Genomic DNA, 57,671 nt, shown 5'->3' with positions numbered 1-57,671 from the left:
AAACGGTGATTTCACTTGCGCCGAACTTGTTTTTTGGCACCACCATCGCTGTGACGATTCTGGTTATATCTAAACATAAAACTGACAATACGACCCAGTTTATTGATGCCAGTGGGCTATTCAAAAAAGAAACCAATACCAACACTCTGACCGAGGAACACATCGGGCAGATCATGCAGGTGTTTGACAGCAAAGTGAATAAAGAACATTTTGCCCAATCTGTACCTTTTGATGCCATCAAATCCAACGATTACAATCTGTCAGTCAGCAGTTATGTTGAAGCCAAAGACACGCGTGAACAGGTCGATATTACTCAGTTAAATGCCGAGCTAAAAACCACGGTAGCTAAAATTGATCAACTTCGTAAAGAGATTGATTTGATTGTAGCGGAGATTGAAGGGGAGGAAATGGCATGAGCAATACGGATTTTATGCAAAAGCTACTTGATGGCGCACAGGTGGAGTGGAAAGCGGTTTCAGAAATATTTCATTTGAAAAATGGCTATACACCATCGACATCAAAAAAAGAATTTTGGGAAAACGGTTCTGTTCCATGGTTTAGGATGGATGACATCCGCGAGAATGGTCAAATCCTTGGTGACTCATTACAAAAAATCTCAGAAAGTGCCGTAAAAGGGGGGAAATTATTTCCCGCCAATTCTATCATAATTTCAACATCGGCAACGATTGGTGAACATGCTTTAATTACTGTTCCATATTTGGCGAATCAAAGGTTTACCAATTTAAGTCTGAAAGATAGCTATGTAAAAACCTTTGATATGAAGTTTATTTTTTACTACTGTTTTTTATTGGCAGATTGGTGCAAGAAAAACACAACAATGTCAAGCTTTGCTTCTGTAGATATGGATGGTTTCAGGAAATTTCAAATCCCCATTCCATGCCCAGAAAATCCGCAAAAATCACTTGAAATTCAAGCCGAAATTGTACGGATTTTGGACGCATTTACCGCTATGACTGCGGAGCTGACTGCGGAGCTTAAACTAAGAAATAAACAATATCAATATTTTAGAAGTAAATTATTGATATTTGATATGGGCAAAGCACAATCGTCTTCGGACGAGATCGGACGGCGGATAGAGGTTGAGTGGAAGACGTTGGGGGATATTGGTGAGTTTACTTATGGATATGCAGCGAAAGCTCAAGATTTTGGAAATGTCCGTTTCGTTAGGATTACAGATATAAATACGAGTGGTAAATTGATATTAGATGAACCAAAGTATGTTGATATTTCTGATGAAAATGAAAAATATCTGCTAAAGAAAAATGATTTGCTCATGGCTCGAACAGGTGCAACTTTTGGAAAGACAATGATTTTTGAGGAGGGCTATCCTGCGATTTATGCTGGATTTTTAATTAAATTGAGCTTGGATGAAAAAATCGTTAATCCAAAATATTATTGGCATTTTGCACAAAGCGACTTATTTTGGGATCAAGCTAATAAATTAGTTTCAGGTGGAGGGCAACCGCAATTTAATGCCAATGCTCTGAAACAAGTCAAATTACCTATTCCACATCCAAAAAATGTTAATAAATCGTTAGCCGAGCAACTACTTATAGTATCTATTCTTGACAAATTTGATGCTTTGGCCAGCTCCCTAAGCGAAGGTTTACCCCGTGAAATTGAGTTACGCCAAAAGCAATATGAATATTACAGGGATTTGCTGTTGAATTTTCCTAAGCCAGAGGTAGAGGCTTAATATTGATAAGTCATTAACGTGTATTCAGATTATTGGTTGGCAAAATAGATAAAATTTATAAAGGATACCGAGAGTAGTAAAGCACTCGGTTTAAGGTAGCAACATGACTCATTACAAAACCATTGCTGAATTAAACAACTTCATTGTTTTAGATAAATATAACAAAGAATGGCAAGCTGCGGATAGCTACCAAAGCGAAGGTGATTTGGAGCGAGAGTTTATTCAGGACTTGGTCAATCAAGGCTATGAATACCTACCTGCTTTAAATAATCCTCAAGCCATGCTTGCGAATGTGCGTGAGCAGTTGCAAGTACTGAATAACACGCATTTCTCAGACGGCGAATGGTTACGTTTTGTTGAAACCTATTTGGATAGACCGAGCGATAGTATTATTGATAAAACTCGCAAAATTCACGATGACTATATCCATGATTTTGTCTTTGACGATGAGCGTATTCAAAACATCTATCTTTTAGATAAAAAGAATATTGCCCGTAATAAAGTGCAGGTGATTAAACAGTTTGAACAAAAAGGCAGTCATGCAAACCGCTACGATGTCACCATTTTAGTGAATGGCTTGCCTTTAGTACAGATCGAGCTAAAAAAACGTGGCATCGCCATTCGTGAAGCCTTTAATCAGGTACACCGCTACAGCAAAGAAAGTTTTAATAGCGAAAACTCGCTCTATAAATATTTACAGCTGTTTGTCATTTCCAATGGAACAGATTGTCGCTACTTTGCCAATACGACGACACGCAATAAAAATAGCTTCGACTTCACCATGAATTGGGCAAAGGCCGATAACAGTCTAATCAAAGACCTGAAAGACTTCACGGCTACTTTTTTCCAAAAAAATACCTTGCTGAATGTGCTGCTGCATTACTCCGTATTTGATGTCAGCGATACCTTGTTAGTGATGCGTCCTTATCAGATTGCTGCGACTGAGCGCATTTTGTGGAAAGTTCAAAGTTCATATCAAGCCAAAAACTGGAACAATACTGAAAGTGGTGGTTTTATTTGGCATACCACGGGTTCAGGCAAGACCTTGACCAGTTTTAAAGCAGCACGTTTAGCAACTGAGCTGGATTTTATTGAGAAGGTTTTTTTTGTGGTAGACCGCAAAGACCTTGACTACCAGACCATGAAAGAATACCAACGTTTTTCGCCCGATAGTGTCAATGGTTCGGATAGTACCACAGGCTTAAAACGTAACTTGGATAAAGACGATAATAAAATCATTGTCACCACCATCCAAAAACTGAATAACCTGATGAAAAGCGAATCTGACTTGCCGATCTATAACAAGCAAGTGGTGTTTATTTTTGATGAATGTCATCGCAGCCAGTTTGGTGAGGCACAGAAAAATCTGAAGAAGAAGTTTAAAAAGTACTATCAGTTTGGCTTTACGGGTACGCCTATTTTTCCACAAAATGCCCTTAGTGCTGAAACCACTGCCAGTGTATTTGGGCGTGAGTTGCATTCTTATGTCATCACCGATGCGATTCGTGATGAGAAAGTGTTGAAGTTTAAAGTGGACTACAATAATGTACGCCCACAGTTTAAAACCATCGAAACCGAACAGGACGAGAAAAAACTCAGTGCCGCGGAAAACAAACAAGCCTTATTGCATCCCGACCGTATTCGTGAGATTAGCCAGTATATCCTGAATAATTTCCGTCAGAAAACTCACCGCTTGCAAGCGAGTAGTAAGGGCTTTAATGCCATGTTTGCCGTCAGTAGTGTAGAAGCAGCCAAGCTGTATTATGAGTCACTCAACAACCTGCAAAAAAATAGTGACAAGCCTTTAAAGATTGCCACTATTTTTTCCTTTGCAGCCAATGAGGAGCAAGATGCCGTAGGCGATATTCAGGATGAAAGTTTTGATGTCTCAGCTATGAACAGCAGCGCAAAAGAGTTTTTAAATGCGGCAATTGCGGACTACAACACATTGTTTAAAACCAACTTTAGTGTTGATAGTAAGGGTTTTCAAAATTATTACCGTGATCTTGCCAAGCAAGTTAAAGCCAAAGAAATCGATTTGCTGATCGTGGTAGGGATGTTCCTGACCGGATTCGATGCACCTACGCTGAACACCTTATTTGTAGATAAAAATCTGCGCTATCACGGTTTAATGCAGGCCTATTCGCGTACCAATCGTATTTATGATGCCACCAAAACATTCGGCAATATTGTTACTTTCCGTGATTTAGAGCAAGCGACCATTGATGCGATTACTTTATTTGGTGATAAAAACACTAAGAATGTGGTGCTAGAAAAAAGTTATAAGGAATACATGGAAGGCTTTACCGATGTGGTGACTGGTGATGCACGGCGCGGTTTTGTGGACATTGTGAAAGAATTAGAACAACGCTTTCCTAACCCCGATGAAATTTTTAAAGAATCAGATAAAAAAGCCTTTACGAAATTATTTGGCGAATACTTGCGTGTAGAAAATGTGTTGCAAAACTACGATGAATACGCCAGCCTAAAAGCCTTGCAAAGTGTGGATACGAATGACCTTGCAGCAGTCGAAGCATTCAAGACCCAACATTACTTAAGCAATGAGGATCTGTCAGCCTTGCAAACCATTCAGATGCCAGCTGAACGAAAAATCCAAGATTACCGTTCTACCTATAATGATATTCGTGATTGGTTACGTCGGGAAAAATCGGCTGAACAAAAAGAAAAATCGACCATTGATTGGGATGATGTGGTCTTTGAAGTGGACTTGCTTAAATCACAAGAAATCAATCTGGATTACATTCTAGAGCTGATTTTTGAGAACAATAAAAAGGTGAAAGATAAGGCAACGTTAGTTGAAGATGTGCGCCGAGTGATCCGTGCTAACCTAGGCAACCGTGCCAAAGAAAGTCTACTGGTCGATTTTATTAATCAAACAGACTTAGATCAGATTGGTGATAAGGCTAGCGTGATTGATACTTTCTTCACCTTTGCTCAAGCAGAACAACAGCGTGAAGTACAAGAACTGATTGGCGCCGAGAACCTGAATGAGGATGCAGCGAGACGTTATATTGCGACCTCGCTGAAACGGGAATTTGCCAGTGATAATGGCACTGAGCTCAATGCTATTCTGCCTAAAATGAGTCCATTAAACCCACAATACTTAACCAAAAAGCAGAGCATTTTTCAAAAAATTGCAGCGTTCGTTGAAAAGTTTAAAGGGGTAGGGGGAAAAATTTAGTATGAAATACCAACCGCCTTATACCATCACCTCAAAAATCATTCATCTGATTGCTCAGATCAGTGAGAATATAGGGCGTTTGACTGTTTTAGAGGAAATTCAGGACAGCTTAAAACTCAGAAAAGCCAATCGTATCCGTACTATTCAAGGTTCACTTGCGATAGAAGGGAATACGTTAAGTACAGAACAAATCACGGCGATTCTAAATGGTAAGACTGTGATTGCACCTCCGAAAGAAGTTCAGGAAGTGCGTAATGCCATTAAAGCCTATGAAGCATTTCAACAATGGCAGCCAAGCCAAGAAGTAGACTTATTACAAGCACACCAAATTTTAATGACAGGCTTGATTGATGAAATCGGTCAATATCGTCATGGTGGTGTGGGCGTAATGTCAGGTGATCGAGTGGTGCATATGGCTCCACCTGCCAATCAAGTTCCACGTTTAATGGCTGATTTACTAGAATGGTTAAATGATAGAGAAATACATCCACTAATCCAAAGTTCAGTATTTCATTATGAGTTTGAATTTATCCATCCATTTGCAGATGGTAATGGCCGAATGGGTAGACTATGGCAAACATTGATCCTGAGTGGGTGGAATTCAATCTTTGCCAATATCCCAGTTGAAAGTCTGATCTATCAAAATCAAAAAGCTTATTACGAAGCATTGCAAGCAAGTACAGATCGTACTGATTCAGCACCATTTATTGAATTCATTTTGCAGATGATTTTAGATGCAATCCTTGACTCTACACAAAGCGATCAAGACACCGCTCAAGCTAGCGATCATGTTACCGCTCAAGCTGGCATACATGCTCCTCAAGAAATGAGCGAACAAGTTCACCGTTTGATTTCAGCAATGAAACAGGAAGACTATACGCTAGCGGAATTGATGCAATTGGTGGGTTTAAACCATCGAGCAACATTCCAAAAGAATTACTTAAATCCAGCAATAGACTCAGACTTGATTGAACGTACTATTCCAGATAAACCGAAAAGTCCGAAGCAAAGGTATCGACTTAAATCATGATTTAGTTTAAAAATTATTTTGTTACATCTTTGCTTCTATAATTAGACGTGAACGAGACTCAAAAAATGTAAAGTAACTTTTAAAATAAATAATTTATTATTAATCAATTATTTACTTGTTATTTTTCTTGATTGTATTATTGGAGTTTGATAAAAATAGAATCATTACCAAGTGTGAGATCGGTGTGATGAGTACTTTTGAAATGCAAGGTCTGACATGGAAGGCAAGATCGAAGTATCAACAAGATGCCATATTGATTGAAAATAAAGTTATTCAACATGATGGACTCATCAGTAAACTATATAGCCATTCTGAAAAAGAATTATGGTGTGTTGCTGTGGCGGATGGGATCAGCAATAGTCCCGCAGCTGATCAAGCAGCTTATACGGTCTTAAGTGGTTTAACGAAAAATAGAAAGTTAGAACCATATCAAGCATTTACTATTCAGCAGTATCTTGTTGATCAATTAGCACATCAAAAAAATAGTTTTGGCGCCAGTTCAACACTGGCATTAATTCATAATGACGCTAGACAAGGTTTTGTGACCATTCAACATCTTGGCGATAGCCGAGTATATTTATTTAGTCAGCATGATCAAAAGTGGCACTGCCTGACGAGAGATCACAATTATCTTGAACAGCTAAGAGAAAATGGCGAGGTAAAAGAAGGAGAAAATTATGCCAGTATTTATGGTGCATTATTACAATACTTTTGTGCTGATCCCTTGCATGAAGTGATGGATTTTACAACAACAGAAGAATATTTAACTCAACATGATGCCTTGTTGGTCTGTACGGATGGTGTACATGATGTGATGGAGTGTAGGGAATGGCCTCCTTTAAAAGTAGATATGGAGCTTCGAGCATGGTTACTCGACATGAAAGCGTCATTAGATTCAAAACAGGCGTATGACAATGTCAGCATGGTCTTAGTACGAGCAAAAATTTAATTCATTGAGAATGGGGGAATTATGCAATCAGATGATCTTTTTGAACGTGCCAAATTATTCACCGAGGAAGTGGGTGTCGTTTCGGTATCGAGTTTACAACGTAAATTTTTAATTGGACATACTCAGGCAGAACAACTGCTTAATCAGTTAATTGAAGAAAGTATTTGTGAATCTACAAAAACTTTTGTTCTAGATTATGGGTATGGCTATAAATTGCATCAAGGTATGAAATAACAACTTTAACAATTAAAGATTTTAATTTCAGGATAATTTTTTATGGCTCAGCATCAAGTTGATCAACTTAAAACAGGGATTTGGTCAGTAAAAAAATTGCTATTAAGTTTAGATCAATTGATTATTCCTGATTATCAGCGTCCTTACAAATGGACGGAAAAAAATTTAAATATCCTCGTCAATGATATACAAGAACATAAAGATAAATCTGCATATCGATTGGGTACTATCGTATTACATCGTGATGAAACTCATACGGGTCTTAAAAATATAGATATTGTGGATGGGCAACAACGAACTTTAACTTTAATGCTGCTTGTTTGGGCGGTTATTCAGGAACAAGAATTAGATTTAGAGCGAGAGGATCTGAAAACAGCTTTGAATGAAATATCGAAGCCAATTGATGTTTTTATGAATGTGCAAAAATTTAATAGTGATATTAGCCATTACAATATTTATCAGAACTTTAATGCAGCTAAACGGATCGTCTCTCTACAACTCTCTGAAATAAACATTGATTTCTTGCTCAATCACTGTGAGTTTGCCGTTTTTATTTTAGATGATGTTTCAGAAGCATTTCAATTTTTTGATTCACAGAACGCACGTGGTCGTGATTTAGAACCACATGATCTTTTAAAAGCCTATCATCTACGAGAATTTTCTGCGCAGGAACAACACTTAAAAGCTGAAACTGTTGCACATTGGGAAAACTTACCTTCGAACGATTTAGCAACGCTATTCTCTAACTATCTTTTCCGTATTCGTCTTTGGTCAAGGGGAAAGTCAGCAAGATATTTCAATAAAGATCATGTGTATCTTTTTAAAGGTATTCATATTGGACAAGCAGACCATCATCCATATTCAGAACCATTACGCATAGCGCATTATTTTATTGATGATTATAACGCACAATATCAACGGCAAATAGATCGACATAAAATGAGTTTTCCGTTTCAGCTAGATCAAATGATCATTAACGGTCGTCGTTTTTTTGAAATGGTTGAGCACTATGAAAAACAGATCAGTAAAGTGGTTGATCACCAAGATCAGTCTGAGAAGATCTCTATATTTGGTGCAACACTACAGGATCGAGCGAATAGAATTATTAAAACATTGAATTCATATGATGCAAGAAATAGGGATGGGGATCGCTATGTGCGAACTTTGTTTGATTCTGCATTGATTTTTTACATCGATAAATTTGCTACAGATCGATTATCAGAGGTGATTGAAAAGATTTTTATCTGGGCATATCACTGTCGCATTAGTCAATATTCTGTGCAATTGGCAACGATAGATAATTATGTCCTAAAAAAGAATATATTTAGTTTACTAAAGTATGCTCAATCACCAAGTGAGCTACTTGGATGGCCATTACCGATGATAGATAAACAGCAAAGTACCAATGTTCAAGGCTTAGTTGAATTATTTAAAGAACTAAACTATCTCAAACAGGAACATCAGAATGAAAAATGAATCTATCGAAGCTCTTAAGGTTCAAGCCCTGTTCGAGAATAAACAAACTTATATTATCCCGATGTATCAGCGTAATTATGCTTGGGGTGAGAAAGAAATTGATCAGTTAATTTTGGATATTCAAGATTATCAAAAGCAACATGATCAGTTAAACCATGGGCGGACTCAAAGAAATAAAAAATATTATATTGGAACACTGGTTGTTTATGAGCGTAGAGATGGAACCTATGAAATTATTGACGGTCAGCAACGATTTACCACTTTAACTTTGTTGGTGATTTGCCTGAAACGATTATCCAAAGAAGGAAAAAGTGTTCTTGATATGTCTTGGTTTAATCAATTCAATCTTGATTTTGAAAGCCGTCCAAAGTCTTCTTTAACCTTTCAGGCTTTACTCAGAGGTGATCATCTGCAACATTTAAAATCATCCGCATATAACGCCGATTTAGTTCAGGGTTTTGAGTTGCTACAACGAGCAATTCAAAAAATCATCAAACAAGGTGGCTTGAGTGGTTTCTGCAAATATTTATTTGAAAATGTAGTCATCACACAAGTTGCAGTCCCCAAAGATACTGATCTCAATCATTATTTTGAGGTAATGAATAACCGTGGTGAACAATTAGAAAAGCATGAAATTTTAAAAGCGAAATTGATGAGTGTATTGAATAAAATCAGTGATGACGCCGATAAAACATCAAGCATGGCATTATTCACTACCATTTGGAACGCGACTGCTAATATGGAGCGTTACGTCCAATTTGGTTTCTCAACAAAGCAACGTGTTGAGATTTTTGGAAATGATTGGGGAGATTTTATTCCTCACAATCATTCCAGCTTACTTGATATTGTAAAAAGAAATGTAGAATCACAAGAACAAACTAGTTTGGAAAGTAATTCTCAATCCATTTCTGAAATGTTAAAAAAAGTGCCTGAGATTATTGAAAATAAAAATACAAAAGAAGAAAAGCCTGAACGATTCAACAGTATCATTAATTTTCCAAATTTCTTATTACAAGTTTTACAAATTTGGGTAAGACAAACAGGTCGTGTTGAAAAAGTAGCGTTAGATGATAAGCAACTTATTGATCAATTTGAAAAATATATCCTGTTAAAGGGGCAAGAAAACCAAGAGTATGAAAGGGTAATTGAGAGCGTAAAAGGTTTTATGTTTACCTTGCTTAAGTGCAAATTCATATTTGATCAATACATTATTAAGCGGGATTATTCTACGAATCATGATGATTGGAGTATAAAGAGACTTAAACTATATGAAAAAAATAGTTCGTATGTGAATACTTTTGATGGAAATAGCGCTGATCTTGCTAAAAGAATTGTACTATTGATGACAGCATTTCATGTTTCCACCCCTACCTTGTCTTATAAGTATTGGTTAAATGGTGCGCTGTACTGGCTTTATCAAAATACAGATAAATCTGAGTCTAACTATTTTAATGAATTACAACATTTAGCGAGAAAATTTATTTTTCAGAGGTATCTAAATGCAGAACAAATTGATTATTTTGATTTGATTTATGGTGTTCAAGCAAAAACTAATTTAACAATCGATCAATCAAAACTAAGCTTTGGCAATATTGAAAATAATTTTGTCTTTAACTATTTGGATTTCTTGATTTATTGTAATGCAGAAAATAGCAATGATAAGGTAATCAAAAACTTTAAATTTACGCAACGGAGTTCGGTTGAGCATTTCTATGCACAACAGATTGAGGGTGAGAGTGATAAACTGGATAATGCAAATTTACACAAATTTGGTAACTTATGCCTGATTAGTTCGAGTAAGAATTCAAGCATAGGTAATCGCTTGCCAAGTGCTAAACGTGATTATTTTTTACATGAGATAAACAAGGGTAAAATTGATACACTTAAATTGTTTTTGATGCTTAAATTACTTGAAGAAGAAAAAGTCTGGAGAACAACACAGATCGAAAAGCACGAGAAAGCGATGCTTGCTTTGTTTGAGTCAGATTACCAAGGCTTTTGTAAAATGAGTGTTGGTGAGCCTATTCAATGTTAAAATGAATGTATATAGAAACACTTGATAGGAAGAGGATTATGACTAAACGTTTAAGTGATTTTAAAATTGAAAATAGAAAGCCACGTTCAGCGATGGCTGGTCAACTATTATCAATTCCGTTTGATGACAACGAGGCAACAAAGCGTGTCGTAATGCATAGTGCTAAACGTGTCATTCAACAGCATAAGAAAGAAATTCAAGAGTTAGCTTATAAATGAGTACCATTAATTCTACATTTGTAATCGCTGTTCATGATGAAATTTTGAGACAAACAGGAGTTGGTCGAGAGGGGTGTCATCTTGATAAATTAGAAAGTGTGTTAAGTAGAATTGATCAACAAATGTATTACAATCAGGTTGATGATCTTTATGAAATAGCTGCTTGGTACGGTATTGCGATATCAAAAGGACATGCATTTGTAGATGGGAATAAACGGACAGGCCTTGCCGTGATGCTTACTTTTCTTGAAATTCAAGGCGTTAGTATTCAAGATAATACGGGGCTTGATGATTTAATGGTGGATATTGTTGAAAGTCAGGATGATCATGAAATTCTTGCACAGAAAGTTTCAGATTTCTTGTATGAGCTCTCAGAAATATAGTGAATTAAAGCTTTTTAGGTTAAATAATAGTCAAGTAGAATTAAAATAATAGAACAGCAAAATTGGACAAAATGTGGACGTTATTTGCGCCTATTTTACGCCTAAAATTTTAAAAATTTTTAATAAGTTTTTGATTTAAATTATAAATAAAATTTTACTTGTCCAATCCATCATCGGTGCAACCGAAATGCGAGGCTGTAAAGATTGCAGAGCAGTCATGGCATAAACCTGAAATAATGAAAAACCGAAGCGCGGATTATACGAGGTTTGATGAAAAATCGACAGTCGCTTGCAGCGATCATTGCCTTTATTAAAGTCTTAAAATCAACTGTGCAGTCAGCTTAGAATTTGTATGTAATTTAACTTTTTAGTATGTTGGAGATATGACCACAACAGGGAAAATAACATGTTGGTTCTAGAAGAAATGTATAGGAGTAAAAAAATGAACATTCTACGCCTTTTAATTTACGTATCCAGCGCAGTTTAAGCTGGTTTAAAAAAGCCCTGATACTTCATGATGATCTTGACCTACAGTTTATTACGGTATGGGTGGCATTTAATGCATTGTATACACAGGAGCAAGCTGCCGATCAGGAACAGTACACCTTAAGACATTTCCTCAGCTCGATGTGCCATAAAGATGTTGATCAAAAAATATTTCACATTCTCTGGGAAAAAAAGCATTCAAGCATTCGATTACTCCTGAGTAATCCATATCTTTATCAAAGTTTTTGGGACTGGCGTAATCAGAAAATCAGTGAGGCAACATGGCGCTCAGCTTTTGCCACAGAACAGCAACAGCTCCAGCACATCTTGCAAAACCATGATTCAGTCAGCCTGTTGGTATCCCTGTTTAGTCGCTTGACGACTTTATATCAACAGTTAAGTCGAGGCGGAGCGACCTACAATAGTGCTATTAACCGGAAACAATTAGCCAATGCTTGGAGTGTTTTATCTGTATTGGTGCCGAGCTTTATCCAAATTTTATTGGAAAATGTCGAAAATATAGAGTTCAATCAGCCATTTTATCCCGTGGTGCAAGTATCCTGAGGTGAATGATTTGAAATAGACAGCAAGATCAAAAACTGTTTCATTTGCAATTTTATTTTGAAAGAGGCACGCTGCGAGCGTGATAACGCATATCCAGAAATGCAAAAAAAGCAGCGCAGAGTACCAGACTCACTCCTGCAATACAGGTCATCTTCCAGCCGCCATGATGCCATGCATAGACTCCGAGTGCAGAACCACAGGCTCCACCAATAAAGTAAGAAGTCATATAAATAGAATTAATCTGCGATTTGGCATCTGGATGTAGACGGAAAATAATATTTTGATTACTGGTGTGCACAATGGTGAGCCCCAGACTGATTACGCCGTAGCCAATCATATAACTCAGCAAAGACTGCCCACCGAAATAAAGAAAAAACCAGCTCACAATCAGCGTTAACAGGCCGATCCAGGTCAGTGACAGGGTATGGCCCTGATCGGCAATTTTGCCAATTTTCGTTGTAGACAATGCACCAAACACTCCCGCCAGCGTTACAACACCCACCAATACATCGGAAAGATGAAACGGGGATGAGGTCAGTAAAATGGCAATGGTCGAAAACAGGGTACTCATGGCCGCAAATACAAAACCACCAATCAATGAACGAAATCCTAAACGCTGTTCTTGTTTCAGTAAAATCGCCATGGATTTAAAAATTTGCGTATAGCTCATTTTTAGTATGGTGATGTGGGGCAGTTTGGTTTTGAGGAGAAAGGCTAACATCAGCATCAATATGGCACAGAGCATATAGATCAGTTTCCAGTTGAACAGGTTAGACATTAAACCCGCAAGACTGGTGGATAGCAGTAGTCCGACTAGAAGTCCACTCATCAGGAAGCCCACCACTTCACCGGTTTTTTCAGGTTTGACGGCCATGGTGGCTAGGGGAATCAGGACCTGTGCTGCGACTGAAAATAGCCCTGTAATTATGGTTCCCAGCCAAAGCATGGGTAAGTTAACGGCAAAAGCACATAGAAATAAACCGATGGCAGTCATGACCATCAGTAAAGGAATAAATTTGGTTTTATTGACAATGTCACCCATTGGAACAATAAACAACAGGCCCAGTGCATAGGATACCTGGGCAAATGTCACGGTTAAGGCGACTTGTGATTCAGGAACATGAAAATATTGCTGGATGGAATGGATTAAAGGCTGGCAATAATAGTTAGCTCCCGCACACAGACCACAGGCTATGGCCATGAGCCAGAGTAAAGATTTATCCTGGCTGATGTCGAGAGAAGTTTTCATAACCATCCTTGTTTTGTTTCAGGTAGGCAAAGTTTGCCGGTATTGTAATGTACATGCAGAGTATAGCAGCCCTATCAGTCTGGACTTACCAATATAGGGGAAAAGCAATCTCTATTCGGTGTTCTGTGACTATTTTAAAAGCCGTATTTTTTAGCTTGCGGCAGGCTTGAATCAGACCAGACAAAAACTAATGTGAGAATTTCTTTTTCGACAGAGTAATCATCATGACGCCAATGATATTGAGCATACAGCCTAGCCATTGAATGGCATTTAAATGTTCACCTAAAAAAATAGTGGCCAAGATAATGGTCAGAATCGGGCCAATGGAAGCAATCATGGCAGACTGTGCAGCACCCAAGCGGACAATACTCTGTGCCATCAGTACCGTCGGTAAAACTGTGACCAGCAGGCCTAAGGCAATACCGTACCAAATTACACTGACAGGTAGCTGGGTGAATAAATGCAAAGGCTGCGGCATGGCAATCATGTAATGGGTTAGGGTGCCGATACAGGCAATACTCAGTGCCAAACCGGTAAAATTCCATGAACCAAAACGTTGAATCAGTCGTGGAGTAAGCAATAAGTACCCGGCAAAACATACCGCACTGGCAAAGATCAGACTGACCCCAAGCCAGAAATGACCTTCATGCGCGACGTTACTCTGCTCCTGTAGCATCACAATGACCGTACCGCCGTAACTTAAGGCGATGGCCAGCATGCTTTTCAGGCTGAGTTTCTGCTTATAAATGGCACTGGAAGCCAGAACCGTCAGGGTGGGATAGAGAAATAAAATAATCCGTTCCAGTGAGGCACTGATATACATCAGACCAACAAAATCCAGCCAGCTTGAAAAGTAGTAACCCATGAGCCCTGCAACAGTCAACAACCCCCAGTCTTTCGCTGCCAGTTCTTTATTATGATGACGGTTAAACCAGCACAGCAGCAAAAAAAACGGTAAGGCACTGGCCATACGCAAAGCCATAAGTACCGTGCCATCGACCAAAGGCGACAAGGCATAGGTTTGCTTGATAAAAATGGCTTTGGTACTAAACAGAAAAGCAGCACCAATCGCAAATAATGAACCTAATTGTGTTTTGCTTAGAGTCGGTTTCATTTTACCTGCTTGATTAGGGCTTCTGATCCGAAAAAGATCGAGACAAAGTTGAATTATAAAGTTTTTAAGCCCCGAGGTTAAATGCAAAAAGATGCGAATTATAATTCCGATTAGGAATGATTGATGCTTAGAGCCATTTTCTAGAGGTTACTGACAACTGGCTTGGCTTCTCTGGAAAGTGAGTTTTGTTTTTTGTCTAAATTTTATTCAAACACGTTTGTTTAGAAGCGCTATATCGCTATGCCTATTCTTTTAAAAGCAATAAAAACAAGAAGGTGAGTATCAGAAATAAATTTTTGCACTAAATTTGTGCATAAAATGTTGAATTGAGACAAATACAGTGTAAAACATCATCAAGCGAAATGGCTGTAAAATTTTTTTTAATTAATTTTTTGAATTACCTTAGACTTAGGGCGAATAAGCATTAAATAACAAAAAAACATAAAAATAAGCAAAATCAGCATTTTTTCTGATATGCAGCTCCAGACTTGATTTAGGCAAAACCAGATAGGCAATCGCTTATTTTTTAAGGGAACAAGTCCATTCAAGATGTCATTCTGGCCAATAAAGGGGGAGAAAATTATTTAAATTTACTCAGTCGATAACTAAATCAAGCAACTTTCTAGGTATTTATTTAAATTCTGATTAAAGGAAGAATGTCAGAAAGATCAATTTTGTGGGACAAGCCGGCTGGAAATGGTGAACGGAAAGGTCAAGATAAAGATTTATAGCTTTTTCAGGCTGGCATTTAAAGTCATGAAGACGAGCTAAAATTAAAGTAAAACCGACGAATCCTATATGAAACTATTATTTTTATGAATCATCAGTTCAAAATATGGGTATTTATTAAATAAATATTGGGTAGTAATTTAAAAAAGTTCAATTAGAATCCAAAAATTCAACAAAAACGCATCCTGGGGGAAACATTGCTCACCGCGATGTTTACTGAAGAAAAATTAGCTTGAGGAACGCTCATGCAGATTGGAATCCCAACCGAAACTGTGGTCGGTGAAAATCGTGTGGCTGCAACGCCAGAAACAGTAAAGAAGTTGATCAGTGCTGGTCATACTGTAGTCATTGAACGTAGAGCAGGGGTAAACGCTGCTTATATTGACAGTGCCTATGAACAGGTCGGCGCCAAAATTACCGATGATGCCTATACTGGCAGTCAGATTATTTTGAAAGTTCGTGCCCCTCAAGGTGATGAAATTCAAAAACTTGCAGCAAACACCGCAGTGATTGCAATGTTTGACCCGTATCGCAACACTGAACTTGATCAGTTTGCAGCAAAGCAGGTTTCTGCATTTGCATTAGAGCTTTTGCCTCGTACGCTTTCCCGTGCACAGAACATGGACGTGCTGTCTTCTCAAGCCAACTTGGCCGGTTATAAATCGGTACTTTTGGCGGCAGCAGAATATCAACGCATGTTCCCAATGCTCATGACGGCTGCGGGTACGGTAAAACCTGCTCGTGTGGTCATCATGGGAGTGGGTGTTGCCGGTCTGCAGGCCATTGCAACGGCAAAACGTTTAGGTGCTGTGGTAGAAGCCACCGATTTACGTCCAACTGCACGTGATCAGGTCGAATCACTTGGCGGTAAATGGCTAGACGTGCCAATGTCTGAAGAAGAAAAGCAAAAAGCTGCTGATGCTGCTAAAAATGGTTATGGCTGGATGCCAGGTGAGCAATACATCAAAGACCAGGCGGCCATTGTCGATAAAGCCGTTTCCAATGCTGACATCGTGATTACCACTGCACTGTTACCGGGCCGTGATGCACCGCGTTTAATTCGTGCTGAAACGGTGGCCAAAATGAAACCGGGTTCAATCATTCTGGATATGGCGGTTGAATCAGGCGGTAACGTGGAAGGTTCCAAGTGCGGCGAAAATGTCGTGACGGATAATGGCGTGACCATTTTGGGTATTCCGAATATCCCATCTACCGTTGCGACTGAAGCCTCAGCACTGTATGCACGTAATGTCTTTAATTTCCTCGATACCCTGTTTGATGCAGAGAAAAAATTTGCCATCAATCCGGAAGAAGAAATTCAAAAAGCCCTGCTAGTAACTCATGGCGGTCAAGTACTGCTCAAGCGTGGTTAAGGAGAGTCATCATGGTTGAAACGATTACAATTTTCGTCCTTGCCATTTTCGTAGGTTACTACGTGGTTTGGGGCGTTACACCTGCATTACATACGCCATTGATGGCAGTAACCAACGCCTTGTCATCGATTATTGTGGTGGGTGCAATGTTGCAGACGGTGGGCATTCCAGGTTTGGTTGAAGCCAATGTGCAATTCCAAAGCATCAACGTGGTCAGTATTTTGGGTGCAGTCGCAGTATTTCTGGCAAGTATCAACATTTTTGGTGGCTTCGCCGTAACTGCACGTATGCTTGAAATGTTCAAGCCAAAGCAAAAGAAAAAAGAGGGCTAAAACATGGAATTCATTCGAGACTATGCGGATTGGTTCTACCTGGTGGGTGCCGTTCTTTTTATCTTAACTTTACGTGGTTTGTCTGGTCCTAAAACAGCAATTGCCGGTAACCGTTACGGTATGATTGCAATGGCCATTGCCGTGATCACCACCTTCTTTGTTGCTGATCATCCTGTGGTCTGGATGATTGGCGGCGCAATGGTGTTAGGTGCAATCGTAGGTATTGCTCGTGCACGTACCGTTCCGATGACGCAAATGCCGGAAACCGTTGCATTGATGCACTCATTAGTCGGTTTGGCTGCAGTGCTGATTGCTATTGCTGCGATTCTGCATAACAACCAGTTAACGGCACTATTTGCACAAAATGAAGCGGCGTTAACAGCTGCGGGTGTTGAACATGCCCACATGAGCAAAGTTCATCTTTTTGAATTATTTGTAGGTTGTTTCGTTGGTGCGATTACCTTTACCGCTTCAGTATTTGCTTACGGTAAACTGGCTGCGAAAAAATGGGCGAAAACCATTTCGGGTGGCTGGGTTAAACCGCTACAGGCGATTATTTTCCTGGCGATGTTAAGCTGTGGTTTCATCTTCTTCTCAACAGGTAACATGCAGGCTTTCTGGGCAATGACTGCTCTGGCACTTGCATTTGGCTGGGTATGGATTGCACCGGTCGGTGGCGGCGATATGCCGGTGGTGGTGTCACTGTTGAACTCATTCTCTGGCTGGGCTGCGGCAGGTATTGGTTTCACTTTAGAAAACAATATGTTGATTGTTGCGGGTTCACTGGTGGGTTCTTCAGGTGCGATTCTGTCTTACATTATGTGTAAAGCCATGAACCGTTCAATCATCAATGTCTTGTTTGGTGGTGCGATGGGCGGTGCAGCAGTTGCATCAGCAGATAAAGGTGAGCAAGTTCAACGTAACCACCGTTCTGGTTCAGCAGATGACGCAGGCTTCCTGATGTCAAATGCAGATAGCGTAGTGATTGTTCCAGGTTATGGTATGGCTCAAGGCCGTGCGCAAAATGCCGTGAAAGAACTGTGTGAAATCCTGAAAGAACAAGGCGTGAAAGTACGTTTTGCGATTCACCCGGTGGCAGGTCGTATGCCAGGTCACATGAACGTATTGCTTGCGGAAGCTGATGTAGCGTATGAAGACATTCTGGAAATGGATGAAATCAACTCGGACTTCCCGGCAACTGATGTTGTGTTAGTCATTGGTGCAAACGACGTCGTTAACCCTGCAGCGAAAGATGATCCAAGTTCACCAATTTACGGCATGCCGATTCTGGAAGCACATAAAGCACGTACTATTATGGTGATCAAGCGTTCTATGGCAACCGGTTATGCGGGTCTGGATAACGACTTGTTCTATAATGAAAAAACCATGATGATTTTCGGCGATGCCAAGAAAGTCGTAGAAGACATGACTAAAGCCATTAACGGCGGCGGTCACTAAATCCACGCTTCAAAAGTCCCTCTTTCATAAAGAGGGATTTAGGGAGATTAAAACCACCTTCGGGTGGTTTTTTAATTCTAGAATATATGACTTTTCAACAATTAAATTGAAGAATAGTGCAGAGCACACTTTTATCAGGCTATGGTTTCTTGTTTTATTTGGTGCTGCCTGATCAAGCGATATTGCAAAAATGCTTTATAAAATGGCAATTAACTGTTTATTTCTAAATAGGTATTGCCGATGAGGGATATTTTTAGAAATTAAGTTGTGTTAAAACTGGCATTTGCCTGTCTTTTTAAATAAAAAGATAAATTTCGATAATCTGGCATTTCTTTTGCATTTTTGTGATTCAGTTTTAGGGGGACTGTTCATGAAAATAATAAAGTATCTAGCATTGCTGTTATGTGTATGTTCACTACCTGCATTTGCAAGTGAAGCTGCGACAAACACAGCGAATATTCAGGAAATACGTTTATCGCTCGACAGTGTCTGGGTGGTGATGGGCGGTATATTGGTGTTCTTTATGCAGGCCGGGTTTGCACTGGTGGAAAGTGGCTCTGTACGTAGTAAAAATACCGTCAATGTACTCATGAAAAATTATATGGATGCTTGTCTGGGGGGATTGGTCTTCTGGTTAGTCGGTTTTGGTTTAATGTTTGGGGTCAACGCTTCAGGTTGGATGGGCACCAGTCATTTTGCGCCCAATGACTTGGATGACTGGCATTGGAATCTGTTGTTCTTTCAAATGATGTTTGCCGCTACTGCAACCACAATTGCCAGTGGTGCCATGGCAGAGCGTATTCACTTTGTTGCTTATATTGTAGGGGCTGCTGTGGTCAGTGGCCTTATTTATCCTGTCTTTGGAAGTTGGGCGTGGGGCAGTATTTTTGAGGGTTCAGGCTGGTTAAAAGCAATGGGTTTTATTGACTTTGCCGGTTCAACCGTGGTGCATTCAATCGGTGGTTGGGTCGCTCTGGCCGGTATTATTGTATTAGGTCCGCGCTTGGGACGTTTCGGGCGTAATGGACAAACTCACCATCTGGCAGGGCATAACCTGCCTTTGGTGGCTTTGGGTGGTTTTATTCTCTGGCTGGCATGGTTTGGTTTTAATGCTGCATCAACCGTGAATGCCAGTGTCAGTATCGGTCGTATTGCTTTAAATACCCATCTGGCGGCCTGTGCTGCTGCAGTGGCTTATATGCTGTATGCCTTAATTCGTGGTAAGGCAATTCTAATGCAGACCACAATTAATGCTTCATTGGGCGGTTTAGTGGGGATTACGGCGGGTTGTGCCACCATGTCGCCTTTATTTGCCGTGATTACTGGACTCATTGCCGGGCTCATTGTCAGCGTCATGCCAAGCGTCATGGAAAAATTAAAACTGGATGATGTGGTGGATGCAGTTACTGTTCATGGTTTTTGTGGGGCGTGGGGAACCGTGGCTGCAGGCCTGTTTTTTGAGGCCGATATGTTTAACTCACAAATTGTGTCTATTCAGATTTTAGGTGTGCTGGCAGCATTTGCCTGGGGATTCGGAATCGCGCTGATTACTTTTAAGCTGCTGGAGAAAATATTGGGTGGTTTACGTGTCAGCACGCAACATGAACAACGTGGTTTGGATTATACCGAACATGCCGAGCTGTCTTATCCTGAATTTCAGCGTGATGTGACTTTTGAAACAGATGATATTACCAAACGCCACTAAACCAAGAAGGGGGGTAGCTATGCCAAATGAATTACTCACTGTGATGCAAAAGAAACAGGCGATTGAACGCGGTTTAAGTCATTATTTGCAAGGAACTGTACTGGAACGGGTATTGAGTTACTGGGAACAGGAGTATGGCGACAAACCTTCATTTGTACTCAATCGTTTTATGAATGACATTTGCAATACTGATGAATTGCGTGTTCATCGCAAAGAAATGTTGAAACAGGTGTTATGTGAGATGTCGGCGGTTGAAAAACAGGTACTACTGGATACCCAGCCGAAAGTGCAAACGGAGGTGCCAATTTCAGCCGATTTTGCCGATGCTTTTTTTGATTTGATTAATGGTGTGCTACAGACAGTAGCCAGAGCTGATCTGAATGATTTTAATGCGGAAGTTAAAAATCACGTCCAAGCCCTGGGCATTGCGATTGAGAAATCTGCAAATCTGAATGATGCTGCTTTTGCAGAATGTTTACCGCTCACCAGTTATGCTCAGGTGATTACTGCATCATATGAATGCTATTGCGAATTTTATGGCCCAAGTAAAGCCGATCAGGTCTATGCACGGGTGAAAATGGACATCAAGAGCAAATATCCGTCCGTGGATTTACATCATTTATTATAATTGGCAGCAATCTTGATTGAATGCATGTTCAGTCTTAAGTTCAGGCTGGGCATCCTAAAAACAGCAGCACTAAAAAAGCGACCTGAAGGTCGCTTTTTTAGTTTATTTAGGCTACTGATTCTGGAGTTGCGCGCCATAAGCTTTCCAGATCGTAAAATTTACGTGCTGTTGGAAGCATGACGTGAACTACAACAAACCCAAGATCGATCAGGATCCATTCGGCATCACGTTCACCTTCAACGCCGAGAGGGCGGAAACCCGCTTTACGTGCTTCTTCAGCAACATTGTCTGCAAGGGCTTTAATATGACGGGTTGATGTGCCGCTGGCAATGACCATGGCATCTGCCACATTGCTGATTGAGCTGACATCAAGTTCTAGAATATCTTTTGCTTTTACATCTAATAGGGCTTCATGTACAACTTTCAAGCAAGCTTGTACATCTTTAGCATGAGCATTCATTGCGTGTTCGAGAGAATTAGAAGCGCTGGGCGATGGTTCTAAATTCATAAAAGGTTTAATTTCCGGACAATATCTCACTGTGTAATATAGCGGTTTTGGGGCTGAATTTCAAATCTGTTCATAATTTAACTTTGTGGATGTTTTGCAAAATATTTATCTTTCCAGGCAAAAGAATGGCTGGAATGCGCTTGTGGCTTGTATTCTGCTGCAGTGAAACCTGTATAGGTACTTTGGTTTAACCACTGAAAAATTTCTGCATAGGGAATTTGTGCAGTATCAGGCTGATGACGTCCCGGACAGTCTGCAAACTGGATGTGTCCAATATCCTGAATATTTTCCTTTAAGCCCTGTAGTACATCTTCACCCATCATCGCCATGTGATAGCAGTCATATTGCATTTTCAGCGCAGGGTGTTGTACTGCTTCCAGCATTTCCTGGGCCTGGGCAATATTCTGCACCAGAAAGCGTGGCATGTCGGTGCCATTAATCATTTCAAACACTGGCTGGATGTTGTGTACAGCAAACATGGAACACGCCAGTTTCAGATTTTTGGCCAGTGTATTTAAGCAGGGCAATAAGTCTGAATCGAGCGGCTGCTTGCCAGCCAAGATATTCACACTGGGTACATTGAGCGCAGTGGCGTATTGAATTGCCTGTTCCAGGGCACGATAAAACTCAATTTCTTGACCCGGTACGCCAGTCAGACCATTTCCGCCTTGCATCAGGTCACCTGCAGGGACATTAATCAGACACAGGCTCAGATCATGCAGGGTCAGTTGGGTCTGAATCTGTTCGATGCTGAGTTCATAGGGAAACTGGATTTCTACATGCTGAAAACCATGAGCCTGCGCCAGAGCAAAGCGCTCAATCAGAGGCACTTCAGTAAAAATCATGGATAAATTGACCGCCAGCTTAATCATGCCTTTACTCCTTGCTCGTTAAAGGAAATGGCCTGCTCAATGTTCAACCAGTTGAATGACAGTTGCCAGATCTGCTTCAGCATAGCCTTTATCTTGATGGGTTTTCAATTGCGAAAGCGCCTGTTTTGCCACAGGAATATCTAAATTGAACTGCTTGGCCAGCTGCACGGCATTATTTAAGTCTTTGGACAGGGTTTGCACTTTCCATTGCACCGGCTCAAAAGTATGCGTCGCCATACGCGGAGCTAAAATCTGGAAAGGTTTCGAGTCAGCAAAACCACCGGCAAGAGCAGGAGCAAGCAAGGTGGTATCTACACCGGCTTGTCCAGCTAAGGCCACTGCTTCGGCAATCAAGGTGCTGTTGGCGGCCACAATAAGTTGGTTGCAAATTTTGGTCGCTTGTCCGGTACCTGTTTCGCCCATACGCGTCACGCGTTGTGAAAGCACATTATAAATCAGCGATAAATTTTGAATGGTGTTGATATCGCCACCGGCGAAAATCACTAAGGTGCCCTGTTCGGCACCTGCCGTGCCACCCGAAACAGGCGAGTCAATCCATTGCACTTGTTGGTTTTGTGCCTGCTGTGCCAGCGCTTTGGTTTTATCCACAGATAAACTGGAAAAATCCACAATCACTTGACCAGCAGTGAGTTGATTCTGGATTTGATCAAATACTGCCTGTACGGCAGCATCATCGGCCAGACAGGTCAGAATCACCGGATATTGCCCAATCTCTTGCAAGTCTAGGCCAGTAGCACCCATATCAATCAGCACGTCACAGGCGGATGCCGTTCTGTTCCATACAGCCACTTCAAAACCGGCCTGAATCAGCCGCGTCGCCATGCGGCTGCCCATCAGACCCATGCCTAAGAATGCGATTTTTGTATTACGATCAAAACTCATGTGTTTTTCTCTAAACGATCCTGTTATTGCGCTATTTTACTTATATTGCCGTGGTAAAAACTGAACCTCCGGGTTTTTGTCTTTTTTACGTGCCAATTTACTGTTTTTACCCAACAGTAATTTCAGTTGCCAGATTTTCTCCAGGCGTAATGATTTTTTCGGTTCGTGTTCCATGGCATCAAGAACCCGTTTAGCGGCCGCCAATGCATCTGGAGAGCGTTGCAACATTTCTTCTGCAATCTCTTGTGCTTTGCTCATTGGGGATTCATCCAGATGTGTCACCAAACCAATCTGTTTGGCATAATTGGCATCAAAAATACGCCCGGTCAAGGTCAGTTCTTTGGCCAGATCAAGACCGATAATGCCTTTAAGGGAACGGGTGAGTCCCATGTCTGGCACCAATCCCCAGCGACTTTCCATAATCGACATTTTGGTGTCCGGATGGGCAATCCGAATATCCGCAGCCAAAGCCAGTTGCATACCGGCACCCAGACAATAGCCTTCAATCGCAGCAATCACTGGTACAGGCAGTTCCTGCCAGATTAAAAAGGCTTTTTGAAACAGGCTTTGTCCCGGTTTTAGCAGTTCCCAAGCTGCGTAAGCGGTATTTTTCGGCGCGTTTAAATCGGCCAGATCAATGCCGGCACTAAATACATGTGCTTCACCGGTTAAAATGACACAGCGGATGGAGCGGTCTTTTTTAATTTGTTTGGCAGCATTGACCAGTTCGCGTAATAAAGCAAAGCTCATGGCATTACGCTTTTCTGGACGGTTTAAGCAAACGGTTGCGATGCCATTATTTTTTTCTATGCGAAGTAACGCCATTGTAGAGACCTGTATTTTTCTATTGTTTTGAGCATAACATGGGTATTTCTCTGATACATGCCGCGATACATGACAGCACAGTCACATCTAAAGATAGACGTGACTTTCAACATTCAGATAACTCCTGATCAGATCCCTGGTCTGTTTAAAATTTGTTGGGAGGCCTGTTCAACCTGCTGAATGACCGACTGTAATTCATCAAAGCGTTTCAAAGTTTCCTGAATAAAGGCTTCATCCGCCTTGCGGCGTTCTTTACGTAAAGCAGAAACAAACTGTTCGAATCCACCGGTGGCTTCCTGAAGGCGAGGAACACCCACATAACGGGTTGCCCCATATAAACGGTGCAGCACATGTTCCAGTTGCGGGAAATCTTCCATTTCAATCAACTGTTGCATTTCATCCAGTTCTGTCGGGAAACTGTCGATGAGCATTTTCAGTAAATCGATGGCCAGATCTTCTTTATTGGCTGCCAGTTGCAGGCTTTGTTGCCAATCCAGAATGTTGGGATCCAGCGCTTCAATCAGAATAGACTTCTCTATACTTTTAGCCTTTTTAAAGCTTTCCGAAGTCCAGTGGGTCAGAATCTGAATAATCTGTTCCATTTGAATCGGTTTAGTGACGTAATCATCCATGCCGACCTGCAACAGTTTCTGCTTTTCATCAGCCAGCGCATGTGCAGTCAGGGCAATAATCGGCAGGCGTTTGTGATTTTCCAAGGTCGACTCTAGCGAGCGAATGGCACGGGTGGTATCAATCCCGGACATTACCGGCATTTGAATATCCATAAACACCACATCAAATGCAGGTAATTCCTGTTCGATGCGCTGCTGAATAATTTCAATGGCTTCCTGGCCGCTTAAGGCCTTGGTGGTGGTGACATTTAATTCTGCAAGTAGTGCTTCCAGAACAATCAGGTTCGGTAAATGGTCATCCACTGCCAATATATGCAGACCCTGTCCATTAAATTCTTCATGTACATCCTGTTCGAAAACAGGCTGATTGCTGAGCAGCTGAATCAAGGCACTACGGCTGAGTGGTTGATACAGTGGACGGGCCCGGTATTCATTCAGCATGCTTGGATCGAGCACCATCTGGTAGCCATACACGGCAATATTGCCATGGTAGCGTTGACGGATTTCTTTCAGCAGGGCTTCGCCATCGCCGCTATGGTCGACAATCAGCCAGGTATTTTCATCGTTATTCGAGAATTTATTCAGCTGGCTGAACAGGTCCAGAATCGAGCCGGTTTCGACATGATGCACACCATAATTTTCCAGATAATGGCGCAAAATGTTGGCGGTTGCAGGATGGGATAAATAGGAAACCACCTGCATTTGTTCAAAGTGCGGATGTACAATTTCAATCTCTTCATCCACCACAAACATGGCGGTAAACCAGAAGGTTGAGCCTTTTTCAGTCGGCGCGCGTTCCTGGTTGTCTTCAAAGCCAATTTGCCCCTGCATCAAATGCACCAGCTGTTTGGAAATGGCCAGGCCAAGTCCGGTGCCGCCAAATTGACGGGTCACCGAAGCATCACCTTGCGAGAATGATTCAAACAGTTTTTTCCGGTCCGTACCACTGAGGCCAATGCCGCTGTCCTGCACGCTAAAGTGTAATAAACATTGCCCGATATCATCATGTTCCATGCGGGCACGGACAATAATTTCGCCATCGGGAGTGAACTTGATGGCATTGGAGATCAGGTTGGTCAGAATCTGCTTGAAGCGTAAGGCATCGCCAATGACTTGCGTTGGCACATTGTCGGCATAATAGAATGCCATATCGATGTGCTTTTGCGCAGCCAATGGCGAGAGCATATCCATCACGTCAAAAATGGCTTCTTCCAGGTCAAACGGGGCCGTTTCCAGTTCCAGCTTGCCGGCATCAATCTTGGAGAAATCCAGCACGTCATTAATCAGCGCCAGCAGATGCGCAGATGATTTACGGATGGTTTGCAAATACAGGTTCTGCTCATTGCTCAGGTTGCCTTGGCGCAGCAATAAATGAATAAAACCGTCAATACTGTTCAAGGGAGTACGCAGTTCATGGCTGATATTGGCCAGAAACACCGACTTTGACTGGTTGGCTGAAATCGCCTGGTCGCGTGCCTGACGATAGGTAATGTTCTGAACTTCCAGGGTATCTAAAGTACGGCGCAAATCATCTTCGGTCTGTTCGGTATGTTCTTTGAGTTCCAGAAAGCTAAAGTGCAGGCGTTTCACCACGTTGGCAATATCGCGCTGCAATAAGCGCAATTCCCCGGTACTGTTAATCACCATGTGCTGATCAAGCGTGTCGGCATTCAGGCGCTGTAACTGCATCCGGATTTCGTACATTGGCGCAATCCAGCGCCGTGAGTAGAAATTCAGGCACAGTAACAGCAGCAATAACGTCAGCAGGCCGGTGGCAATCAGCACAATCATGACCCGGTAGTGGGCAATTTCCAGGGGCTGGTTATCCAGCTCAATTACCAGTGTGGCCGGGTTATCGGTATGTTCATTAATTTTTAAGGCATAGATATGATTGTGATTATGCAGGATAGGCCCGACAAAATCGGCTTTAGCGTCAATCTTGGGCCAAGCTTCCTGATCCTGAAAACCAATACTTAAACGGTTTCTGCCTTGGGGATCGATAATTGCGGCACGAATGAGATGTTTTTCATCCAGCATCACTTGCAGGGTATTACGAGCCTGATCATATTGCCATGGATAGCGGTTGAGCAGATCGAATGCAGCTTCGGCGGTAAGCTGATAGCGGGTCACAATCGCAATAGCCATCTGACGTTGCTGCGCACGTGAGGCATTGGATGTTTCGGATAAAACCAGCAATGCCCCCACACATGCCAAAACCATAATGGGGACAAAAATCATGGCGATGAGTTGTCCATAAGCATGATTTAAGTGTAGACGCTTAAATAACTTTTTATTGATATTTGACATGGTTAAAGCAGTTGATTCCCTATGCTTTGCATATTAGCACGCTTTATTTAAAACTGGCTGTGCTTTAATCACTTTCAATAAAAAGCCTGCTAAATGGGTGCAGGAGGAAGCATTTTTCCATACAATAGGCGCACCTCGATATAGGTGCAAATAATGAGTAATACCACCCCTGATTTCCAAGCTGACGAATTTTTACTGGATCACTATGTAGGAAAAACGCCTCTGGTGCGTTTACAACGTCTGGCAAGTCACACTCAAGCAACAGTATTGGCGAAACTTGAAGGGAACAATCCTGCAGGTTCGGTAAAAGACCGCCCAGCGTACAACATGATTATGCAGGCTGAAAAACGTGGTCAAATCAAGCCAGGCGATACATTGATTGAAGCGACCAGTGGAAATACGGGAATTGCCTTGGCCATGGTGGCTGCCATGCGTGGCTATAAAATGAAACTCATTATGCCTGCAGGTTCAAGTCAGGAACGCAAAGATGCCATGCGTGCTTATGGCGCCGAGCTGATCGAGTCCGAGAATATGGAACAGGCGCGTGATATGGCGCTGCAAATGCAAAAAGAAGGGAAAGGACTGGTCTTGAACCAGTTTGGCAACCCGGACAATGTGGATGCCCATTACCGGACGACTGGTCCGGAAATCTGGCAACAAACTGGCGGTAAAATTACCCATTTCGTCAGTTCTATGGGAACCACAGGCACGATTATGGGGATTTCAAAATACTTAAAAGAACAGAATCCGGATATTCAAATTGTCGGTTTGCAACCTTCGGAAGGTTCCAATATTGCCGGTATCCGTCGCTGGCCACAAGAATATCTGCCTACCATTTTTGATCCGAAACGTGTTGACCGCATTATCGATATTCCGCAAATTGAAGCAGAAAAAACTGCACGTCAATTGGCGCGCAAAGAAGGCATCAGTGCCGGAACCTCATCAGGCGGTGCCGTGTGGGCTTCCATTAAACTGGCGGAAGAAAATCCGGGCGCTGTAATTGTCTGCATCGTTTGTGACCGTGGTGACCGCTACCTGTCTACCGGTTTATTTTCTGTCGTCGATCCTGAATAATTAAAAACTGTGAGATGAAATGCGCCTACCTGTCTTGATTTTTGATATCGAAACGCTGACTGATTTAAAGTCAGGTGCGCATTTATATCATCTGGATTTGCCCGAAGCAGATCTTGAGCAGGCGTTAATGAAACTGCGCCGTCAGGAATCCGGCATGGATTTCCAGCGTTTGCCGCTGCATGAAATTGTCTGTATTTCTGGTCTCTGGATTGACGAAAATGGTGCCATGAAACTGTTTTCATTTAGCCGTGAGCAATACGGCGAAGCAGAGATTTTAAAAAAATTCCTGTCCATTTTTGACAAGCGCCATCCGACCCTGGTGAGCTGGAACGGTTCACAATTTGATTTGCCGGTGATTCTATTCCGTGCCATGTATCATGGTCTATCGGCACCGAGTTTGTTTGATCAGGGCGAAATTGACCAGCAAAAGCGTTATAATAATTACCAGAACCGTTACCATCAGCGCCATGTCGATTTGATGGATGTCATGGCTATGTTCAATGGCCGTCATTTCCAGAAGCTGGATGATGTGGCCCACTTACTCGGTTTCCCGGGCAAGCGCGGTGATGGTGCTTACCATGTTCCAGAATATGTCCGTGAACAGCAGTGGTTAAAATTGACCAGCTACTGTGAAGGGGATGTGCTGAATACCTGGCTGATCTACTTGCGCTGGTTATTGCTCAAGGGGCAGTTACTTAGTGACGATCACCGTTATTGGGTTCAGACCACTATCCAGTATTTACAGCATCAACCGCAACATGCAGATTTTCTTCAGGTATGGCGTGAAACTTCACAACATACCGAGTTTACCGCCACAGATTTTATCTCTCCCACACCCTAGGTATACATGAAACATAGAACCAAGCCACGTCCAGCTCAGCATCCGATTTACACGTTTCAGGTTGAGTCTCTTTCACATGAAGGACGGGGAATCGCGCACTATGGATCGCATCCCGATCATCCGAGTGACAAGCACGGTAAAAAAGTTTTTATTGCCTATGCCTTGCCGGGGGAGACGGTTAGAGTGCAAATTACCCATGTGGTGAAACGTTTAGAAGAAGCCGATTGTGTGGAGGTTCTGAGTGATCCTTCGCATTTGCGTGTTCAGCCGCAATGCCCGCATTTTGGTGTCTGTGGTGGTTGTAATATGCAGCACATCAAAGAAGATGAACAAATTCGGCTCAAGCAGGAAGTCTTGAAGTCGCATCTGGAACATTTTGCCGGCATCCAGCCTGAACAATGGCTCACGCCGTTACGTTCACAACGTGAAGACTACCGTCGTAAAGCGCGTATCGGCGTGCGTTATATTCCAGCTAAAGATCAGTTGGTGGTGGGTTTTCGTGAACGTCAGAGCAATAAACTGACGCCGATTGAGCATTGTATGGTGTTAGATCGTGAGTTCGGTTCTATTCAGGTTTTGAGAGAGTTACTCGAAAGTCTAAAGGGCAAAGCAGCGATTGGTCATGTAGAATTGGCCATGGGTGATGAGGATATTGCACTGCTGGTTCGCCATACTGAAAAATTGTCATCCGATGATGTCAACCGATTAAAACAGTTTGCGTTAAACAGACAGTGGCAACTGTATTTGCAGCCTGCGGGCAGCGACAGTTTGCATCGTGTCGATGATCCGACAGCTGACATGCGTTTGCATTATGCTTTAGATGAATTTGATGTGAAATTTGGCTTTAATCCGCTTGATTTTACTCAGGTTAACTCCACCATTAATCCTCAGATGGTGAAGCTGGCATGTGATTTGCTTCAATTACAGCAAGGTGAACGTGTACTCGACCTGTTTTGTGGTTTAGGAAACTTTTCCTTACCCTTGGCTCGTTGTGTCGGTGAAACCGGAAAAGTGGTTGCTGTGGAGGGAAGTGAAGAAATGGTTCGACGCGGTGCAGAAAATGCCAAGAAAAACGGTATGCATCACGTAAAATTTTATTCACAAGATTTAACAAAAGATTTTTCGCATCATTCTTGGGCAAATCAGGGATTTGATGCATTATTGATTGATCCTCCACGCTCAGGGGCGGAGGAAATAATGTATTATGTGCCCAAATTTGGTGCGAAAAGAATCGTTTATGTATCATGTAATCCTGCCACATTGGCGCGAGACGCGGGTGTGCTGGTGAAACATGGTTATCGATTAAGAAAGGCTGGGGTAATGGATATGTTTACCCATACGGGACATGTTGAATCTATTGCCTTATTCGAAAAATACAACGAAATAAACGATTTATAATATGAAGTGTAAAAAAGTAGGAGTAGGGTATGGTCACAGTACGTGAGCAGCTTCCTGGACGTCTCAATGAGTTGTCGGAGGAAGCGACTGTAGAACATGCCGAACAAGCTCGACAAGATTTGGCTGAATGGTTAAATCGGGTTCGTGGCATATTAGATGATACGGCGCTAAAACAACTCGAAGATGTAGCGCATTTAACCTTGCAGAAAGAACTGCAAAGTACGGTCAACCATCGTTCCAATACCTTTTATACCGGCATTGAAATGGCTGATATTCTGGCGCATCTGCATGTCGATGAAGCGACCTTGTCTGCCGCAATGCTGTATCGTAGCGTTCGTGAAGGCGTGATGACGCTGGAAGAAGTACAGCAACATTTTGGTGAGCAAGTCTATAGTCTGGTGCAAGGGACACTGGCGATGGGTAAGCTGTCCGAGCTGATTGAAAAGAACAAGCGTCTGGAAGATCATTTTAATAACAACCAGCGCGAACATTTAAGCGGCATTTATAAAATGCTGATTGCCGTGACCGAAGATGTTCGTGTGGTGCTGATCAAGCTGGCCGAACGTACCTATGCCTTGCGTGAACTGACTCAAGCTTCTCGAGAACGTCAGGAGCGGGTGGCACGTGAAATTCTGACCATTTACTCGCCTTTGGCACACCGTCTGGGAATTGCCCAGCTTAAATGGGAGCTGGAAGATCTTGCTTTCCGTTATCTGGCCCCAGAGCGCTATAAAGAAATTGCCTCATTGCTGAATGAGAAGCGCCTAGAGCGTGAGCAGTACATTCAGTTTGTGATTGATAAACTGAAAACTGAACTGGCCAGCCATGGCATTGAAGCCGAAATTAGCGGACGGGTGAAGCACATTTATTCGATTTATCGAAAAATGAAAAGCAAGAACTTAAGCTTTGACCAGCTCTATGATATTCGTGCAGTGCGGGTTTTGGTTAAAACCGTACCCGAGTGTTATCATTCCTTGGGTATTGTGCATCAAATCTGGCGCCATATTCCGCATCAGTTTGATGACTACATTACCAACCCGAAGGCTAATGGCTACCGTTCATTGCATACTGCGGTGATTGCCGAGAATAAGTCGCTTGAAGTGCAAATCCGAACCAAGGATATGCATGAAGAAGCCGAGCTTGGGGTATGTTCGCACTTCAACTATAAAGAAGGTGCTAAAAATACCGACCATTCCTTCAATCATCGTTTACATTCATTACGTGCCGTACTGGAACATTATCAGGAACGTAATGATGCCAGCGCGCATAAAGTAGAAGATGAACCAGAGAATTTTGAACAGATTCAAGATTTTGAAGGCTTTGAAAAAATTTATGTGTTTAGCCGTGATGGCGATATTAAAGAGTTACCACGTGGTTCGACTGTTTTGGATTTTGCCTATCACGTGCATACCGAAGTGGGTAACAAATGTTATGCCGCACGCGTGAACCAGCGCTATGTGCCGCTGACCTATACTCTGAAAACCGGTGAGCAGGTTGAAATCTTAACCAAAAAAGATCGCGAGCCGAACCGGGACTGGTTGGTCAATTCACTGGGCTACATTAAAACTGCCCGGGCACGGGATAAGTTACGTCACTGGTTTAGACAGCAAGACCGCAGTAAAAATCTGGAAGTAGGCCGTGAAATTCTCAATAAAGAGCTTTCACGTCTGGCGATTCACCCGAAAAGTATTGATTTAAGTGACTATTGCAATCACTTCAATGTCAAGTTGGGTGAAGACATTCTGATTGGACTGGTAAATGGCGATATCAGCCTGCATTCCTTGATCAATCAGGTTAACCGTCATATGCATATCGGTCAGGACGAGCCTGAACTGGTACTCAAACCGACCTTGAATCCGCGTGCCAGTCATACCTTGTCGGCACACGGCATTTTAATTGATGGTTTGGACAATGTGGAACTGCATATTGCCCAATGTTGTCAGCCGGTGCATGGCGAATCGATTGGCGGTTATATTACCCTGAATCGTGGCGTCAGTATTCACAAGGTGGCCTGTCCGGATTATGTACGCATGATTTCTCAGGAACCTGAACGTGCTGTCGAAGCCGATTGGGAAATGCAGCCGACCCGTGGCCAAAGTGTACAGATTGTGGTGGAAGCCTATGACCGTCGCGGTCTGCTCAAAGACCTGACTCAAGTGATTTTCTCGGATCAGATTAATATTCGTCAGGTAAATACCATTTCTGAAGCGGACGGTATTGCCAACATGAAACTGTTGATTGAGGTTAAAGGTTTGGCCCAGTTATCACGTCTTTTGGCGCGTTTGGAACAACAGCCGGGCATTATCAGTGCGCGCCGTTTGGTGCAAGGCAATTAATTCAACATTGCACTGATGCAATAAAAACCAGCAACACCTGTTGCTGGTTTTTTTATGTTTGATCAATTTTTTAAGGGTTTTCAAATAAAATAAACAATGAAATCAAAAATATAAATTTAAATAATTGATATTGTACAAGATACATTTTGTGTAATTTTTATTACAAATGCTATAATCCCGCCAATTAAAATAGCCTCGAGCTAAAATATTTTTGGGTATGGAAAATTAGGGCAATGCTTCAAATCAATGTGTCACAACTGTGCATAAGTCGTGCCGATGAAACCGTTGCCGCCTTAGAACAAATTCCAGCCATGCAGCGCAGACGTTTGTCAGGGATTGCCAAACTCGCTTTAAGCAGTGCCATTCAATCGCTGAATGCTGAACGGGCAGATTATATTGTTTGGGCTTCGCAATATGGCGATGAACATAAAACTTTAAACATTCTGGCTGATGTGCTGCAAGATCAGACGCCATCACCCACCCAGTTTTCCACGTCGGTGCATAATGCGATTGCCGGGTTATATTCGATTTTGTGTCAGGATGCGACCCCGTCGACCAGCCTGGCGGCTTCGTGGAGTGAAGCGCTGATTGAAGCCTATGCCTGGTTAAAAACCACAACGCAACCCAATCCACGCGTTCTGGTGGTGTATTATGACGAGGCATTACCGGCACTTTATCAGGAAGCTGAGCCTTTTACAGCTTTTGCCATGTCGGCAATTGTTGGTCTTGACGTACCCAACCTGCAACTGGATATGCAAGCACTAGGCAATCATTGCCATAAATATAAAGATGCACTCAATTTTCATGATTTCTGGCAGCAATCTGCACAAAATCAAGTTCCCCTGCATACTCAGGCGTGGCAAACATGTTAAAACCAGATCAACTTAAACAAAAAGCCAACTACCTGTGGCGTGTGGGCGCAACTGGGTTTAGTTTTGCCAGTTTTGGTATTGGCGGTGTGGCCATTGGCGGACTGGTTGCCCCTTTGGTCAATTTATCGACCCGCAATCCGGACTTGCGTCAGCAGCGTGCGCAAAAGGTGATTAAGCATAGTTTCAAGGGCTTTACCGAAATGATGGTCAAGCTGGGAATTATGACCTATGACATCGAGGGGTTGGAAAAATTACAGCACAGTCAGCAGGAACTGGTGATTGCCAATCATCCGACACTGGTGGATGTGGTGGTGCTGATCGGGCTGATGGAACAGGCCAACTGTGTGGTCAAGCAAGCACTGTGGTCGAATCCCTTTACCAAAGGTCCGGTACAAAGTGCCGGTTATATTTTAAATGCCGGTTCTGAGCAATTTATCCATGACTGCGTGGAAAAGCTCCGGCAGGATCAGGCGGCATCGCTGCTGATTTTTCCGGAAGGAACACGGACCGCCAAAGGGGAATTGCTGAATGAGTTTCAGCGTGGGGCGGCCAATATTGCCATTCGCGCCAATGTGCCGATTCGTCCGGTGCTGATTAACTGTACCCCTTCAACCTTAACCAAGAATGAAAAGTGGTATCACATTCCTTCACAGCCCTTTCATATTCAGGTGAAGGTACTGGATGCCATTCAAGTCGATGATCTTTTGGAAGATGCCAGCGTAAATCCCAAAAATGTGCGTCAGCTCAATCATCAATTACACCAATTTTTTAACCAAGAGTTATCTAAAAAATGAGCAATCTTGCTGATGAATTAAAGCAAATGATTATTGATGTTCTAGCCCTTGAGGACATCAGCATAGAAGATATTGACACCGATGCCCCTTTATTTGGCGATGGTTTGGGTCTGGATTCTATTGATGCCCTGGAACTTGGCCTGGCTTTGAAAAAGCGTTACAACATTCATTTGAATGCTGAATCGGCAGAAACCAAACAACATTTTAAATCAATTCAAAGTCTGGTTGCTTTGGTTGAAGCACAGCAACAGGTATAAGAGGTAGTCATGCTAACTCAGGAACAAGTACTGGAAAAACTTAGAGAATGGATGGAAGATCTGTTTGAAATTAGCCCTGAAGATGTGCAGCTGGATGCCAATTTGGCGAATGATCTGGATGTCGACAGTATTGATGCAATTGATCTGGTGGTCAAAATCAAGGAACTGACCGGCAAGCAGGTCAATCCTGAAGATTTTAAAAATGTCCGTACGGTGCAGGATGTGGTAACCGTAATTCAGAACATGTCTGCTGCATGAAATGGCTCTTGAAAGGGATAGTGGCAATTGGCTTGCTTCTTTATCCCTTTTTAGTGGGTTATAGCCTGGCCCATGGACAATATGTCTGGGTCAGCAGCCTGCTGATTGTTTTGGGACTCTTGCGCCTGTTCAGTAAGGGCAATGCCTTGCTGTGGCCTTTAACCGGCTTTGCCATTTTGTGTGGTAGCTTGAGCCTGATTTTAAAAGATCATGCCTGGCTGAAACTGTATCCGGTGTTAATGAGTGTCGGGGCATGTATGATTTTTGCCTCGACGTTAATTCGACCACCTTCCATGATTGAGCGTTTTGCCCGGTTGGCAGAACCGGATTTACCCGAAGCAGGTGTGATCTGGACCCGTAAAGTCACCATGATGTGGTGCGGTTTTTTTGTATTGAATGCCTTGATTGCCTTGGCGACAGTCTTGTTTGCTTCCATGCAGACTTGGGTGCTATATAACGGCTTTATTTCCTATGTGTTGATGGGGCTACTATTACTGGGCGAATTTATCTTGCGTAAGCGGCAACAGCGCTTAAATCAAATTCAGGAATAAAAATAGAATATTATGTTGTGTCATTTTCAAAGTCATCTTCATTCACAGAAAGCACTGTGCATTCAGCCTGATTTAAGCCAAATCCGCTTTCAGGATTTCTGGCAGGATGTGATACAACAAAGCCAGGCCATTGAGTCACTTGTACAGGACAGCTGGGCGCTTTGGGAACCTGACAGTTACCAGTTTTTAGTACTGCTGTTTGCGGCACTGCTGGCCAAAAAACAGGTATTACTACCTCCGCACCGGGTCAGTGACTTAGAAAAAGAACTGGCTGAACAGAACATTTATTTTTTACAGCGTCAGCCTGTAGCTGTTTCCCACAACCAGCCGATTCAACTCAATCTGGATGATGCCTTTTTAAATCAGGCGCAAATCTATTTTTACACTTCAGGCTCCACCGGGCAGCCGAAGAAAATTCCACGCAGCTTGCGCCAGTTGCTCAATGAAGTACAGGGGCTGGATGCCAGTTTTCAGTTGCCTGAGCAGGCGATTGCGATTGCCACAGTGAGCCATCAGCATATTTATGGCCTGCTGTTTAAGTTGCTCTGGCCACTGGCAAGCGGTCGCTGTTTTTATCAGGCACAGTTGGCCTTTCCGGAAGATGTGGCCGACATCCAGAAAAAACTCAGTACATTCAAGATTGATAATTATGTGATTTCCAGTCCGGCCCTGTTAAAGCGCTGGACCCATGATGTCTTGTTGCAAGATTGCCTGACCGTTTATTCATCCGGTGGGAAACTGGAATCTGGAGTGCGTCCTTATTTAAACAGACCGATTAGCGAAGTGTTTGGCAGTTCGGAAACCGGGGGAATTGCCCATCGCCAGCAGGATGATGCCTTGTGGATGCCTTTTGCCAATGTCGATATTCAGGCCAGTGAGCAGCAGGAACTCCAAGTTAGAACCAATCATGCTTTTAGCGCAGACTGGATTTTCACTGGCGATAAGGTCGAAGTTATTGAGCCGGGCAATTTGAAAAGTCCATTTCATGTGTTGGGTCGCTTGGACCGGATTGTCAAACTGGAAGAAAAACGTTTAAGTCTGGATGCCATCGAGCAGAAAATTATCGAGCTGGATGACATCGTACAGTGTCATGTGCTGATTCTTGAACGGGAACATCGTCAGATTTTAGCCTGTGTTGCGGTATTGTCAGAGCAGGCCAGATTGCAGTTACAGCAAGGCTCCAAAGCACAATATGTGGCAGCCATCAAAGCACAGTTAAAGGCCAAGCTGGAAGGCATTGCCATTCCAAGACAGTGGCGTTTTTTGACACAATTACCGCAAAATGCCCAATCCAAGCTGAATAAACACTACATGAAATCCTTATTTCAGCCGATGTTGTTGCCTATAGTACTGGAACAGCACCATGAGTCAGAGCAGGTCAGCTATCGTTTGGAGTTTTCACCTGAGCTGGAATGTTTTAAAGGGCATTTCCCCGGCAAACCTATTTTTCCGGGTGTAGGACAAATCGGTTTTATCCAGCATTTTGCCCGTCAGAGCTGGGCAGAGCTGGAATGGTGTAACGGTTTTGAGCAATTAAAATTTCAGGACCTGATTCAACCGTATATGGTGTTGCAACTGAAATTGACCAGAAAATTGCACAAAGTCAGTTTTGAGCTTTGCCATGCAGAGCAGACCTTGGCCTCTGGTCGATTGCTGTTTCATATACCTACCGAACCTGCTTAAAAAGGACGATTTATGCAGCATTGTTTTGTCATTCCGGTATATAACCATCCTCATTATATTGAGGCGTTAGTGACTCATCTGGACCAGTTTCAAATGCCGATCATCTTGGTGAATGATGGCAGTGATGCCGCATGTACCCAGCTGTTACATGATATTGCAGCACAACATTCATTGGTTGATCTGGTTGAACACACGCATAATCAGGGCAAAGGACAGGCTGTCATCACTGGTTTGCGCCATGCCCACAAGCTCGGTTTCAGTCATGCTTTGCAGCTCGATGCTGACGGTCAGCATGACTGGCAGGATGTGGCAAAATTCCTGCAAATTTCCCAGCAACACCCGGATGCGATGGTTATCGGTCAGCCAGTTTTTGATGCATCGGTGCCGAAAAAACGCCTTTATGGCCGTTATGCTACGCATATCTGGGTCTGGATTAACAGCTTGTCTTTGGATATCAAGGATAGCATGTGTGGTTTCCGGGTCTATCCCTTAGCACCTACCATTCAGGTGCTGGATTCGGCAAAGTTTCAGCCGCGTATGGGCTTTGATAGCGAGATTCTGGTGCGTCTGAAATGGGCCAATGTATCTTTTATCAATGTGCCGACCAAAGTCATTTATCCGGAAGATGGCATTTCCCATTTCAACGCCTGGCGTGACAACTGGGGAATGAGTCAGACCCATGCCAAATTGCTGGGTGGGATGCTCATTCGTTTGCCGCAATTATTGCGACAAAAAATGCAAGGTTGATGCTGTGGCTGATCTGAACCCGACCCAATGGAATGATATCAAAGAACGTGGTGGTATGTTACCTTTGACTTTGATGTTGGCTTTCTATCGCGTAGGCGGGCGATGGCTGTGTCGCATATTGCTGTATTTTATTATTTTGTGGTATTGGCTGTTTGCGATCGCAGCACGTCAGGCTTCAATGCAATATTTGACCCGATTGCACCATTTTGCCGGTCAAAACTCTCCATTTCCGCATACGCCGAGTCTGACCCATAGTTATCAGCATTTTATGCAGTTTGGCGAATGTATTCTGGATAAAATTGAAGGCTGGCTGGGCAATATTCCCGAGCAGCAATTACAGTTGCATGGTCATGAGCATTTTCGTGCCCGCTATCAAAAGGGGGCTGTCATTGTGGTGTCGCATTTTGGCAATATCGAGTTGCTGCGGGCGATCAAGTCGGAATATCCACAAAAAATTAATGTGCTGGTCTATCAAAAACATGCTACCAAATTTAACCAGTTCCTGAAAAAACTCAATCATCATGCCGATGTCAATTTGATCTCGGTGGATGAACTGGGTATTGAAACTGCCCTGATTTTGCAGGAAAAACTTGATCAGGGTGAATGGGTGATTGTGGCAGCAGACCGCGTACCGGTGCAGTCAGACCGGGTTCAATCCGTTTCATTTTTAGCTGAACAGGCGAACTGGCCGCAAGGGGCCTGGATTTTGGCCAGTTTGCTGAAAGTGCCAGTGCTGGCCGTGTTCTGTTATCGGGTCGGTACTCATTTTGAAGTACATATCCATTCGATTGCTGAACAACTGAATTTTCCGCGTAACAACCGTCTGCAAGCCATGCAAACGACCATCCGTGAATATGTATCACTCCTTGAGCAGCACTGTATTCGTGCGCCGTATCAATGGTTTAATTTTTATAATTTTTGGAACAAAGATTAATGCAAGTTTTAGTTATTGGGGAACATCCACTTTCAATTGAAGATGTGGTGGCAGTCGCACGTCAGGAAAAACGCGTGGCTTTACCGGACTCGAATGAGTGGCACAATTTGATTCAGCGCGGTGCTGATTTTCTGGATCAACTGTTGCAGGATGAAGGCGTGATTTATGGCGTGACCACCGGTTATGGCGATTCCTGCCTGGTGGAAATTCCTGCGCATCAGGTCAATGAACTGCCTTTGCATTTATCGCGTTTCCATGGCTGTGGTCTGGGACAAAATCTGGATTTAATTAGCGCACGTGCAGTAGTGGTGACACGCCTGTGCTCGCTGGCACGTGGCTATTCCGGGGTTTCGCATGCGCTGCTGGAACGTCTGGTGTGGATGTTAAATGAAAACGTGATTCCGGTGATTCCTTCTGAAGGTTCGGTGGGGGCCAGTGGCGATTTAACCCCATTGTCCTATATTGCCGGCGCATTGGTCGGTGAGCGCGATGTGTATGATCAGGGACAGATTGTTCCGGTCAGTCAGGTCTATGCAGAAAAAGGCCTAGAACCCCTAGTGATGCGTCCCAAAGAAGGCTTGGCGCTGATGAACGGTACAGCAGTGATGACCGCAATTGCCTGCCTGAACTATAAAAAAGCCGAACAGATCAGCTTGGCCAGTACCTGTATTACCGCGCTGAATGTATTGGCTTTAGAAGGTAATCCGAGCCATTTTGATGAAGTACTTTTTGCGCAAAAACCGCATCCGGGCCAGCAAAATATTGCCGCACAGCTGCGTGACTGGCTGAACAGTGAAGTACAGACTGAACATCAAAGTTCACGCCTGCAGGACCGTTATTCGCTACGCTGCGCACCGCATATTATTGGCGTATTTGAAGATTCTAAAGTATGGCTGCGCCAGTTTATTGAAAATGAACTGAATTCCAGCAATGACAATCCGCTGATTGATCCGGTGAACTTGCGTGTGTTGCACGGCGGGCATTTCTATGGCGGTCACATTGCCCAGGCCATGGACAGCCTGAAAATCATGATCGCCAATATTGCCGACCTCATGGACCGTCAATTGGCGCAACTGGTGGACTATAAAATGAATAACGGTTTGCCGCGTAATCTGACTGGGGCAACCGATGAGCGCCTACCGCTGAATCATGGCTTTAAGGCGGTGCAGATTGGCGTGTCGGCGTGGACCGCAGAAGCCTTGAAACAAACTCTTTCTGCTTCGATTTTCTCGCGCTCGACCGAATGTCATAACCAAGACAAGGTCAGTATGGGTACCATTGCCGCACGTGATGCCAGCCGTGTGATTGTATTGACCGAACAGGTGATTGCAGCATTGTGCTGTGCCAGTGTACAGGCCATTCATTTAAAAACTCTGGATGGAAAATTGTCTGAAGTCCTCGCCACATTTAAGGCCTGGGTATTAAAGACTTTTGATTATGTGGTGGAAGACCGGCCATTGCAGCAGGAGTTGCAGCAACTGGTCGACCGACTGGAAAATCTGCAATTATTGAACTGTGGACTTGTTCGCTAAACGTGATGGGAAACAGACGATGCATGCTGATGTAATGATTGAAGTGCCCTTTCATGATGTGGATACCATGGACGTGGTCTGGCATGGGCATTATTTAAAGTATTTTGAAATTGCCCGCTGCAAGTTGCTGGACCAGTTTCAGTATAACTATAAGCAGATGCGTGATTCCGGCTATGCTTGGCCGGTGATTGAAAGTCATGTGCGTTATGCGCATGGCATCCTGTTTGAGCAGAAAATTCGGGTGCGCGCCATTTTAAAAGAATGGGAAAATCGCCTGAAAATTGAATACCAGATTTTTGATGCCGAAAGTGGAAAAAGGCTCACCAAAGGCTATACCACACAAGTGGCGGTCCATATTGCCAGTCGGGAAATGTGTTTTCAGTCGCCGCAAGTTTTATTGCAGCGTTTAAACGCCTGGTCTGAGTTTAAGCCGGAGTAAATAAAGCAAGATGACATCTTTCAATCTACCACGTGCAGCAGGATTATTCCTGGCAGGACTGCTGTCGCTGATTACGTTGCTGTCACAAGCAGTACATGCGCAAAATCCGCAGCTCAGACAGATCTTTGCTCAACTTTCCGAAACACCAACGGTGCGGGCCAATTTTGAACAGCAAAAAAAACTGGCGAGCATGAACAAAACTTTCATCTCCAAAGGCACGGTGTTATTTTCCAAATCGCAGGGCGTGATCTGGAAAATCCAGAATCCGGTCAAGGCTGACCTGATTGTGACCCCACGTAAACTGGTGCAAAAAACCCAGCGGACCTATAGCCAGATTGAAATTGACAAATCTCCTTATGGTTCGGTCGCGACCATGTTCCTGCAGCTGATGTCGGGGAATGAAGCGGCTTTGGCCAAAAACTTTAGTATTGTTTCGGCCAGTTATAGTCCGGCACAGTGGACTGTGGCCTTAACCCCGAAAAGCAGTTTATTTAAAAAACTGTTTGTCCGGGTCGATGCGCAAGGGCAGCGTTATGTGGACCGTATTGTGATTCGCGAGAAAGCCAATAACAGCACCAGCATTCGCTTTAGCCAGCAAACCACCCAACCCCAAACCTTAGCGGCTGAGGAAAATGCACTTTTCCAACTGGCAAAATAAATTTACCGCACTGTGGCTGATTGTACTTAGCGTGATTGCCATTGCGCTGGGTAGCGCATGGCTGAAAAAAGACATTCATATTCAAACCAATATCTTTGCTTTATTGCCGGAAGCCCACCATGACCCGCGGCTGGAACGGGCGCAGCAATATGTCAGTCAGCAGCTGAATGACAAGGTCTTTGTGGTGCTGGATGCTAAAGATGATGCCGCCCTGACCAAAGCCACAGCGACTTTTAAACAAAAGGTGGCACAAAGTGATTTATGGCAGCCCTTACATGCACAGCTGGACAGTGACAAGTTTGCCCAAGTGTTGTATCAGCATCGTGCCGGTTTGCTGTCATCCACAGATCAAAAGTTGCTGGAGCAACAGGATTATACCGCGCTGAACGAACAGGGACTGTTGCAGATCATGAGCCCGGGTATGCCGGTCACAGCAGAGCTGTTACAACAAGATCCGCTCTTATTATTTCCACGTTATGCTGTCAGCTTATCCGGTTTACAGGCGAACCCGGATATTACCCTGGAAGATGGTTTTGCCACCATTCGTGATGAGCAGGGCATTTCCCGTCTTATGGTGTTGCAGCTTAAAAATAGCCCTTACAATATTGATTATCAGGAAAAAACTGCCGCATGGATTGCGCAGTTAAATTTAAAACTGAAACAGATGCAGGTTGAGTCGCACTGGACCGGCACCTTGCTGTTTGCCCAGTTCGGTACCACCTCGGCAGAAAAAGAGATTTCCACCATTGGGGTGGGTTCGACCATCGGGATTTTCTTCCTGGTGCTGTTTGGTTTCCGCTCGGTTCGTCCGATGCTCACGGAAATGATTGCTGTAGGCACCGGCTGTCTGGTGGCCTTTGCCATCACCCATGCGGTGTTTGGGGAAATTCACCTGATGACCCTGGTGTTTGGTGCCAGTCTGGTCGGGGTCTGTGTCGACTTTTCCTTTTACTTTATGGCGATGCAATCACAGCATCGGCATATTGACGGTTTTGCCGTACTTAAACCGCTGTTGCCCAGCCTGTTTATGGGGCTGATGACCACCTTGGTGGCGTATATTTTCCTCAGTTTTACCCCATTTCCAGGCTTTAGGCAGATTGCTGTTTTCTCAATGGTGGGGCTGACTGCGGCCTGGATTACCAGCATTTTATTGTTGCCAAGACTGCCGGCATTAAATGCTGAACCGGCGATTCGCTGTTTAAGCTTTATTGGCCAAGCCCGAACCTTTATCCAGGCCAGAAAGGGGCTGCGTTATGGCTTGATCGCTGTGATTACGGTCGTCACCGGCAGCAGTTTGATGTTGCTGCAAAGCAATGATGATATTCGTAACCTGCAAAGTATGGATCAAAAGCTGAAACAGGAAGACCAGTATGTGCGTGAACGCTTTATGCAGCAGCAAAGCAGCGAATACTTTGTGGTGCATGGCGATACGCTGCAGCAGCTGGAACAGAATGAACAGCAATTGCTGCAAAAACTGCAAGTGTTACAGGCGCAAAACAAGCTGGAAGGTGTTCAGGCTTTAGGTCAATGGCTACCCTCTAAAGCGCAGCAGCAACACAATATCCAGTTACTGCAAGCCATTCCAGCCAGCGCCTTAAATGAATACGCTGCTGCATTGCAGCTCAATCCGGTAGAAGTACTGGCTTGGCAAAAACAGTTGGCCCGGCAGCCTCTACTCAGTCCTGCTGAAATGAGCCAGCATCCTTTGGCTTTTTTACAAATGAGCCCAACCGAGCGTCTGGTGCTGCTGCAAAATGTGCATGATGTGGCTGCCTTGCAACAGCTGAATAGTCCGCAGGCACAGCTATTGCGTCCGGTGAACCAGTTGTCTGAACTGTTCCAGCAACACCGTATTCAGGCACAGTGGTTGCTGCTTTCTGCCTTAGTCTGCCTGATGATTGGTTTGGGCATCCTATATGGGCTGAAGTCGATTTTGCCTTTGGTGTTACCGGTCAGTCTGGCTTTAATGACCACCTTCGCCATTCAGGCCTGGCTCGGAGTGGAAATCAATCTGTTCAGCATTATGGGCACTTTCCTGATTATCGGGATTGGGGTGGACTATGCCATTTTTTACCGCCATGGACATGATCATCCACAAGTAGTTGGCATGGCCTTATTCCTATGTATGATGTCGACCTTATTAGGTTTCGGGTTATTATCCTTTAGCCAGACTTATGCCATTCACTGCTTTGGTTTGACGGTTTTATTTGGGGTTATTTTTTCATTTATCTATGCAACATTGTTTACATCATCCGATGCCAAACATGTTGTGCTTCAACAGTATCAGCCAAAGAGCTGAAAAAATAAGGTACAGTGCAATGAGCACCATGCAACACACAGATGTATTGATTATTGGCGCAGGGCCATCGGGGAGTTCGGCAGCAGCATTACTGCGCCAGAAAGGCTATCAGGTCACGATCATCGAAAAACAGCATTTTCCACGCTTTTCCATTGGCGAATCATTACTGCCGCAATCGATGGTTTTTTTAGAGGAAGCCGGATTGCTGGATACGGTGCGTGAGCATGTCGAACAGTTTGCCTTCCAGTTTAAAAATGGCGCGGCTTTTTTAAAGGGGCAGCAGCGCAGTTTTTATGATTTCCGAGAGAAATTTAGCGACGGTCCCGGTACCACCTGGCAGGTGCGCCGTGCCAATTTTGACCATTTGCTGGCACAACAGGCAGAAAACTATGGTGCCGAAATTCGCTTTGGCCATGAAGTCATAGATGTCAATGTTCAGCCCGAACATCCGATTTTAACGGTTAAAGACGAACAGCAGCAGGTCTATCAGATTCAAGGCAAATTTTTACTCGATGCCAGCGGTTTTGGCCGCATCCTGCCGAAATTTCTCGATCTGGAAAGCCCGTCCGATTTTCCGGTACGTCGTGCCGTGTTTACTCATATTGAAGATGGCATTCTGGATGACCCGGAATTTGACCGGGAAAAAATCTTGATTACGGTACATGCCAAAGACCCACGTGCCTGGTACTGGCTGATTCCATTTGCTGATGGTCGTTGCTCTTTCGGGGTCGTAGCCGAGCAGGATTTCTTTGAACGCTATGGCTTTGATGGCAGTGCCGATTATGATCTGGATGCCTTGTTGCCGCGGATTCTGGCAGATGAAGAAAGCCTATCGCATGTGCTGCGCAAGGTCAAATTTGATACGCCGGTGCGTACCCTGGTGGGCTACTCTGCCGATGTCAAACATCTGGCCCAGCGTAACTATGCTTTATTGGGTAATGCCGGTGAATTCCTCGACCCGGTATTTTCTTCTGGTGTGACCATTGCCCTGAAATCTGCCAGTCTGGCCATTTCACTGGTTGATCAGCAGCTGCAAGGACAGCCGGTCGACTGGACGGAGCAATATGAAAAACCGCTACGTGCCGGTATTCAGGTGTTCCGTGCCTATGTCGAGTCGTGGTATAGCGGTGAATTTCAGGATGTGGTGTTCTCGAAAAATCAGGATGACAAAATCCGCCGCATGGTCTCTTCCTTACTTGCCGGCTATGCCTGGGACAGCAGCAATCCAATTTATAAAAATGCCAAAAAGCGTTTAAGCACGCTGGCGGAATATTGCCGTGATCCGCAGTTACAACACATCGAGATGAACGGTGCCTAGAATGAAACTGAAATGGACGGGGATTTTGCTCGCTGCAGTCCTGCTATGCAGTGGCTGCCAGTCCATGCTGCCTCAAGCACCAGGTCTGGCAACGGCTGCCTGGACTGCACAAAACTACCAGCGTCAGGATCAGTTAGAAATTCAATGGAAAGCGCACAGTTTCAGCTTTTTACTGTATCAGCAACAACAAGGTCAAAAGCTGGAAATGCTGGCTTTGACCCTGACAGGGCAGCAGTTATTCAAGCTCAGTTTTGATGGCCGCAAGGTTGATGTCGAACAGCGCATTGCACCAATGAAGCTGTTGCCATTTGAATTTGTGGTGCGCGACATTCTCTATGCCACCTATCCGGATTTTGCCCGCTTGCAGCAGAATGTCCGCATTGAAACTTCGGCTCAGACCTGGAAAGTATGGATCAATCAGCAGCATGTGCTGAATATTCAACAGCAGGACGGGGCCATTGAGCTGAACAATCTGCAGGTACCGTACCAGATGGTCATCAGTCCTATCAGCGAAGGCCTGACCAGCACAGAGGGGGAAAACTCAGATGTGCAAAGCACTGAATAAGGGGGATGAGCATGGGCGATAAAATCACACAATATCCTGCAGTCGGCATTCAGTTGAGTGCCGGTCTATCTACACTCGGAAATACCGCTGAACAGATCAGACAGGCGCTGACCACGCAGCAAAATACCTTGAGCCTTCGTTCAGGATTTATTCCGGAAAAACAGGTCTGGGTAGGCGCCTATCAGCAGCCTTTAATCGAAACTGTTCCCGCATTTTTGCAGGATGTTGATTCGCGTAATCTACGTTTTGCCTTAACGGCGTTAAGCTCGATTGAAAGCGAAATCCGAGATTATACTGCGCAGTTTGATCGCAAACGTCTGGCAATTATTCTGGGCACATCGACCTCCGGCATTGCTGACAATGAAATATTGCTGAAACAGTATTTTAACCATCACAGCAAAATTGAAATTAATCACTATAAACAGGAAATGGGTAGTCTGGCCAAAGGTCTACAGATGCATCTTGGCTGGGAAGGTCCGGCATACACCATTTCCACGGCCTGTTCTTCCAGTGCCAAAGCCATGGCGGCAGGACAGCGATTGATTAATGCCGGTCTGGCAGATGCGGTGCTGGTCGGTGGTGTTGATACCTTGTGCCGGTTGACTCTGAATGGTTTTTATAGTCTGGAAAGCCTGTCCAATGATCTGTGTCAGCCCTGTGGTGCACAGCGTGACGGCATCAATATTGGCGAAGCGGCGGGACTGTTTTTATTGTCCAAAGAAAGCGCCCCTGTGATGCTGATGTCCGCCGGTGAGTCGATGGATGCCTGGCATATTTCTGCACCGCATCCGGAAGGCAAAGGGGCTGCCGAAGCCATGCAAAAGGCGCTGGATATGGCCGGCATTAGCGCCAGTGAGATTGGCTATTTAAATATGCACGGAACGGCAACGCCGCAAAATGATGCCATGGAAATTAAAGCGGTACAGACGGTATTCCAGCAATATGAAGTACCGATCAGCAGCAGCAAACATAAAACCGGGCATTGTCTGGGAGCCGCTGGAGCTATTGAAGCCGTAATTTGCCAGCAGGTGTTAGCCGATCAGTCCTGGTTGCCGCTGCATCATTCAGGCAGTATCGATCCGGAACTGGATGAAGCCAACTATGTGCTGAATGCGCAGTTGCAACAACCGATAGAATATGTCATGAGTAATTCTTTTGCCTTTGGCGGCAGCAATATCAGCCTAATTTTTGGAACAAAATTGAAATGATGGATGCAATACAGTTTATCCCGCATGAACAGCCGATGGTGTTTATCGATCATCTGATTGAAGCCAGTGACAATTTTGCCATTGCCGAACTGGTGATTCGTCCCGAATTGATGTTTTGTGAAGCGGAAGGCTTGCCGACCTGGAGCAGTATTGAACTGATGGCACAGACCATTAGTGCTTATGCCGGGCATAAAGGAAAAATGTCAGGTTTGCCGCCTAAAATTGGTTTTTTATTGGGCACGCGTAAAATGCAGTTGCCTGTGCCTTATTTTGCTTTAGGTGAAACCGTCAGGATTAAAGCGGAACAAGGTTATTTACATGAGGGGCTGGGGCAGTTTCAATGTGAAATTGAATACCGGGAACATCGCTTTAGTGCCATGTTGAGTGTATTTGAGCCGCCAGAAATGAAAGAAGAACTTAAGGATACAGTGTGAGTAGACGAATTTTAGTAACAGGCTCAAGCCGTGGAATTGGTAAAGCCATTGCCTTGCAACTGGCACAGGCAGGATTTGATGTCACCGTCCATGCGCGCTCCAGACAACAAGAAGCCGAACAGGTGGTCGAAGAAATCCATGCTTTAGGCCAAGCCAGCCATGCACTGTTATTTGATGTAAATGAACGTGAAAAAGTGCTGCAATTGCTGGAACAGGATGTTGCCGAGCATGGCGCATTTTATGGTGTGGTATTGAACGCAGGCTTAACCCGTGACGCGGCATTTCCGGCCTTAACCGACAGCGATTGGGATGAGGTGGTTTCGACCTCACTGGACGGTTTTTACAATGTACTGAAGCCTCTGGTGATGCCGATGATTCGTTTGAAACAGGGCGGTCGCATTGTGACTTTATCTTCGGTTTCAGGTTTGATGGGTAATCGGGGACAGGTCAATTATAGTGCCGCCAAAGCCGGCCTGATTGGCGCGACCAAGGCTTTGGCACTGGAACTGGCGAAACGCAAGATTACCGTGAACTGTGTGGCACCGGGTTTAATTGAAACCGAAATGGTCACTGAAGAAGTGAAAGAACATGCCCTGAAAATGATTCCCTTACAACGTATGGGGCAGGTTGATGAAGTCGCCAAAGTAGTGAAATTTTTATGCAGTGATGATGCCAGTTATATCACCCGACAGGTGATTTCGGTCAATGGGGGCTTGATTTGATGAAACGTGTTGTAGTGACGGGCATGGCTGGAATCACCTCTTTAGGTGAAACCGCAGATCAGGTATTTGCACAATTTGAACAGGGCAAAAGCGGTATTCGCTATATGCCGGACTGGGAGGTGTATACCGACTTGCGCAGCAAACTGGGTGGTCCGGTCGAATCCTATACCATTCCCAAGCATTTTAACCGTAAAGTGACCCGCGGCATGGGTCGGGTGGCCCTGATGTCAACGGTCTGTGCTGAAAAAGCCTTGGAAGATGCCGGTCTGTTAAATGACCCGGTTTTAAGTAGTGGTCAAACTGGTGTGGCCTTCGGTTCATCTGCTGGCAGTGTCGATGCAATTGGCGAGTTTGGCAGCATGTTGATTGATAACAACATGAACAAACTCAATGCCACCACGTATATCCGCATGATGTCGCATACCAGTGCCGTCAACATGACCGTTTATTTTGGCTTGAAAGGTTTAACCTTACCGACATCCAGTGCCTGTACCTCAGGTTCCATGGCGATTGGTCAGGCCTATGAAGCCATTAAATATGGCAAGCAGACTGTAATGCTGGCAGGTGGTGCCGAGGAACTCAGTGCCGCAGGTTCCGCGGTATTTGATGTGTTGATGGCCACCAGTAGTCAAAATGAGCATCCGGAAAAAACCCCGCGTCCATTTGATAGCAAACGTGATGGTCTGGTGGTCGGTGAAGGCGCAGGCTGTTTAATTCTGGAAGAATATCAACATGCCCAAGCACGCGGCGCCAAAATTTATGCAGAAATCATCGGTTACGGCAGCAATACCGATGGTCAGCATGTCACCCGTCCAGATGCTGAAATGATGGGACGCTGTATCCAGTTGGCTCTGTCAGATGCGCAAATTGCAGCAGACCAGGTGGACTATGTCAATGCGCATGGAACCTCCACCGATCAGGGCGATATTGCTGAAACCCAGGCCACGGCTCGCGTACTGGGCAAAAAACCGATCAGCTCTTTAAAAAGCTATTTTGGCCATACTTTGGGGGCTTGTGGAGCAATTGAAGCCTGGCTCAGTATCGAGATGATGCAGCGTAGCCAGTTTATACCGACATTAAATCTGGATGAAATTGATGCGGCCTGTGGCGATCTGGATTACATCATCAAACAGTCAAGAAATATGCATGCCGACATAGTTATGAGTAACAATTTTGCTTTTGGAGGAATTAATACCTCCCTGATTTTTAAACGTGTCTAACAACAATTAGAGGGTATACATCATGTTGATGAAGAAATTAACACTTACAGCTGCATTGTGTTTGGGTGGAATCGTTTCAGCTCAAGCTGCAGATCAAATGCATGACTTCAACTTCCAGGAAGCGGTGAGTCGCGCAGTTGCTGACGGTACACTGGACGGTTCGGTTAAGTTTTACTTGGCGGGTACACGTGCGGGTGGAAAAGTCATTCAAAAAGGTTTAGTGAGCAATAAAAAAACCAATGGTTTTGCCAAGTCTGCTGAAAGTTCATGCGATCATGTTTTACGTTCTGCTTTAATCCAGTTCCAGAACACTGCCAAGGCAAAGGGTGCCAATGCTGTCACCAATATTGTGAGCTACTATAAAGCAAACGAAACCCGCAGTACCACCACTTATCAATGTGCCAAAGGAACTGCGGTTGCCGGTGTAGCCTTAAAAGGTGATCTTGCAAAACTATAAGCTTGTGCATTCATACTGATAAAATTTCAGATCTCGTACAGCATTTTATATTTTTGACCTGCATAAAAAAGCCCATCACATGATGGGCTTTTTTATCGAATTTAAAGAAAGCACAGAAATTACTTTGGAATTTCCTGTTCCTCATCAAATTCAGGTTTCACCTGTACAATAAAGTCCTGACGGTTCAGGCCACGCCATAAGGCAAATGCAGTACCAATATAAATTGAAGAATAGGTACCGACAAATACACCAATAAACATCGCAATCGAGAACCAGTGCAGACCTTCACCGCCCAGGAACATCATCGCGACAACGACCAGCAATAAAGTCATGGAGGTGTGGATGGTCCGACGTAAGGTTTCAGTCAACGCGATATTGACGATTTCAACTGGCGAGGCACCGCGAATCTTGCGAAAATTTTCACGGATACGGTCGGATACCACAATGTTATCGTTTAACGAGAAACCTAACAGCGCAAGAATAGCTGCCAGTACGGTTAAATCAAACGGCCATTGCATCATGGCAAAAATACCAATGGTGACAATGATGTCATGGAATAACGAAAGCACCGCACCTACCGCCAGCTTGAATTCAAAACGAATGGTCACGTAAACCAGCATGAGCAGTAATGCCAAGGCTACAGCACCTGCCGAACGAATATACAGCTCGTTACCGACCTGTCCACCGACAGAATCCACTTTGTGGACCTCAGCAGGGTTATTCGGTAATTGTGCTGCTTTGGTGATGGCGTTATTCAGATCTTCTACTTCAATGTTCTGAACAGGCATACGAACCAGAAGGTCTTTGTTACTGCCGAGGGTTTGTACCACAGCATCCTTAAAGCCCGCCTGGTTCAAAGCCTGAATAACTTCGACCTGATTGGCCGGTTGTTTATAGTTCAGCTCAGCAGATACACCGCCAGTAAAGTCCAGACCGAGGTTTAGACCTTTGGTGACAATAAAGAAAATACTGGCCAAAGTTAAAAGAATAGAGATGATTGCCGCAGGTTTGGCAATCTTCATAAAGTCAATGATGCGCTCATCATCCGGGCGACCGTATTTCTTTTTCGGTTGAGTCATATCAGTCATCTTCGATCTCCTAAATGCTCAACTTTTTCAAGTTACGTTTTTTGCCATAAATAAGCTGTACGATGGCACGTGTCACCGTAATGGCTGTAAACATCGAGCAGACAATACCGATCATTAATGTCACCGCGAAGCCCTTGATCGGACCTGTACCAATGGCAAACAGAATGAACGCAACCAGGAAGGTGGTTAAGTTCGAGTCAAAAATGGTGTTATAGGCCCGATCATAACCGGCGACAATCGCCTGTTTGGGCGAGGCCCCCCATTTCATTTCTTCCCGTATTCGCTCACAGATTAGTACGTTGGCATCGACCGCCATACCAATGGTAATTACGATACCGGCAATACCCGGAAGGGTGAGGGAAGCGCCAATCCATGACATCACAGTCAGGATCATAGCCAGGTTAAATACCAGTGCAAAGTTGGCAATTACACCGAACAGACGGAAGAACACCACCATCCAGATCGCCACAAGAAGGAAGCCGATTTGAGTCGATAACACACCTTTGTCAATATTTTCCTGACCCAGGCTCGGACCAACCACACGTTCTTCAACGAAATACATCGGCGCAGCCAGTGCACCGGCACGAAGCATCAAGGCAAGTTCAGCCGCTTCCTGTGGTGAATCCAGACCGGTAATACGGAACTGGGAACCCAATACCGCCTGAATGGTTGCAGCATTAATGATGACTGACTCAGCATAAGGGGTACGGACTTCAGTTTGCGCACCCGTCACAGGATCTGGAACATAGCTGATCTTCTGCTTGTTCTCGATGAACAATACCGCCATGCGTTTACCAACCGCATTACGGGTGGCATCTGCCATCAGCTTACCGCCAGCACTATCCAAAGTAATGTTTACTTCAGCACCGCCAGTATCCTGGCTAAAGCCGCTAGAGGCATTCTGAACACGTTCACCGGTCAGAATGCGGTTACGGTTCAATAATAATTCACGACCACTATCCAACGATTCATAAGCAAAAGCTTCAGTACCCGGAGGTAGGGCCTGAGCTGTAGACTTGCCGGTATACGGATCGATGTACTGGTCATTCAAATCGGAAACCAGACGGAATTCCAGGTTGGCTGTACGGCCCAAGACGCGTTTCGCTTCAGCAGTGTCCTGAACACCCGGAAGTTCAACCACAATACGGTTGCTGCCTTGAGTTTGAACCAATGCTTCCGCTACACCTAACTCATTAATACGGTTACGTAAAGTGGTTAAGTTCTGGTTAACGGCATAAGACTGAATTTCCTGCTTGCGCACGTCGGTATAGTTCAGACGTAAAGTTGAACCGGACTCAGAGGCAATTGCTTGTTGGTTGAATTCATTGCCATTACGACGCAAGAAATCCATCACGGCTTCACGGTCACCGTTATTGGCAAACTGAACGGTAATGGTATTGTTATTCAGTGACAGGCTGTTGAATTTTAGCTTGTTGTCACGCAATTGACGACGCAGATCAGTCGCCGATGTTTCCATACGCTGACTGATAGCCTTGTCCATATCCACTTCAAGCAGGAAGTGCACACCACCACGTAAATCCAGACCCAGTTTCATTGGCTTGGCACCAATTTTTTGAAGCCATTCAGGTGTGGTTGGGGCAAGGTTCAAGGCAACAACATAATTATCACCCAATCCGCGACGCAATACTTCTTTGGCTTTTAACTGTGCTTCAGAGGAGTCGAGACGTAAAAGGGCAGCATTATTGCTAAAGCTGTTGTCATGGCTTGAAATTTTTTCACTTTGTAATAATTGCTCTGCTTTTTGTACGATGCTCTGGTCAATTTGGGTGCCGGCTTTGGCACCGGAAATTTGAACAGCAGGTTCATCGGGGTACAAACTAGGCAGCGCGTATAATGTGCTGATCATCAAAACCACAAGGATCAGCAGATATTTCCATGCTGGGTAACGCATCTGTTTTCTTCTTAAAATGAAAAAGTCGTGCTAGGGCACGACTAATTTTGATTAGAGATTATTTAATGTGCCTTCAGGAAGAACTGAAATCACACTTGCGCGCTGAATTTTTACTTCTACGCCACGGCTGAGTTCAACCACTGCAAAATCGCCTTCAATTTTAGTGATTTTGCCCATCAGGCCACCTGCAAAAACTACTTCGCTACCTACACCCAGGCTTTCAACCAAGGTACGGTGTTCTTTCGCGCGTTTCGCTTGAGGACGCCAGATCAGGAAATAGAAAATTGCGACAAATACCACAATCATCAAAAGGTTGGTTACCAAACTTGGTTGTTGTGCAGCTTCACCTGCTGCGTGAGCAGTAGAAATAAAAAGGCTCATTTCAATTTCCTAAACTAAAAAATGTATATCAACAATATGATGATAAATAAGATAACTTGTTCAGCAATTTACCTTGTCTTTTTCTTCAGCGCAAATACTGAAAGATTAATCTTCAGGACAAGGAGGGACTTCTAGACCACGACGCGCATAAAAATCCTGTACATATTCATCAAAAGTACCATTATCTAACGCATCACGGATGTCTTGTGTAAACCTTTGGTAATAACGCAGGTTATGAATAGTACCCAGCATGGAACCAAGCATTTCACCGCATTTTTCCAGATGGAACAGATAAGCACGGGTGAAGTTTTGGCAGGTATAGCAGTCACAGTCTGGATCGAGTGGACTTTGGTCATGACGATATTTGGCATTACGAATCCGCACCAGACCGTCTGTCACAAAATAATGACCATTACGTGCATTACGGGTTGGCATGACACAGTCAAACATATCCACACCACGGCGGATGCCTTCCACGATATCTTCAGGCTTGCCGACACCCATCAGGTAACGTGGCTTGTCTTCCGGCATTTTCGGTGGCAGATGATCCAGAATCTTGATCATTTCCTCTTTCGGTTCACCGACAGAAAGACCGCCAATGGCAAAGCCATCAAAGTCGATTTCTTTTAAGCCTGCCAGTGATTCATCACGCAGGTCTTCATACATACCGCCCTGAATAATACCAAACAGGGCATTTTTATTTTTTAATACATCATGATGATGGGTTTTACAGCGTTTTGCCCAGCGCAGTGAAAGCTGCAAAGATTTCTGTGCTTCTTCACGCGTAGCCGGGTAAGGCGTACATTCGTCAAAAATCATCACGATGTCTGAATTCAAGGTATGTTGAATATCCATTGAAATTTCAGGTGATAAAAAGACTTTTGAACCATCAATTGGTGAACGGAAGGTTACACCTTCTTCTTTAATCTTACGCATCGCACCCAGGCTGAACACCTGGAAGCCGCCTGAATCGGTTAAAATCGGTTTGTTCCATTTCATGAACTCGTGCAAACCGCCATGTTCACGAATCACGTCCAGGCCGGGACGTAAATAGAGATGGAAGGTGTTACCTAAAATAATCTGGGCTTTAATATCTTCTACATCACGTGGGAGCATGCCTTTGACTGTACCGTAGGTACCGACAGGCATAAACACTGGGGTTTCCACCACGCCGTGTTCCAGCGTTAAACGACCACGACGGGCACGGCCCGACTGACCTAATTTTTCAAACTTCATAAAATATCCTGGACGAGAGCAAAGCACTGCTTTGGTTGCAGTGCAAGAGCGAAAAAACAGTTCGCCGCCAAAAGTTCGCTATTTTCCTTGATTACGCACATAAACGCCAGTGTTGTCGAATTTTAACGCGATTCTTTTTTGCTGAAGAAAATAAGCTACAAGTGAGGCTGTGCTTGCCTTGCGGATGGGCATGTAGAAATGATGCTTTTCTGCATGCCGATGTTTTCATTTATTCTAATATTAACGACTTAAAAATTCGGTCGATAGTCAAAACTCTGTGTAGCTGCCAGATCGCGGAAGGGGCGAATGGCTTTTTTACCGAGTGACAGGGTATTGACGATGTTATTGGGAAAAATCTGAATATTGTTATTAAACAGTTCAACATTGCGGTTAAAAATGGTAATGGCTGCCCCGACATTTTCATTCTGTTCTTCAATTTCATTCATCATTTTTAGATAAATTTCATTGGCTTTCAGCTCGGGATAGTTTTCTACCACGACATTCAGACTCTGCATCAATTCCTTGTTCAGGCTTTCAACGCGTTGCAACTGGGCAACATCAGCATTGTTTAAATTGAGATTTAAAATATTCTGCCGCAGTTCGGTTACTTTTTCCAAAGTACCTTGTTCAAAATTGGAATATTGTTCAACCAAAGGTTGCAAGCCATCCAGAACTTTAATCTTCTGACGCTCATAAGTTGCCACATCTGACCAGGAACGAATAGAAGCATTGTGATGACGCACAATATTATTGCGAATCATGATACAGGCTACAATCACGGCAATAGTCAACAATAAAAAAATCAATAACCCCATTTATTTGTCCCCAAACATTTACAAGATTGTTATTTTAAAAACTGCGTTAAATCACGCTGTAAACTTTCCAGATAAGGTAGTTTAAAAGTACGCAAGTGTCCACGTAATGCAGAAATATCGTGAATATTTTTTGCCCGGCTTGAAATATGAAATAAATCGGCCGTTCCTAAAAAACATAAGATATGGCTGTCGGGATGGAAAATTAAATCGCCTTGACGCTGAGCAAAAAATTCATCCAGTCTCAGCACAAATGCCGGCGTAAGCAGTTTCGCCATCTGCATTTCATCGCTGCCAAAAATATTCAGTTTCTGATTGACTTGAATATCACTGGTATGCCACGGAAAACTGTAAGGATAATAAAACTCCTTGTTGGCCGTAGTGACTGCCACACCGTGTACTTCCACATCAAAAACAAATACACCCCATAAATCTTTGTGTACTTCACTCACCTGTACTTCATTGCCGTCTTTATTACGAATCCGGATTTCATTGACATAATGATATTGAAATACCATCACCTGATGCTGTTTGCCTTCATCATCGGTCCATTGGGTGCTGGCGTAATAAGGAAAGTCATTGGAAATGCTGCCCTGATTAAAGACCGGAAATAAACGCTTTAAATGGGCAATAAATAAAACCGGTTGCAGGGGAACAGAAAAATGTTGCGGTTGTTGCTGGAAGGCAAGATTGTATTTTTTAGCAATACTTTGCTGTTCCAGATATTCGATGACTTCATCAATGGGCTTGCTTTCTTCATAACTAATATAAGCCCAGAAAATCATAAAAAAACCGCTGATCAGACTGATCTGAATCCAGATATTACCGGGATGGATAAAAATCAGCAGGATAAAAAACAGTCCTGCTGCTGCCAGAAGTAGCGGGAGGACATTTTCAAACTTGAGCACGATCGGGGCATTCCAGGGATGCAGGGCATCTAAAATATCCTGATGCGTCTGAGCCTGGCGGGCAATCTCCCAAAGCCGCGCAATATTATTAAAAACCCGTTCATTTTTTTTACGTCGAATATGAATCGAATATTTAACAGCATCGAGCGGCATGGCGTACTTCTTATTATCAACAATAATTAAGGTATGATTTTATCAACCAGCATGGCATCGCCATAACTGAAGAAACGGTATTTGGCTTCTACCGCATGATGATAGGCAGCTAAAATATTATCACGATTCGACAATGCCGAAACCAGCATCAATAACGTTGATTCAGGAAGATGGAAGTTGGTAATCAGACGATCAACCACTTTAAACTGGTAACCCGGGTAAATGAAGATTTGGGTATCACCCGTCCAGCCTTTTAATTCACCGCCATTGGCCTGTGCAGCACTTTCAGTGGCACGGGTTGCAGTTGTACCGACAGCAATGACTTTATTGCCACGCGCTTTGGTTGCTTTGATCAGCGCCATAGATTCATCAGACACATCACACCATTCACTGTGCATGATATGGTTTTCAATATCGTTGGTCCGTACCGGAAGGAAGGTTCCTGCACCGACATGCAAGGTCACAAAGGTTTTCTGGATGCCTTTTTCTTCAAGTTTTTTTAACAGGGCTTCGTCAAAATGCAGGCTGGCAGTCGGGGCCGCAACACTGGCCAGTTTAGTTGGGTCATTAAAAACGGTCTGATAACGCTCGGTATCAATTGATTCTGCTTCACGGTTGAAATAAGGCGGAATTGGCAACGCACCATAGAGATCTAAAACATTTAAAATGGGCTGAGAAAACTCGACAATGAACAGATTTTCATGACGACCTTTGACTGTGACTTTTACTTCATCTGGACCAATGAACAGTTCTGCGCCTTCTTTTGGCGAGTTACTGGCTTTAATATGGCAATGCGCAATGAACTTGTCCAGCATGCGTTCCACCAAAACTTCAACCGCACCCCCAGTGGCACGTTTACCTTTCAGACGTGCTTTCATGACCTTGGTATCATTTAAAACCAGCAAATCACCTTCATTCAGTAAATCGAGAATATCTGTAAATTGATGGTCATGATATTGACCTTGAGCATCAAGATGCAAAAGGCGTGAAGCACTACGGGTTTCAAGCGGGTAACGGGCGATCAGCTCGTCAGGGAGATCAAAGTTAAAGTCAGAAAGTTGCATCTTCAATGTATTGAAATAAGAAAAACATCCGCATTATAGGCTGGAAATGCACAAAACAGATGCTATCTGATGTTTTTTAAAACAAAGTTTTTGATTTTGATTTAAAATTGAGCGATCGGTTAATTTAGATAATTGACAATTCCAAGTTTGAGAGTAATATAGCCACCACAAGCTGATCAGCTTGCAACACCTTTCCCGAGGTGGTGAAATTGGTAGACGCGGCGGACTCAAAATCCGCTGTCAGAGATGACGTGTCGGTTCGAGTCCGACCCTCGGGACCAAGATTTTGAAGAACCCCAAGCATATTAAGTCTTGGGGTTTTTTATTGCCTGATAAAAAAGTGTGGTAGTCGCATTTAAAGCATTGATGGAGTTTATGTTATTCTTTTAAAAATATTTTTTTATTTTTATGAAAATGATAACGATTGATTTATTAATTAAAATTTTGCCAGTATAGCTAAATACTAACCTGAGTTCGATATAAAAAAGAGTAGAAAAAAAGCCCTGAATTTATAACATATTGGTTCTCAATACAAAATGTTATAAAACAAGGCTTCTCGATGGATCATATTACCGAATTATTTTGTATTTT

53 protein-coding genes and 1 tRNA gene (1 of these 54 running past the window's edge) are annotated in these 57,671 nt (G+C 43.7%); 40 read left to right on the top strand and 14 right to left on the bottom strand.

Annotated features, from left to right (window positions below):
• The 11 genes from FTT83_RS04715 to FTT83_RS04665 form a co-directional block, all read left to right on the top strand.
• Positions 1–416 carry the end of a type I restriction-modification system subunit M gene (locus FTT83_RS04715; protein WP_180042789.1) on the top strand. The gene continues 1,138 nt to the left of window position 1, outside the view, so 416 of the gene's 1,554 nt are visible here — the last part of the coding sequence; its start codon lies beyond the left edge, outside the window; it ends in the stop codon at positions 414–416.
• Complete coding sequence (locus tag FTT83_RS04710) at positions 413–1,717, top strand: restriction endonuclease subunit S (RefSeq protein WP_180176302.1); 1,305 nt, start codon at positions 413–415, stop codon at positions 1,715–1,717. Before FTT83_RS04715 ends, FTT83_RS04710 begins: the two co-directional genes overlap by 4 nt.
• Before the next feature lie 103 nt (positions 1,718–1,820).
• Complete coding sequence (locus FTT83_RS04705; RefSeq protein ID WP_180042788.1) at positions 1,821–4,919, top strand: HsdR family type I site-specific deoxyribonuclease; 3,099 nt, start codon at positions 1,821–1,823, stop codon at positions 4,917–4,919.
• A 1-nt stretch (position 4,920) separates the two neighbouring features.
• Entirely contained in the window at positions 4,921–5,949 is a 1,029-nt protein-coding gene (locus FTT83_RS04700; RefSeq protein WP_180042787.1) for a Fic family protein, read from the top strand.
• Between the two features lie 187 nt (positions 5,950–6,136).
• Complete coding sequence (locus FTT83_RS04695) at positions 6,137–6,898, top strand: PP2C family serine/threonine-protein phosphatase (RefSeq protein ID WP_180042786.1); 762 nt, start codon at positions 6,137–6,139, stop codon at positions 6,896–6,898.
• Positions 6,899–6,919: 21 nt separating this feature from the next.
• The gene (locus FTT83_RS04690) at positions 6,920–7,132 is read left to right on the top strand and encodes a DNA translocase FtsK (protein ID WP_180042785.1); all 213 of its coding nucleotides are present in this window, start codon (positions 6,920–6,922) and stop codon (positions 7,130–7,132) included.
• A 42-nt stretch (positions 7,133–7,174) separates the two neighbouring features.
• Positions 7,175–8,608, top strand: coding sequence for a DUF262 domain-containing protein (locus tag FTT83_RS04685; RefSeq protein ID WP_180042784.1), 1,434 nt, complete (start codon positions 7,175–7,177; stop codon positions 8,606–8,608).
• A complete protein-coding gene (locus FTT83_RS04680) occupies positions 8,598–10,643 on the top strand; it encodes a DUF262 domain-containing protein (RefSeq protein WP_180042783.1) in 2,046 nt (681 codons plus the stop codon). Before FTT83_RS04685 ends, FTT83_RS04680 begins: the two co-directional genes overlap by 11 nt.
• A 38-nt stretch (positions 10,644–10,681) precedes the next feature.
• Positions 10,682–10,861: a hypothetical protein gene (locus FTT83_RS04675; RefSeq protein WP_005218293.1), complete on the top strand. Its 180-nt coding sequence runs from the start codon at positions 10,682–10,684 to the stop codon at positions 10,859–10,861.
• Positions 10,858–11,244, top strand: a complete 387-nt coding sequence (locus FTT83_RS04670; RefSeq protein ID WP_005218292.1) for a type II toxin-antitoxin system death-on-curing family toxin — start codon at positions 10,858–10,860, stop codon at positions 11,242–11,244. Before FTT83_RS04675 ends, FTT83_RS04670 begins: the two co-directional genes overlap by 4 nt.
• A 549-nt stretch (positions 11,245–11,793) precedes the next feature.
• Positions 11,794–12,294: a hypothetical protein gene (locus FTT83_RS04665; RefSeq protein ID WP_368737332.1), complete on the top strand. Its 501-nt coding sequence runs from the start codon at positions 11,794–11,796 to the stop codon at positions 12,292–12,294.
• 52 nt (positions 12,295–12,346) lie between these two features.
• On the opposite strand, the gene FTT83_RS04660 is transcribed toward FTT83_RS04665, so the two are convergent.
• Together FTT83_RS04660 and FTT83_RS04655 are read right to left on the bottom strand one after the other, a co-directional pair.
• Positions 12,347–13,543 carry an MFS transporter gene (locus FTT83_RS04660; RefSeq protein WP_180042782.1) on the bottom strand — a complete coding sequence of 399 codons (1,197 nt, stop codon included), beginning with the start codon at positions 13,541–13,543 and terminating at the stop codon, positions 12,347–12,349.
• Between the two features lie 187 nt (positions 13,544–13,730).
• On the bottom strand, positions 13,731–14,657 hold the full coding sequence (locus FTT83_RS04655; protein WP_180042781.1) for a DMT family transporter: 927 nt from the start codon (positions 14,655–14,657) through the stop codon (positions 13,731–13,733).
• 974 nt (positions 14,658–15,631) lie between these two features.
• On the opposite strand from FTT83_RS04655, the gene FTT83_RS04650 reads away from it, so the two are divergent.
• The 5 genes from FTT83_RS04650 (at position 15,632) to FTT83_RS04630 (ending at position 20,882) form a co-directional block, all read left to right on the top strand.
• The gene (locus tag FTT83_RS04650; protein WP_180042780.1) at positions 15,632–16,759 is read left to right on the top strand and encodes a Re/Si-specific NAD(P)(+) transhydrogenase subunit alpha; all 1,128 of its coding nucleotides are present in this window, start codon (positions 15,632–15,634) and stop codon (positions 16,757–16,759) included.
• An 11-nt stretch (positions 16,760–16,770) separates the two neighbouring features.
• Positions 16,771–17,091 carry a proton-translocating transhydrogenase family protein gene (locus tag FTT83_RS04645; RefSeq protein ID WP_086195869.1) on the top strand — a complete coding sequence of 107 codons (321 nt, stop codon included), beginning with the start codon at positions 16,771–16,773 and terminating at the stop codon, positions 17,089–17,091.
• 3 nt (positions 17,092–17,094) lie between these two features.
• On the top strand, positions 17,095–18,549 hold the full coding sequence (locus FTT83_RS04640; protein WP_086195868.1) for an NAD(P)(+) transhydrogenase (Re/Si-specific) subunit beta: 1,455 nt from the start codon (positions 17,095–17,097) through the stop codon (positions 18,547–18,549).
• 370 nt (positions 18,550–18,919) lie between these two features.
• The gene (locus FTT83_RS04635; protein ID WP_180080734.1) at positions 18,920–20,254 is read left to right on the top strand and encodes an ammonium transporter; all 1,335 of its coding nucleotides are present in this window, start codon (positions 18,920–18,922) and stop codon (positions 20,252–20,254) included.
• A gap of 19 nt (positions 20,255–20,273) precedes the next feature.
• Positions 20,274–20,882 (top strand): hypothetical protein, encoded by a 609-nt coding sequence (locus FTT83_RS04630; RefSeq protein ID WP_180042778.1) that lies wholly within the window; start codon positions 20,274–20,276, stop codon positions 20,880–20,882.
• A 106-nt stretch (positions 20,883–20,988) separates the two neighbouring features.
• Here the strand turns inward: FTT83_RS04630 and rsfS are convergent, their stop codons facing one another.
• From rsfS to FTT83_RS04605, 5 genes are all read right to left on the bottom strand, one after another.
• Positions 20,989–21,390, bottom strand: a complete 402-nt coding sequence (gene rsfS / locus FTT83_RS04625; protein ID WP_092820286.1) for a ribosome silencing factor — start codon at positions 21,388–21,390, stop codon at positions 20,989–20,991.
• Positions 21,391–21,467: 77 nt separating this feature from the next.
• The gene (locus FTT83_RS04620) at positions 21,468–22,262 is read right to left on the bottom strand and encodes a hydroxypyruvate isomerase family protein (RefSeq protein ID WP_180042777.1); all 795 of its coding nucleotides are present in this window, start codon (positions 22,260–22,262) and stop codon (positions 21,468–21,470) included.
• A gap of 36 nt (positions 22,263–22,298) precedes the next feature.
• Positions 22,299–23,165 (bottom strand): NAD(P)-dependent oxidoreductase, encoded by an 867-nt coding sequence (locus FTT83_RS04615; RefSeq protein ID WP_180042776.1) that lies wholly within the window; start codon positions 23,163–23,165, stop codon positions 22,299–22,301.
• 36 nt (positions 23,166–23,201) lie between these two features.
• Positions 23,202–23,990 carry a crotonase/enoyl-CoA hydratase family protein gene (locus FTT83_RS04610; RefSeq protein ID WP_180042775.1) on the bottom strand — a complete coding sequence of 263 codons (789 nt, stop codon included), beginning with the start codon at positions 23,988–23,990 and terminating at the stop codon, positions 23,202–23,204.
• 128 nt (positions 23,991–24,118) lie between these two features.
• The gene (locus tag FTT83_RS04605; RefSeq protein ID WP_180042774.1) at positions 24,119–26,929 is read right to left on the bottom strand and encodes an ATP-binding protein; all 2,811 of its coding nucleotides are present in this window, start codon (positions 26,927–26,929) and stop codon (positions 24,119–24,121) included.
• Between the two features lie 153 nt (positions 26,930–27,082).
• Between FTT83_RS04605 and cysM the strand changes: the two genes are divergently transcribed.
• The 23 genes from cysM (at position 27,083) to FTT83_RS04490 (ending at position 49,526) form a co-directional block, all read left to right on the top strand.
• Entirely contained in the window at positions 27,083–28,003 is a 921-nt protein-coding gene (gene cysM, locus FTT83_RS04600; protein WP_086195860.1) for a cysteine synthase CysM, read from the top strand.
• 19 nt (positions 28,004–28,022) lie between these two features.
• Positions 28,023–28,844 carry a 3'-5' exonuclease gene (locus FTT83_RS04595; RefSeq protein WP_180042773.1) on the top strand — a complete coding sequence of 274 codons (822 nt, stop codon included), beginning with the start codon at positions 28,023–28,025 and terminating at the stop codon, positions 28,842–28,844.
• A 6-nt stretch (positions 28,845–28,850) separates the two neighbouring features.
• Positions 28,851–30,242 (top strand): 23S rRNA (uracil(1939)-C(5))-methyltransferase RlmD, encoded by a 1,392-nt coding sequence (gene rlmD / locus FTT83_RS04590; RefSeq protein ID WP_180042772.1) that lies wholly within the window; start codon positions 28,851–28,853, stop codon positions 30,240–30,242.
• A gap of 29 nt (positions 30,243–30,271) precedes the next feature.
• Positions 30,272–32,578: a bifunctional (p)ppGpp synthetase/guanosine-3',5'-bis(diphosphate) 3'-pyrophosphohydrolase gene (locus tag FTT83_RS04585; protein ID WP_086195857.1), complete on the top strand. Its 2,307-nt coding sequence runs from the start codon at positions 30,272–30,274 to the stop codon at positions 32,576–32,578.
• Between the two features lie 233 nt (positions 32,579–32,811).
• Positions 32,812–33,450 (top strand): beta-ketoacyl synthase chain length factor, encoded by a 639-nt coding sequence (locus tag FTT83_RS04580; protein ID WP_180042771.1) that lies wholly within the window; start codon positions 32,812–32,814, stop codon positions 33,448–33,450.
• The gene (locus FTT83_RS04575) at positions 33,435–34,244 is read left to right on the top strand and encodes a lysophospholipid acyltransferase family protein (RefSeq protein WP_373456104.1); all 810 of its coding nucleotides are present in this window, start codon (positions 33,435–33,437) and stop codon (positions 34,242–34,244) included. Before FTT83_RS04580 ends, FTT83_RS04575 begins: the two co-directional genes overlap by 16 nt.
• The gene (locus FTT83_RS04570; protein ID WP_086195854.1) at positions 34,241–34,501 is read left to right on the top strand and encodes a phosphopantetheine-binding protein; all 261 of its coding nucleotides are present in this window, start codon (positions 34,241–34,243) and stop codon (positions 34,499–34,501) included. Before FTT83_RS04575 ends, FTT83_RS04570 begins: the two co-directional genes overlap by 4 nt.
• A 9-nt stretch (positions 34,502–34,510) precedes the next feature.
• On the top strand, positions 34,511–34,759 hold the full coding sequence (locus tag FTT83_RS04565; protein WP_180042769.1) for an acyl carrier protein: 249 nt from the start codon (positions 34,511–34,513) through the stop codon (positions 34,757–34,759).
• The gene (locus FTT83_RS04560) at positions 34,756–35,310 is read left to right on the top strand and encodes a septation protein IspZ (protein WP_180042768.1); all 555 of its coding nucleotides are present in this window, start codon (positions 34,756–34,758) and stop codon (positions 35,308–35,310) included. Before FTT83_RS04565 ends, FTT83_RS04560 begins: the two co-directional genes overlap by 4 nt.
• A gap of 12 nt (positions 35,311–35,322) precedes the next feature.
• Positions 35,323–36,993: an AMP-binding protein gene (locus FTT83_RS04555; protein ID WP_180042767.1), complete on the top strand. Its 1,671-nt coding sequence runs from the start codon at positions 35,323–35,325 to the stop codon at positions 36,991–36,993.
• A gap of 12 nt (positions 36,994–37,005) precedes the next feature.
• Complete coding sequence (locus FTT83_RS04550; RefSeq protein WP_180042766.1) at positions 37,006–37,740, top strand: glycosyltransferase family 2 protein; 735 nt, start codon at positions 37,006–37,008, stop codon at positions 37,738–37,740.
• A 55-nt stretch (positions 37,741–37,795) separates the two neighbouring features.
• Positions 37,796–38,674, top strand: coding sequence for an acyltransferase (locus tag FTT83_RS04545; protein ID WP_227609617.1), 879 nt, complete (start codon positions 37,796–37,798; stop codon positions 38,672–38,674).
• Complete coding sequence (gene hutH, locus FTT83_RS04540; protein WP_180042764.1) at positions 38,674–40,206, top strand: histidine ammonia-lyase; 1,533 nt, start codon at positions 38,674–38,676, stop codon at positions 40,204–40,206. The genes FTT83_RS04545 and hutH overlap by 1 nt, the downstream gene beginning before the upstream one ends.
• A 19-nt stretch (positions 40,207–40,225) precedes the next feature.
• Positions 40,226–40,645 (top strand): thioesterase family protein, encoded by a 420-nt coding sequence (locus FTT83_RS04535; protein ID WP_180042763.1) that lies wholly within the window; start codon positions 40,226–40,228, stop codon positions 40,643–40,645.
• A gap of 10 nt (positions 40,646–40,655) precedes the next feature.
• Positions 40,656–41,303: an outer membrane lipoprotein carrier protein LolA gene (locus FTT83_RS04530; protein WP_180042762.1), complete on the top strand. Its 648-nt coding sequence runs from the start codon at positions 40,656–40,658 to the stop codon at positions 41,301–41,303.
• A complete protein-coding gene (locus FTT83_RS04525) occupies positions 41,278–43,602 on the top strand; it encodes an MMPL family transporter (protein ID WP_180042761.1) in 2,325 nt (774 codons plus the stop codon). The genes FTT83_RS04530 and FTT83_RS04525 overlap by 26 nt, the downstream gene beginning before the upstream one ends.
• A 19-nt stretch (positions 43,603–43,621) precedes the next feature.
• A complete protein-coding gene (locus FTT83_RS04520; protein WP_180042760.1) occupies positions 43,622–44,920 on the top strand; it encodes an NAD(P)/FAD-dependent oxidoreductase in 1,299 nt (432 codons plus the stop codon).
• Position 44,921: 1 nt separating this feature from the next.
• Positions 44,922–45,485, top strand: coding sequence for a DUF3261 domain-containing protein (locus FTT83_RS04515; RefSeq protein ID WP_180042759.1), 564 nt, complete (start codon positions 44,922–44,924; stop codon positions 45,483–45,485).
• A gap of 11 nt (positions 45,486–45,496) precedes the next feature.
• A complete protein-coding gene (locus FTT83_RS04510) occupies positions 45,497–46,693 on the top strand; it encodes a beta-ketoacyl-[acyl-carrier-protein] synthase family protein (RefSeq protein ID WP_180042758.1) in 1,197 nt (398 codons plus the stop codon).
• Complete coding sequence (locus FTT83_RS04505) at positions 46,690–47,127, top strand: 3-hydroxylacyl-ACP dehydratase (RefSeq protein ID WP_180042757.1); 438 nt, start codon at positions 46,690–46,692, stop codon at positions 47,125–47,127. The genes FTT83_RS04510 and FTT83_RS04505 overlap by 4 nt, the downstream gene beginning before the upstream one ends.
• Complete coding sequence (locus FTT83_RS04500; RefSeq protein WP_180042756.1) at positions 47,124–47,849, top strand: 3-ketoacyl-ACP reductase FabG2; 726 nt, start codon at positions 47,124–47,126, stop codon at positions 47,847–47,849. The genes FTT83_RS04505 and FTT83_RS04500 overlap by 4 nt, the downstream gene beginning before the upstream one ends.
• Positions 47,849–49,069 carry a beta-ketoacyl-ACP synthase gene (locus tag FTT83_RS04495; protein ID WP_180042755.1) on the top strand — a complete coding sequence of 407 codons (1,221 nt, stop codon included), beginning with the start codon at positions 47,849–47,851 and terminating at the stop codon, positions 49,067–49,069. The genes FTT83_RS04500 and FTT83_RS04495 overlap by 1 nt, the downstream gene beginning before the upstream one ends.
• 22 nt (positions 49,070–49,091) lie before the next feature.
• The gene (locus FTT83_RS04490) at positions 49,092–49,526 is read left to right on the top strand and encodes an excinuclease (RefSeq protein WP_180042754.1); all 435 of its coding nucleotides are present in this window, start codon (positions 49,092–49,094) and stop codon (positions 49,524–49,526) included.
• Positions 49,527–49,645: 119 nt separating this feature from the next.
• On the opposite strand, the gene secF is transcribed toward FTT83_RS04490, so the two are convergent.
• From secF to queA, 7 genes are all read right to left on the bottom strand, one after another.
• Positions 49,646–50,614 carry a protein translocase subunit SecF gene (gene secF / locus FTT83_RS04485; RefSeq protein WP_180042753.1) on the bottom strand — a complete coding sequence of 323 codons (969 nt, stop codon included), beginning with the start codon at positions 50,612–50,614 and terminating at the stop codon, positions 49,646–49,648.
• A gap of 10 nt (positions 50,615–50,624) precedes the next feature.
• Complete coding sequence (gene secD / locus FTT83_RS04480) at positions 50,625–52,526, bottom strand: protein translocase subunit SecD (protein WP_180042752.1); 1,902 nt, start codon at positions 52,524–52,526, stop codon at positions 50,625–50,627.
• Between the two features lie 51 nt (positions 52,527–52,577).
• Positions 52,578–52,907, bottom strand: coding sequence for a preprotein translocase subunit YajC (yajC, locus tag FTT83_RS04475; protein ID WP_180042751.1), 330 nt, complete (start codon positions 52,905–52,907; stop codon positions 52,578–52,580).
• A 105-nt stretch (positions 52,908–53,012) separates the two neighbouring features.
• Positions 53,013–54,143 (bottom strand): tRNA guanosine(34) transglycosylase Tgt, encoded by a 1,131-nt coding sequence (gene tgt / locus FTT83_RS04470; protein ID WP_180042750.1) that lies wholly within the window; start codon positions 54,141–54,143, stop codon positions 53,013–53,015.
• Between the two features lie 248 nt (positions 54,144–54,391).
• On the bottom strand, positions 54,392–54,958 hold the full coding sequence (locus FTT83_RS04465) for a LemA family protein (protein WP_180042749.1): 567 nt from the start codon (positions 54,956–54,958) through the stop codon (positions 54,392–54,394).
• Positions 54,959–54,987: 29 nt separating this feature from the next.
• Positions 54,988–56,016: a hypothetical protein gene (locus tag FTT83_RS04460; protein ID WP_180042748.1), complete on the bottom strand. Its 1,029-nt coding sequence runs from the start codon at positions 56,014–56,016 to the stop codon at positions 54,988–54,990.
• Between the two features lie 26 nt (positions 56,017–56,042).
• Positions 56,043–57,080: a tRNA preQ1(34) S-adenosylmethionine ribosyltransferase-isomerase QueA gene (gene queA / locus FTT83_RS04455; protein WP_180042747.1), complete on the bottom strand. Its 1,038-nt coding sequence runs from the start codon at positions 57,078–57,080 to the stop codon at positions 56,043–56,045.
• 194 nt (positions 57,081–57,274) lie between these two features.
• Between queA and FTT83_RS04450 the strand changes: the two genes are divergently transcribed.
• A tRNA-Leu gene (locus tag FTT83_RS04450) sits at positions 57,275–57,361 on the top strand.
• Positions 57,362–57,671: the final 310 nt, after the last annotated feature.

The organism is Acinetobacter sp. YH01018 (assembly GCF_013420295.1).
GTDB lineage: Bacteria > Pseudomonadota > Gammaproteobacteria > Pseudomonadales > Moraxellaceae > Acinetobacter.
This window is presented reverse-complemented; position numbering and strand designations above follow the sequence as displayed.

Coding starts and splice junctions, on each gene's coding strand:
- FTT83_RS04700 (WP_180042787.1), top strand. CDS start 4,921: ATGAAATACCAACCGCCTTATACCATCACCTCAAAAATCATTCATCTG.
- FTT83_RS04555 (WP_180042767.1), top strand. CDS start 35,323: ATGTTGTGTCATTTTCAAAGTCATCTTCATTCACAGAAAGCACTGTGC.
- FTT83_RS04640 (WP_086195868.1), top strand. CDS start 17,095: ATGGAATTCATTCGAGACTATGCGGATTGGTTCTACCTGGTGGGTGCC.
- FTT83_RS04510 (WP_180042758.1), top strand. CDS start 45,497: ATGGGCGATAAAATCACACAATATCCTGCAGTCGGCATTCAGTTGAGT.
- FTT83_RS04605 (WP_180042774.1), bottom strand. CDS start 26,929: ATGTCAAATATCAATAAAAAGTTATTTAAGCGTCTACACTTAAATCAT.
- FTT83_RS04645 (WP_086195869.1), top strand. CDS start 16,771: ATGGTTGAAACGATTACAATTTTCGTCCTTGCCATTTTCGTAGGTTAC.
- FTT83_RS04565 (WP_180042769.1), top strand. CDS start 34,511: ATGCTAACTCAGGAACAAGTACTGGAAAAACTTAGAGAATGGATGGAA.
- FTT83_RS04670 (WP_005218292.1), top strand. CDS start 10,858: ATGAGTACCATTAATTCTACATTTGTAATCGCTGTTCATGATGAAATT.
- FTT83_RS04505 (WP_180042757.1), top strand. CDS start 46,690: ATGATGGATGCAATACAGTTTATCCCGCATGAACAGCCGATGGTGTTT.
- FTT83_RS04490 (WP_180042754.1), top strand. CDS start 49,092: ATGTTGATGAAGAAATTAACACTTACAGCTGCATTGTGTTTGGGTGGA.
- FTT83_RS04465 (WP_180042749.1), bottom strand. CDS start 54,958: ATGGGGTTATTGATTTTTTTATTGTTGACTATTGCCGTGATTGTAGCC.
- FTT83_RS04550 (WP_180042766.1), top strand. CDS start 37,006: ATGCAGCATTGTTTTGTCATTCCGGTATATAACCATCCTCATTATATT.
- FTT83_RS04520 (WP_180042760.1), top strand. CDS start 43,622: ATGAGCACCATGCAACACACAGATGTATTGATTATTGGCGCAGGGCCA.
- FTT83_RS04630 (WP_180042778.1), top strand. CDS start 20,274: ATGCCAAATGAATTACTCACTGTGATGCAAAAGAAACAGGCGATTGAA.
- FTT83_RS04595 (WP_180042773.1), top strand. CDS start 28,023: ATGCGCCTACCTGTCTTGATTTTTGATATCGAAACGCTGACTGATTTA.
- queA (WP_180042747.1), bottom strand. CDS start 57,080: ATGCAACTTTCTGACTTTAACTTTGATCTCCCTGACGAGCTGATCGCC.
- FTT83_RS04610 (WP_180042775.1), bottom strand. CDS start 23,990: ATGGCGTTACTTCGCATAGAAAAAAATAATGGCATCGCAACCGTTTGC.
- FTT83_RS04530 (WP_180042762.1), top strand. CDS start 40,656: ATGACATCTTTCAATCTACCACGTGCAGCAGGATTATTCCTGGCAGGA.
- FTT83_RS04680 (WP_180042783.1), top strand. CDS start 8,598: ATGAAAAATGAATCTATCGAAGCTCTTAAGGTTCAAGCCCTGTTCGAG.
- FTT83_RS04525 (WP_180042761.1), top strand. CDS start 41,278: ATGCACTTTTCCAACTGGCAAAATAAATTTACCGCACTGTGGCTGATT.
- FTT83_RS04580 (WP_180042771.1), top strand. CDS start 32,812: ATGCTTCAAATCAATGTGTCACAACTGTGCATAAGTCGTGCCGATGAA.
- FTT83_RS04570 (WP_086195854.1), top strand. CDS start 34,241: ATGAGCAATCTTGCTGATGAATTAAAGCAAATGATTATTGATGTTCTA.
- FTT83_RS04620 (WP_180042777.1), bottom strand. CDS start 22,262: ATGATTAAGCTGGCGGTCAATTTATCCATGATTTTTACTGAAGTGCCT.
- secF (WP_180042753.1), bottom strand. CDS start 50,614: ATGACTGATATGACTCAACCGAAAAAGAAATACGGTCGCCCGGATGAT.
- FTT83_RS04660 (WP_180042782.1), bottom strand. CDS start 13,543: ATGAAAACTTCTCTCGACATCAGCCAGGATAAATCTTTACTCTGGCTC.
- FTT83_RS04690 (WP_180042785.1), top strand. CDS start 6,920: ATGCAATCAGATGATCTTTTTGAACGTGCCAAATTATTCACCGAGGAA.
- rlmD (WP_180042772.1), top strand. CDS start 28,851: ATGAAACATAGAACCAAGCCACGTCCAGCTCAGCATCCGATTTACACG.
- FTT83_RS04585 (WP_086195857.1), top strand. CDS start 30,272: ATGGTCACAGTACGTGAGCAGCTTCCTGGACGTCTCAATGAGTTGTCG.
- FTT83_RS04560 (WP_180042768.1), top strand. CDS start 34,756: ATGAAATGGCTCTTGAAAGGGATAGTGGCAATTGGCTTGCTTCTTTAT.
- secD (WP_180042752.1), bottom strand. CDS start 52,526: ATGCGTTACCCAGCATGGAAATATCTGCTGATCCTTGTGGTTTTGATG.
- yajC (WP_180042751.1), bottom strand. CDS start 52,907: ATGAGCCTTTTTATTTCTACTGCTCACGCAGCAGGTGAAGCTGCACAA.
- hutH (WP_180042764.1), top strand. CDS start 38,674: ATGCAAGTTTTAGTTATTGGGGAACATCCACTTTCAATTGAAGATGTG.
- FTT83_RS04635 (WP_180080734.1), top strand. CDS start 18,920: ATGAAAATAATAAAGTATCTAGCATTGCTGTTATGTGTATGTTCACTA.
- FTT83_RS04650 (WP_180042780.1), top strand. CDS start 15,632: ATGCAGATTGGAATCCCAACCGAAACTGTGGTCGGTGAAAATCGTGTG.
- FTT83_RS04615 (WP_180042776.1), bottom strand. CDS start 23,165: ATGAGTTTTGATCGTAATACAAAAATCGCATTCTTAGGCATGGGTCTG.
- FTT83_RS04685 (WP_180042784.1), top strand. CDS start 7,175: ATGGCTCAGCATCAAGTTGATCAACTTAAAACAGGGATTTGGTCAGTA.
- FTT83_RS04460 (WP_180042748.1), bottom strand. CDS start 56,016: ATGCCGCTCGATGCTGTTAAATATTCGATTCATATTCGACGTAAAAAA.
- FTT83_RS04545 (WP_227609617.1), top strand. CDS start 37,796: ATGTTACCTTTGACTTTGATGTTGGCTTTCTATCGCGTAGGCGGGCGA.
- FTT83_RS04710 (WP_180176302.1), top strand. CDS start 413: ATGAGCAATACGGATTTTATGCAAAAGCTACTTGATGGCGCACAGGTG.
- FTT83_RS04655 (WP_180042781.1), bottom strand. CDS start 14,657: ATGAAACCGACTCTAAGCAAAACACAATTAGGTTCATTATTTGCGATT.
- FTT83_RS04695 (WP_180042786.1), top strand. CDS start 6,137: ATGAGTACTTTTGAAATGCAAGGTCTGACATGGAAGGCAAGATCGAAG.
- cysM (WP_086195860.1), top strand. CDS start 27,083: ATGAGTAATACCACCCCTGATTTCCAAGCTGACGAATTTTTACTGGAT.
- FTT83_RS04675 (WP_005218293.1), top strand. CDS start 10,682: ATGACTAAACGTTTAAGTGATTTTAAAATTGAAAATAGAAAGCCACGT.
- FTT83_RS04705 (WP_180042788.1), top strand. CDS start 1,821: ATGACTCATTACAAAACCATTGCTGAATTAAACAACTTCATTGTTTTA.
- rsfS (WP_092820286.1), bottom strand. CDS start 21,390: ATGAATTTAGAACCATCGCCCAGCGCTTCTAATTCTCTCGAACACGCA.
- tgt (WP_180042750.1), bottom strand. CDS start 54,143: ATGAAGTTTGAAAAATTAGGTCAGTCGGGCCGTGCCCGTCGTGGTCGT.
- FTT83_RS04495 (WP_180042755.1), top strand. CDS start 47,849: ATGAAACGTGTTGTAGTGACGGGCATGGCTGGAATCACCTCTTTAGGT.
- FTT83_RS04535 (WP_180042763.1), top strand. CDS start 40,226: ATGCATGCTGATGTAATGATTGAAGTGCCCTTTCATGATGTGGATACC.
- FTT83_RS04515 (WP_180042759.1), top strand. CDS start 44,922: ATGAAACTGAAATGGACGGGGATTTTGCTCGCTGCAGTCCTGCTATGC.